Raw genomic sequence first — 56,117 nt, 5'->3', positions numbered from 1 at the left:
CTTGTTGCTGCGGAACGCACTCGCGAGCACCATCCCGATCGACAGCATCGCCGCGACGGCGAACGCGAGGGCCAGCACGAACCCGATCCCGTTGCGCGGCAGCGGTGCACCGAACGCGGCGGGGACACCCACCATCGCCGCGACCACGACGACCTCGACCGCGAGGCACAGGATCACCTGCGCGGCCAGCAGCGCCGCGGGTGATGCCGGTGTGGTGCGCAGGCGTCGCAGGATCCCCATCTCCCGGTACCGCGTGAGCACGTCGGGCAGGATCTGGACGCTCAGGAGCACCGCGGAGAACATCACGAGGATGGGTTGGTAGGCGGTGAACCAACTCGACCCGTCGAGGTCGGCGACCGGTCGCGTCGTGGCGGGGATGGCCCCCAGGACGATCGACGCGATGAGCGGCAGGGCTGCGACCCAGACCACGAGGGCGGGATTGCGGGCCATCAGACGCGCCTCGGAGGTGAGGATGCCGGGCAGTCCGTGCGGCAGTGCGAGGCCGGGTGTACGCGGCGACAGTGCGGTGGTCATGAGTGCGAGTCCTTTCCGTGGGTGACGAGCGAGACGAAAGCGTCGTCGAGGGTGGGTTGTTCGACGCGGAGGTGTCCGGCGGAGACCCCCTGCGCGCGCAGGGCCGCGAGCACGTCGGCGACCATCTCGGCATCGCCGGTGACGTGCACCACCTCACCGCGGGTCTCGGTGTCGGACACCGAGGTCAGTGCACGGATGGTGCCGGGGTCGACCGGGGCGGACGGAACGAAGGTCATCACCTGCGCACCGCCCACGCGATCGGCGAGTTCGGCCGGCGTCCCGAGGGCGACGACACGTCCGGAGTCGATGACGGCGACCCGATCACACAGTCGCTGAGCCTCTTCCATGAAGTGCGACACCAGCAGCAGCGTGACGCCGGTGGTCCGCAGGTCCTCGAGGAGTCCCCACACCTCGCGACGCGCCTGTGGGTCGAGACCGGTGGTGAGCTCGTCGAGAATCGCCACCCGCGGGCGGCCGACGAGGGCGAGGGCCACCGACAGGCGTTGCTTCTGCCCTCCGGACAGTCGGGAGAAGGCGACGTCGCGCTGCGGCCCCAACCCGAGCCGCTCGGTGAGCTCGGCTATGTCGAAGGGGTTGCGGTAGAAGCTCGCGTACAGGGAGAGTGCCTCGCCGACGCGAATCTTGTCGGGCAGCAACGACTCCTGCAGTTGGATCCCCAACACCTCACGGAGGTCGGGGGATTCCTCGGCCGGGTCGTGTCCGGCCACCTCCACGACGCCGCCGTCACGGGCGCGCAGACCCCCGATGCACTCGACGGTCGTCGTCTTGCCCGCGCCGTTGGGGCCGAGGATCCCGAAGATCTCGCCCTCGGCGACCTCGAACCCGACGTCGACGACGCCACGGCCACCGGGGTAGCCCTTGCGCAGATGTTCCACTCGAATGATTGCCATGTGATCAGCGTCGTCGGGAAACGGGCCCGCGGCATCGACCGGTCGGCTACACCGCGATCAACCGATCGGTGGATCCACCGTCGGGCCGCGCCGACCAGGATGGCGGATCGGCTCTTCACGGCACCACAGCGTGTTTGGGGTGTGCGTTAAGCTTTTCGCACGACAGGCCTCGGGGGGGCGGTGCCGCGGTGGTGGGGGGAACTACCAGCGCGATCAGCACTTCTCATGCGATGCGAGAATCCGATTCGACATGTCCACGGTCGATTCGCAGAAGTGGACGAGGTGTTCGTTGGCGCCGATCAGACGCGGGATCACACACATCCTGGACCACCCTTCGCGGGTGGCGCCGGTCTTCCAGCCCATCGTCCGGCTCGACAGCCGTGACGTCATCGGGTTCGAGGCGCTGGCCCGGTGGCCCGAGTCACCCGGGGTCAACCCGGTCGAGGCGTTCGACGTCGCCCGCACACTCGGTGAGGTCGCCCGGCTGGACTGGTGGTGTCGACGACGCGCCTTCGAGACCGCCGTGGTCGACGAGATGGACCGCAGCCAGTACCTGTTCATGAACGTCGAACCGGACACCCTGGCCTCGCCGCCACCGTGGCAGGACGACCGGTTGCTGGCCGACGTCGAGGAGTCGGGCATCCAGATCGTGCTCGAACTGACCGAGCGCACCCTGCTCAGCGATCCGTCGACCGTTCTCCGCACGGTGGAACAGTCACGGAGGTCCGGGTACGGCATCGCGCTCGACGACATCGGCGCGCGGGTCGACGGTCTCGCCCTTCTCGATGTCATCGCCCCCGACGTGGTGAAGTTCGACCGTGGGCTCACCCACATGGACGAGTCGACCATCGAGACCGCCCTCGCCATCACCATCGCCGGCGAGTACGCGCGCCGTCACGATGTCGCGATCATCGCCGAGGGGGTGGAGACCTCCGCACATGAGCGGTGCGCCGAACAACTGGGCGCGACCCTCGGCCAGGGATTCCGGTACGGCCGTCCGGGACCGCTGTCGGATGTGGCACCGCTGGTGGGGCCGCGACCCCGCCTGGTCGACACGACACGGGGTCGCGTCGATCCCCTGCGTGCCATCTCCGATCGGGTGCCCACCGCGGTCGGTTCCCTGGCCGACGTGTTGTCGATGTGCGACGCGGTCGAGAACGCCGCGCTGGAAGAGACCACGCCGGGTTGTGTGGTCGCCGCCCTGCAGGGTGCGCGTCACATCTCCGCGGAGATCGCTGCGCGCTACCGCGACCTGGCCCGACGACAGCTCCTGGTCGGCCTCACCGGTCCGGGGCTCGGCCGTGCGCCGCAGCCGGGCGTCCTCGGACCGCTCACCCCGGACACCGCACCCGATGACACGTTCGCCGTGGCGGTGATCGCCGCAGGTCATGCGGTCGCGGTCATCGCGACGGCGATCGACGGACCGGGACGACCCGGCACGGGCGACTACCGGTGGTGCATCACGACCGATCGCACCGTGGTCGCCGAGATCGCACGATCGATCATCGTGGACCTCGCCCCGCGCTGAGGTGTCACAGCGACGCGAGCAGCGTCGCCCCGACGGCCAGCATCACGACGGCGACGAACGCGTCGAGGATCTGCCAGGCGCGGGGCCTGGTGAACAGCGGAGCCAGCTTGCCCGCGGCGAATCCCAGGGCGCAGAACCACAGGATGCTGGCCGCGCCCGCGCCGATCGCGAACGCCCACTTCCCCTCGGGGCCGTGGCTGTTGGCGATCGCCCCGAGGGTCAGCACGGTGTCGAGGTAGACGTGCGGGTTGAGCCACGTGAGAGCGAGTGCGGCACCGACGGCAGCCCATCGGGACCGGCTGCCCGCGCGGGAGGTGACCTCCCCGCTCGCGATGGCCGTCGGCGCCAGGCTGCGACGAGCGGCCATGAGTCCCAACACGATCACGTAGCCGGCGCCGAGCACCGTCGCCACGGTCACGATGCCCGGGTGCCCGGAGACGACGGCGCCGAGGCCGACCACACCCGCGAGGATCAGGACCAGATCGGAGACCGCGCACACCGCGACGATGGGGACTACGTGGGTCCGTGCGACACCGTTGCGCAGCACCATGACGTTCTGCGGACCGATCGCGATGATCAGGCCGGCACCGGTGGCGAGTCCGGTCAGTGCGATGGGCAGTGGGTTCATGCCGACGACGCTAATGACGGACCCACCATCAATCCAGCGAATGATTTTGACGAATCATTAGAATCACTTCATGATCACGAGTGACGGCCTCGCGACCCTGGCCGCGGTGGTGCGCGAGGGCACCTTCGATGCCGCCGCTCGCGCCCTGCACGTGACGCCGTCGGCGGTCAGTCAGCGGATCAAGGCACTCGAGTCCGACGTCGGACGGGTCGTGGTGCGGCGCAGCAAACCGTGCGTCGCGACCACCGACGGCGAGGTGCTGCTCCGCCTCGCCAAGCAGTGGGATCTGTTGACCTCCAGCGCCTTCGCCGAGCTGACCGGCGCCGCCGAGCACGAACCGGACGACCCTCGCGACCGTCCACGGGTGCACCTGCCCATCGCGAGCAACGCCGACTCGCTCGCCATCTGGTTGCTGCCGGTGATCGTGGACATGCAGAACCGGTTCGACGTCGCCATCGAGGTGATGCGCGACGACGAGAGCCACAACACCGAGTACCTGCGGTCGGGACAGGTGCTGGGCGCCCTCACCTCCGATCCCACCCCGATCCGGGGATGCACCGAACGGCGTCTCGGTGCGACGCGCTACCTCCCGGTGGCGGGCGCCGACTTCGCCCGGACGTGGTTCCCGGACGGGCTGAACGTGCGCGACCTCGCGCGAGCGCCGATGGTGGCCTTCGACCGCAAGGACACGATCATGGCCGCCCTCATCCGACGCCACACGCGCACACCGCTGTCGCCGCCGACCACGTACATCCCGGCGTCAACGGAATACCACCGTGCCGTCGAACTCGGCGCCGGGTGGGGCACGGTGCCGCAGGCGCAGATCGCCGACGCCCTCGCCGCCGGCACCGTCGTCGTGCTCTCCGACGACCATGTCGACATCGAGTTGTACTGGCAGCACTGGACGGTCAACTCACCACTGATCGCGGAGCTGACCGACCTCATCGTCACTGCCGGTCGCGACTTCCTCGTGTGACGTCGCCCCCGTCTCGCGCAACGGATGCGCGATCTCGTCGTGGGCGAGTCGGGCTGCGGCGTAGGCGATCACGGCGATCGGGACGGGGATGACCGCGGCCAGGAGGAACGTCGTGGTGAGACCGACGGCGCCCGCGACAGGTGCGGCCACCGCCATCGACACGGGCATGAAGGCGACCGAGACGAAGAAGTCGAGGCTCGAGACACGACCCAGCATCGCCGGTGGCACGCGCCGTTGGAGGAGCGTCCCCCACAGCACCATCGGCGCGTCGAAGGTGATGCCCATGACGAAGGCGGCCACCACGAACATCGCGACGTGGTCGGCGAAGGCGAAGGCGATCAACGGGAGCCCGCTGAGGCCCCACACGGCGAACATGATCGTCAGATAGCGACGCGGCATGGGTCGCGACGCCATGAACAGCGAACCCAGCGCGCCTCCGACACCGAAGGCCGCCAGCACCATGGCGTGCGAGCCGGCGTCACCACCGGCGCGGTCCTTGATCGCGAACGGGACCAACACCTCCAGCGGGCCGGCGGTCATCATCACCAGGATCAGCGCGAACAACAACGTGGCAAGCAGCCACGGTGTGCGCCACATGTAGCCGAAGCCCTCGGCGATCTCGGCGATGGTGCGGCGCACCGGATGTCGATCGTCGGTCACACGCTCGACGACCACCGGTCGCATCCGCACGTAGAAGACCGCCGACAGTGCGCTCGCCACGGCCGACCCGAGGATCGCCGCGGGAGGTGCGGACATCGCGATCAGTCCGCCGGCGAGTGCCGGGCCCGCGGCCTGGAAGATGACCGGACGCAGGGTGCCCTCGAACCCGTTGACCGCGAGCAGTTCCGCCGGCGGCACCACGCGCGGCACCAACGCCGAGTACGCCGGGTAGTAGATGCCGGTGGTGATGCCGCCGATCAGCCCGACGACGGCGAGTGCACCGACACCGAGGTTCCCGGTGACCCCCAGCAGTCCGACGCCGCCGATGGCGACCAGCTTGACCACCTCGAGCGCGATGAGGATGCTGCGCTGTGACATCCGGTCGGCGAGCACGCCACCGAACAGCGTGGACACGACCATCCCGATCGCGGCCAGTGTGGTGATCGCCGACAGCGCACCGGGTCCGCCGCCGAGGGCGATGACCTGCCAGACGACACCGACGGTCCAGATGCCATCGGCGAACGTCGCCAGTACGAGACCCATCGCGAGCAGGCGATATTGGGTACGGGCCAACGGCGCCAGGGCACGCGGCAACCGCGATCGCTCGGCGCCGGTCGACGTCTCGGCCACGCTCACACGGTCCAGGATGCCCGTTTCGGCGACGCGGCCGCCACCGATTTACCCGCCGCCGCCGCCGTGGCCGAGATCGTCCCCCTCAGAGCCCGCCGAGGGCAGATAGCCCTCGGCACCCCGCCAGGGGGACGATCTCAGCAGCGGTCAGCTGTGGACGGCGTCGCGCTGCGGGGCGGACTTCGGCGCGCGTCCGAACGTCATCGACTCGGTGATCTTGTCGCGCTTGGCGTCGATCGCGTCGAGCACCACGTTCGCGCGGACCGTCCACGGCTTGTCGGCGCTGGCCTTGGGCAGGGCGCCCGCCGACCGTGCGACGTAGCCGCTCGACAGGTCCACCATCGGCACGTCGGGCAGTTCCTTGCCGCCCCGGTCGGGATAGGCGTGGGTGTAGCCGTGGGAGTCCATGTAGTGCAACAGATCCGCGACGGCCTTGGACGTGAGGTCGGCGCGCAGCGTCCACGACGCGTTGGTGTAGCCGAACGTCCACGCGAAGTTCGGGACGCCCTCGAGCATGCGGCCGCGGTAGAGGAAACGCTCACCGGGCGTCACCTTCTCACCGTCGACGGCCAGGCTGATCCCGCCGAACACCTGCAACTGCAGACCGGTCGCGGTGACGACGACGTCGGCGTCGAGGTGGTCGCCCGACGAGAGGCGGATACCGGTCTCGTCGAAGCTGTCGATGGTGTCGGTGACGATCCCGGCCTTGCCGGACTTGATGGCGCGGAACAGATCTGCGTCGGGGACGACGCACAGGCGCTGATCCCACGGGTTGTAGGTCGGGTTGAAGTGGGTGTCGACGTCGAAATCGTCGGGAAGGATGCGCTTGGCCAACCCGCGCAGCCGTGCGCGCGCCGAGTCGGGGAAGCGACGGCAGTAGAGGTAGAACGCCAGCGAGATACCCGCGTTCTTGCCGCGGATGATCTTGCTCGCCAGCGGGGCGGGCAGTCGCTTCTGCAGTGCGTGCGCGATCTTGTCGACCGAGGGCAGCACCGTGATGTAGGTGGGTGAGCGCTGCAGCATCGTCACGTGCTCGGCGTCGCGGGACATGCTGGGGATCAACGTGATCGCCGTGGCGCCGCTGCCGATCACGACCACCTTCTTGCCGGCGTAGTCGAGATCCTCAGGCCACTTCTGCGGGTGCACGACCTGCCCGCCGAAGCGGTCGATGCCCGCGAAATCGGGGGTGTAGCCGCCGTCGTAGTCGTAATAGCCGGTGCACAGGTGGAAGAAGCGTGCCTGGTAGGTGACGGGCTTGCCGTCGATCTCGGTCTCCACCGTCCAGCGGTCGACCGTGGTGTCGAAGTCCGCCGAGAGCACGTGGACGCCGTAGCGGATCTTCTCGTCGATGCCGTACTCCGCGGCGGCGTCGACGAGGTACTGCCGGATGTCGTCCCCGTCGGCGATGGACTTCTCCCCGTCCCACGGACGGAACGGGTAGCTCAGCGTGTAGATGTCGCTGTCGGAGCGGACGCCGGGATACCGGAAAAGGTCCCAGGTGCCGCCGATCGCCTGGCGGCGCTCGAGGATCGCGTAGCTCAGGCCGGGGTTGCGTTCCTGCAGCCGGTACGCGGCGTCGATGCCCGAGAGTCCTGCACCGACGATCAGCACGTCACGGAACTCGACTGCTGATTCCGACCTGGTCTCGGACGTGCCTGCCTGGGTCATGATGATCCTCTCCGCATCGGAGCCGATCCGGCTGACGAGCCCACCGGACGCTTATTGACTGATCGACAATAACGCCCTTATTGACGAACCGTCAATAGCGGCGCAGCTGGTGTTCTCAGCCTACGACGATCGCCGCGACCACCACGGCGGCGACGAAGACGATGGCGACGAGGTCGGTGATCCCCGGGCGACGATCGGGGCGGGCGACCGACCCGATCCCGCCGCGGTTGTCCATCGCGGTCGCCACCTCGCGCGCATTCTGCACCGCCAACGAGCACGCGATGGGCATGCAGGCCGACCACTGTTCGACCCGCTGCTGGGCCGACCGCTTCCCGGGCGTACGACGCTGCCCGACGGTCTGCAGCAGCACCCGGAAGTCGGAGATCATGAACGGCAGCAGACGGAGCGCAACGGTCACCGCGACCGCGACGGGCTGCAGCGGGATGCCCACCCGTCGCGCCCACCCGACGACCCGCTGCCCGAACGCGGGCACCTCGGCCATCGGCGTGGTCCAGCAGAAGACCAGCGACAGATAGAACGACACGATCGTGATCGAGATGAGCACGGCCCAGGTGCTCGCGCCACCGAGCCCGAGCCGGACGTCGAACACCGTCACGAACGGCTTGCCACCGCCCATCGCGGTCACGAAACCACCCAGCCCCATGAGCGCGAAGATCCACCACGGCAGCCGCGGCAGGGCGGCGACCGGGATGCGACCGGCGAGTGTCCATGCCGCGGCGATGAGCACCGAGGCGCCGACGGTGATCCAGCCCGGATCGATCGCGAACATCAAGGCCGTCGCGACGATGGCGAACACCTTGCTGCCCACCCACAATCGATGCGCCGGCGACGACCGGGGCAGAACACGTCCCACGACACCGGCCATCGACGCCCGCGAGGGACGCTTCTCGATCGTCGGCGGTCGCGGCGGGAGGACCGCCACGTCGATCGCGCGGTCGGCGATGGCGCGTAGTTCGTTCAGGTCGTGGGTGACGATGACGAGCGTGGTGCCCGATGCGCGCACCCGTTGCAGGGCCGCGACCATGGCGATCCGCGACGCGTCGTCGAGTCCGGCGAGCGGCTCGTCGAGCACCAGGACCCGGGGGCGTGCGGCGAGGAGTCCGGCCAGCGCGACCCGCCGCTGCTGCCCGACACTGAGGTGATCGACGCGCATCTCGGCCACCACCGACGGATCGAGACCCAACTCGCGCAACGACTCCCACACCAGACGGCCGTTGGAGCGGTCGACACCGGCGGCGTCGCAGATGTCGTCGCGGACACGGGAGCGCACCAGGGACAGTCGTGCGTACTGGTGGCCGAACAGTGCGCCGTCGCGGTTGTTGAGAACCGGCTCACCGTCGAGATGCACCTCGCCGGCGTCGGGCTTCTCGATCCCGGCGAGCAGGCGGGCCAGCGTGGACTTGCCCGCACCGTTGGCGCCGGTCACCAGCACGGTCTGCCCCGGCGCGATGGTCATGTCGATGTCGGCGAGGACCGCGCGGTGCCACGGGGTGCCGCTGTCGTGGGCGAACCGCAGACCGCGGACATCGAGCCGCCCGCCGCGAATCCAGTTGCGGCGGTTGCCCACAGGCGGTGTCGCGGGTTCGGTGTCGCCACCGGGGACGATGATCGTCGCGTCGGCGGCGGCGATCTCGCGCGGGTCGTGGGTCACGTGCACCACCGCGGTGCCACCGTCGGCGAGTCGGCGGTAGGTGGTCATCAACGCCTCACGACCCGGGCCGTCGATCATCGCGGTGCTCTCGTCGCTCACCAGCAACTGCGGATCGCGGGCGAGGGCCCCGGCGATCGCGAGACGTTGCAGTTGTCCCCCGGACAGTCGGGAGGTCTCGGCGTCGAGCGCGACATCGAGACCCACGCGGTCCAGCAGCGCCCGCGCGCGTTCGGGGGTCATCATGGGATCACCCCAGGCGAGGTCGTCGCCGACCTGCAGACCGAGCACACCGGTCTCGGGGCGTTGCCCGATGACAGCGGTGCCGCCGGGCGCGCCGAGGCCGGGATTGCCCGCACGGTTCACGACACCGGTGGTGGGGGCGCGGCCCGAGATGACCCGGGCGAGAGTCGATTTACCCGCCCCGTTGCGTCCGGCTACAGCGGTGAGACGACCGGGGGCGATGTCGGCGTTCATCCCCCACACGGTCGGGGTGGTGGCCCCGGGGTGGGTGACCGACACATCGCGCAGTTCCATCGGGACCGGCGCGATGCGGCCGGTCTCCTCCACCAGCACATCGGTCGAGGGCGGACCGAGACGACGTGCCAGCGACTGCGCCGGGCGCTTGACGAACAGGTAGGTGAACAGCGCGGTGAACACGACGCCGAGAAGTGTCGCGACGGGGATGGTGATCGGCCAGGCCCGCAGAGCGCTCACCACCGCGCGGTCGATCTGCTCGACCTGGGTGGCGCCGGCGTTGCCGATCAGTCGCGCCGCGCCGCCGACGCTGTTGCGGATGTTGTCGAAGATGAACTCGCGGTAGCTCGAGAAGACCGCGAGGCCCGCGGTGGTCAGCGCCGCCGACGGGACCCCGAGTCCGAGGATCGCCCCGGCGACGACGGTCGGCGGCGACCAGAGGCGCCGGATCGCGATGCCCGCGAAGCACCCCGACAACGCGGCAGCGGCCACCATGTTCGCCGTGCCGTATCCACCGAAGAGCAGCGCCACGATCCATCCGGTGATCCCGGCGAGGATGCACACCGACAGGCGTCGCCGGATGCCGAGGACGGCGAACGGGATCGACGAGACGAGGATCGCGGCCCCCGCGATCGGCAGCACCCGGCTGAGCACGCAGATCGCGGCGGCCACATCGGCGAGCGCCGCGGCCTCGGCCGCCTCGATGGCGCTGATCCGCAACCGCCGACGCCCGTCGACGGACTGCCTGCGTACCCGCGACTTCTCCAGGACGGAACTCACGCCCACCGCCCTCTCATCGTTCACACGTCATGTCCGTATCCAGGGTGCCAGAGCAGCGAACCCGCACGTCGCGGAGCGCGACGATGCATGAGAGATCGGCCAGGGTCGCGGCCGTGTCGCGACGCCCCCACCTCGCGGAGCCGACCGTTTCTGAGGAAATGCTGCGAGTTCACAGACGGCAGTGCCCACGACGCCGTCGAGCGACTACCTAGGCTGACGGCATGTCAGCCACGATCTCCCGCATGCCCCGATGGGTCCCGGTGTTCCTCGGTGTGGTGACGGTGTCGGTGATCGTCGGTGGTGCGGTGTTCGCCGCGGGCGCACCGTCGCGACCGATCGCGGCGCCACAGGCCGCCGACCCCCGACCGGAGAAAGTACAGTCCGCCCGCGACTCGCTGTCGGAGGCCAAGCTGCTGTTCGGCTTCCTGAACGCGGCCGTCGCGGGCGGGTCGGCGACGGTGACCACGCTGACCGACGGTGTCGGGCAGATCTTCGACGCGGTCGACACCGCCGGACGCGGATCGCAGCAGCTGGTGACGGCGCTCGAGCAGGCTCCGTCGTTGGCCGCGGCGGGTGGGCAGGTGTCGCAGCTGACGGCCCGGGCCGCCGACGCACTCGGAGAGGTGTCGCGGTTGTCCGACGCCGCCGCGCCGATCGACGACCTCGTCGACCGCATCGTCTCCGCGGTCGAGTCCAACGCCATACCGGGAGCGCGCAGCAGTCTGCCCGCACTGCGATCGCTGCAGAGGGCCACCGGTGATCTCACGTCACAGACCGACGCGATCGCCGGATTGCGTCGGGCGTTGGCGGGTCTGGGACCGGCGGCGCGGTCATCGGCGGGAACCGTCGACGCGGGCATCTCCTCCGCGCGGCAGTCGGCCGGTCAGCTCAGTGAGGGCTTCGCGACGCTGTCCTCCGCACGCCCCCGGGTGGTCGAGGCGGCGAACTCGTTCACCAAGACCTTCGGCCAGCTGACCACCGTCCTGAAGACCATCGACAGCCGCATCGGTGCCGCGCAGGCCGACCTGGGTCCGACCGCCGCGATCACCCCGCCGGAGTCGACGCGGCAGACGCAGGTGATCCTGGCCCGCGACAACGCCCCGTTGGTCGCGCGGTCGCTCCTGTGGGCCGGCGTCGCGGGACTGATCACGCTGCTGGTGCTGGGCGGCGTCCCGACCGTTCTCGGCTACCGGTCGCGCCGACGCGCGACGGTCGTCGACACCGCCGCCGACTGACCGCGCCGGTAGGTCACGGTGTGCCGGACTCGAAGGTGCCGTGGCGGCCCGCGCCGGACACGAAACGCCCTGCACCCTGCGCGGTGCCGTTCACCAGCGACGTCGCGCCATGGCGGGTCTCGTTGAGCAGCGCCTGGTCGAGGCTGAGGCCGTCCTGTTCGAGCACCGACATCCGGTCCTCACGCAGGCAGGTCTGCGGGAACGCGGCGAGGTCGTGCGCGAGGGCGATGGCGACCTCCAGCGCGGTTCCCGCGGGGGCGACGCGGTTGACGAGTCCGATCGCGTGCGCCTCGGTCGCGTCGACCGGGCGGCCGGTGAGGATGAGGTCCATCGCGCGGCTCTCGCCGATGAGGCGGGGCAGCCGGACGGTTCCGCCGTCGATCAGCGGCACCCCCCACCGACGGCAGAAGACCCCCAGGGTGGCGTTCTCGTCAGCCACGCGCAGATCGGCCCAGAGGGCGAGCTCGAGGCCACCGGCGACGGCGTATCCCTCGATGGCGGCGATCACCGGTTTGCCCAGACGCATCCGGGAGACCCCCATCGGGGCGTCGCCGTCGGGTGCGAACCGGTTGATGCGTTCGGGATCGCCCGCGGCGATGGCGCCGAGATCGGCACCGGCACAGAAGGTGCCGCCGAGTCCGTGGAGGATCGCGACCGCGGCGTCGTCGTCGGCGTCGAAGTCGCGACACGCCTGCGCGAGGGCCTCGGCGGTCGGACGATCGACCGCGTTGCGCACCTCGGGACGGTCGATCGCGATGACGGTCACGGGACCGTCGTGACGCACCTGCACCAGCTCGGCCATGGGTCGACACTAGACCCGCGCGGTACGGGCCCGGGCCGGTCAGGCCACCGATAGTGTTGCGGCGATGAGCGACGACTCGAACCTGACGACCCCGACCCAGGGCGGCGACCGGCCCGCCGGATGGCGTGACGACTGGACCTCGGGCCCACCGGTGTCGGCGGTGGGCGACCGCACCCCGCCGGACACGCTCGACTACCCGACGCTGACCTACGAGGTGACCGGACGCATCGCGCGGATCACCTTCAACCGGCCCGCGCACGGGAACGCGATCACCTCCGACACCCCGCGCGACATCGCGGCGGCCGTCGAACACGCCGATCTCGATCCCCGCGTCCACGTGATCCTGCTGTCGGGTCGTGGCAAGGGTTTCTGCGGCGGGTACGACCTCGGCATGTTCGCCGAGCGGTGGCAGGACCCGGGCGCCGACGAGTCGCGGAGGTCGGTGCACGAGGTGGGTGTCGACGGCACCGTGCTCGACCCGATGGTGCAGGCGACCAACCACAACCCGGCCGGTCAGTGGGACCCGATGGTCGATTTCGCGATGATGAGCCGCAACGGCCGAGGCTTCTCGAGCCTGCTGCACGCGAACAAACCCGTGGTGGCGAAGCTGCACGGGTTCTGCATCGCGGGCGGCACCGACATCGCCCTGCACTGCGACCAGATCATCACCGCCGACGACGTCCGCATCGGTTATCCGCCGGTGCGGGTGTGGGGCGTGCCGTCCACCGGTCTGTGGGCCCACCGGATCGGCGACCAGCGCGCCAAGCGGATGCTGTTCACCGGCGACAGCATCGACGGGAAGACCGCGCTCGACTGGGGTCTCGCCGTGGAATCGGCACCGGCCGATCGTCTCGACGAGGTGGTGGAGGACTACGTCGCCCGCATCGCCGCGATGCCGATCAACCAGTTGATGATGGTCAAGCTCGCCCTCAACAGCGCCCTGCTGTCGCAGGGGGTGGCCACCTCGGCGATGATCAGCACCGTCTTCGACGGCGTGTCGCGGCATACGCGCGAGGGCTATGCGTTCCAGACGCGTTCGGCGACATCGGGATTCAAGCAGGCAGTGCGGGAGCGAGACGAGCCGTTCGGCGATCACAAGAAGGGGTGAGGGTGACCATCGCTCGGGAGGGGGGCCGCAGCTACGGGGGCGAGAGCCCGGTGGCGCGGGACGAACGTCGGCGGCGACAACTGCTCGACGCGGGCCTGTCGATCTTCGGTTCGGTGGGTTTCCGCGCGGCGACCGTACGGGGTCTGTGCCGCGAGGCCCGCGTCGCCGATCGCTATTTCTACGAGCAGTTCCCGGGTCTCGAGGACCTGCTCCTCGCGGTGTACGCCGAATGCGTCGATCGGATGATGGCCGCCGTCGTCGACGAACTCGCCGCCCTGCCACCGGATGCCACGACCGTGGTCCGGGCCAGTCGCGGGCTCGACGCGTTCTTCGGCGTGACCGAGAACCCGTTGCTCGCGCGCGTGGTGTGGCTCGAGGTCCTCGGGGTGAGCCCTCGGGTCGACCGGCTCTATCTCGACACCCTCAACCGGTTCGGCGACCTGCTGCTGTCGCAGATGCGGGCGGATCAGCAGGCTCCCGTCGACGAGGCCGAGCGCCGCGTCCTCGCGACGGCGGCTGTCGGCGGCATCCGACAGACGGGCACCGCCTGGCTGATCGACGGGTACACGACCGACCGGCGGGTGCTGGTCGCGGCGTCGACGCGGTTCCTGGTGGCCATCGCGGAGTCGGATCACTGATCGACCATCTCACCGTGTCGGAGGCGCCCATGCGTTAATCTGATGACGCTTGTCATCGGATGAAGGGTGCGCGCCATGGCGGAGATCGACCACGACTGGGTCGTCATCGGGTCCGGCTTCGGCGGCAGCGTCGCCGCCCTGCGGCTGGCCGAGAAGGGCTACGACGTCACCGTGCTCGAGAAGGGCCGTCGCTTCGCCGACACCGATTTCGCCTCGAGCGCCTGGCAGGTCGGCAAACTGCTGTGGGCACCGTTCGCGGGGCTGCGCGGCATCATGGCCATGACCCCGTTCTCCCACGTCACCGTCATCAGCGGGGTAGGAGTCGGCGGCGGGTCGCTGGTCTACGGCAACACCCTCTACGTCCCGCACTCCGACGATTTCTACCGTCACCCCCAGTGGGCCGATCTCGCCGACTGGCGCAGCGAACTCGCACCCCACTTCGCGACCGCCCAGACGATGCTCGGCGTCACCACGTTCGTCGGCGAGGGACCCAGCGAGGACCTGATGCGCGACATCGCCGCCGACCTCGGCGCGAGCGACCGGATCCACACCACGGAGGTGGGGGTGTTCCTCGGCGAACCCGGGAAGCGGGTCCCCGACCCCTACTTCGACGGCGCCGGCCCCGACCGTGCGGGCTGTATCCGGTGCGGTCAGTGCATGCTGGGATGCCGCCACAACGCGAAGAACACCCTGGTGAAGAATTACCTCCACCTGGCCGAACGCCTCGGGACCCGGGTGGAGGCCGAGCGGACCGTCGTCGACATCCGTCCGATCGGCGCCGCCGACGGTTCCGACGGCTACGAGGTCACCACGGTCCGATCGGGCGGCATCCTGCGTCGCGACCGGCAGACGATCCGCACGCATGGCGTCGTCGTGGCCGGCGGCGCGCTGGGCACCAACCTGCTGCTGCGCACACTGCGCGACCGCGGCAGCCTGCCCCGACTGAGCGACCGGCTCGGCCACCTCGTCCGCACCAACAGCGAGGCCATCGTCGCGGTGACGTCGAACGACCCGGAGGCCGACCTGCGCAGCGACATCGCCATCACCACGAGCATCCATCCCGACGAACACACGCACTTCACCAACAACACCTACGGACTCGGCGGCGACGCCATGGGCCTCACGTTCGGTCCGCTCACCGGCGGTCGTCTTCGGGTGGGACAGTTCGTCCTCGCGATGCTCGCGCGCCCGCTGCGCTGGCTGAGCCCCACGCGACTGTCGGGGTGGTCGAGGCGGTCGGTGGTGTTCACCATCATGCAGAGCACCGACACCGCGCTCCGTCTGCGACGCCGGAACCGGTTCAGCCGCATCAACACCGCGGTCGGCGACGGCGACGCGCCCCTCGGCGACCTCCCGATCGCGCGGACGATCGCCGAGTCGGCGGTCCGCCACATCGGCGGGGGCGGTTACGGTTCCACCGCGGTGACCGAATCGCTGCTCGCCCGCCCGACCACCGCGCACATCCTCGGCGGCGCGGTCATCGCCGACTCACCCGCGCACGGTGTCGTGGATCGGTATCGCCGCGCCTTCGGCTACGAGAACCTGCTCATCACCGACGGTTCGACCGTCGCCGCGAACGCCGGGGTCAATCCCAGCCTCACCATCACCGCGATGGCCGAGGAGGCGATGTCGCATGTGCCGCAGAAGAACCCGACCACGGTGACCGCGCGATGAGCGGCGTGGGTCCCTGGGTCCGCGCGGGCCGCCATGCGGTGGTGACCGGCGGCTCGTCGGGGCTGGGACTGGAGATCAGTCGCCAGTTGGTCGGACGCGGTGTCGGGGTCACGCTGCTCGCCCGCGACGAGGCGAAGCTCGCCACGGCGGCACAAGCGTTGCGCGCACAGGTCGCCGACGCGGCGGTACGCACGCTGTCGGTCGACGTCTCCGACCCCGATGCGCTCGTGGATGCGTTCGCCGGACTCGCCGCCGACCATCCGATCGACGTGCTGATCAACTCGGCGGGCATCATGCGCGAGGGCTACTTCGAGACGCTGCCCGCCGCGGCCTTCACCGACGTCATGGACATCAACTTCTTCGGCACCGTGAACGCCATTCGTGCTGTGCTGCCGCATCTTCCGCATCCCGGTGGGCGGATCGTCAACATCGCCTCCCTCGCCGGACTCACCGGCGTCTTCGGCTACACCCCGTACTGCGCGGCCAAACACGCCCTCGTCGGTTTCACGAACGCACTGCGTTTCGAGATGGAACCGCAGGGCATCGGGGTGCACCTGATCTGCCCCGGCGAGTTCGACTCCCCGCTCGTGGAGGCACTCGATGCCACCCGCACCCCCGAGAACCGCGCCCACACGTTGACGATCCCGAAGGTACCGGTGGAGACGATCGCGCGGGAGACGTTGGCGGCGTTGGACTCCGGACGCGACCAGGTCATCCCGGGACGCGTGCCCGCACTGGTCTCCACCGGCCAGCGACTGCTCCCTGCCGCCGGCAAGCTGGTGGGCCGCCGCAAGGTGGCTCAGGTCTATCGGGGCCCGGGCCACCCATAGTCGGCAGAGTGTCCCGCCCCGCGGGAAACCGTGCCGACTCCGTGCGCGGAGAACGGCGCTGGGCTCAGGCCGACTTCTTCGCCGCGGCCTTCTTCGCGGGCGCCTTCTTGGCAGGTGCCTTCTTCGCGGCGGTCTTGCGGGGCGCGGCCTTCGCGGCCGGCGCCTTCTTCGCGGGGGTCTTCTCCTCGTCGGAACCCGAGTCGTCCGATGCCGATGTGTCCGGGCCGCCGCGGTTCTTCACCGATGCGCGTAGTGCGGCGAGCAGGTCGGCCACCTCGGAGTCGTCGTCGCCCGAGTCGTCGGTCTCGGCGGTCGGGAACGCCTCGGTCCCCTCGGCTTTCGCCTCGATCAGCTTGCTCAGCTCGAGCTGGTAGGTGTCCTCGTACTCCGACGGGTCGAAATCGCCTGCCATGGTGTCGATCAACGACTGCGCCATCTCGAGTTCCTGCGGCCGGATGGTCGGCTCGTCCTCGAGCGCGGGGAACTCGGCCTTGCGGACCTCGTCGGGCCACAGCAGGGTCTGGAGGGTCATCACGTTGTCGACCACACGCAGGGCCGCGAGCCGGGTCCGGTTGCGCAGCGTGAACGTCACGACGGCCACGCGGTCGCTGTCGGCGAGCGCCTGACGCAGCAGCACGTAGGCCTTCGGCGACTTCGACGCCGGTTCGAGGTAGTAGGGCTTGTCGTAGTAGATCGGGTCGATCTGCTCTCGTGGCACGAACCCGGTGATCGATATCTCGGGGCTCTTCTGCACCGGCAGCTCGGCGAGGTCGGACTTGGTGAGGATCACCGTCTCGCCGCTGTCGCTCTCGTACGCGTTGGCGATGTCGGAGAACTCGACCTCGGTGTCGGTGCCCTCGCGCACCTTGCGGTAGCGGATGCGGGTGCCGTCCTTCGCGTCGACCTGGTGCGAGGTGCGGTCGTGAGACTCCGTGGCGGAGTACACCTTGACCGGCACGTTGACCAGGCCAAAGCTCAGATCGCCTTTCCAGATCGAGCGCATGGGGATCATTGTGCCGACCTCGGGCGCCGTCCGCAGCCCCCTGGGCCGTGTCGATGCAGATCAGTGACCCGGCGGGGTTGCCTCGGCATCGGCTCGGGGCTCGGTCTCGACCAGCGTCAACGCCAGTCGCGGGCAGGCACGGACCGCCCGCCGTGCCCGGCCGGTGGCGTCGTGCGGCACCTCGGGTCGGCGTCGGCCGTCGCGGCTCACCGGGTATCCCCATTCGTCGCGGTCGAACACCTCGGGCACCAGTTCGGCGCACAGGCCGCGGCCGTCGCAGGCGGTCCAGTCGATGTGGAGCGCGGTCATCGGAGCTGTCCCGCCGCGACCTCGTCGGCGAACACCGCGAGCGCCGAGCGCACCATGTGGGCGGTGCCGTCGGGATGGCTGCACGCGCCGCGTCCGTCGATGGTGTCGGCGAGGGTGACCGCACGGTGTGCGGCCTGGGCTCCCGCACCGGCGGCCACGGCCGCCATCGCCTCGGCCAGCGCGGGCATCCCGAACCGGCACGGACCGCACTGCCCCGCACTCTCCCGCGCGAGGTGGCCGACGATCTCGGCGACGACGGGCAGACCGCGCTCGCCGCGCATCAGGTACGAGAACACGCCGGCACCGGGACTCGCCCCGACCTCCGACAGCGACCGTGCCGACAGGGCCAGCCTCGGGACCGCTCGTCCGTCGACCCACGTGCCGTGGAAGCCCCCGACGAGGACCGCGCGGAGATCGGTCGGGTCGACCGAGATGCGTCGGAGCATCACCGCCAGCGGGGTCCCGAGGTCGGTCTCGACGACGCCGTCGAGGCCGGCCCGGCCGGACAGGGTGACCAGTGCGGTCCCGGGTTCGGCGGCGGTGCCGCGGCCCCGGAACCACGCGGCGCCGTTGCGGGCGATGAGCGCGACGTGGGCGAGGGTCTCGACGTTCTGCACCAGCGTCGGTCGGCCGCCGACTCCGCGCACCGCGCTCGGGACCATCCGGTTGCGGGGGAGACCCGGCCCACCGGAGAGCAGGTCGACGATGGCGGTGGTCTCGCCGTCGACGAAGCGCCCCGCGGTCGCGGTCACCGTCACGGGGGTGCGATCCCATCCCGACGCGGCGCGCTCGGCGACGAGCGCGGCGAGCTCGTCGACGCGGTGCGCGGGCACGCAGAGGTGGGCGGCCTGTGCGCCCACGGCCTCGGCCACTGCGGCGAGACCGTCGAGCACCAGATGCGGCGACTGCCGGAGCAGGACGGCGTCCTTGCCGCTGAGCGGCTCACCCTCGGCGCCGTTGGCCACGACGATCGGTCGGTTGCGACGCCGCGCCGCCTGCGCGGTGGCCTCGATCTTGCGGGCGACCGGGAAGGCCGCGCCGCCACGACCCGTGAGCCCTGCCGCCGCGATCAGATCGATGAGGTCGCGACCGCGACGGGCCCTCGCCCCGTAGATCTCGTGATGCCGCCGCAGCGCGCCGCCGGCACCGGTCAGCAGTCGGTCGGCGGGATGGTCGGCCGCCGTGGCGCGGTGCCGCGACGGGCGGGGTTCGGTGATCGCGGTCATGCGGTCGCCACCTCTCGTGGTCGGGAGAATTCGGTGAAACGGGGGTGCAGTCGGATGCCGACGGCGATGAGCACGGCGACGACGCAGCACGCGGTGATGGCCCACATCCACGGGGCGCCGCTGTCACTGCCCGCACCGAGCCCGTGCGCGACCGCGATGGGCCACAGTCCGTAGGCGGCCCAGTGGATGGTTCGAAATGCTCTCTGCCCGATGCGATGTCGGAGGAGTGCGCTGAGTACCAGCACGACCACTAGGTCCAGGGTCAGCGTGCCCAGGCCCACCCAGAACCACTCGTAGCCGCCGCCGAACGGGACGACCACGTCGACGAGGTCGAGCTGTGCGTACGGGTCGACGACGAGCGTCGTGACGTGCACCGCGATGAGCAATGTCGCCGAGAGAGAGGCGAACTGGTGCAGTGACACCACACCGAAGCGCGGCAGTCCCGCGACCCCACGCCCCGATCGTGTCGCGATGCCGAGCACCATCGACACCGTCAGCATCATGAGAGCGGTGATGCCGGTGCCGCGGCCCAGCGCCCAGAGGGCCTCGTCGCTCACGCCGCCATCTCCGCATCCTGCGGCCAGCCGCCCAGCCCGACGACGGTCCCGTCGGCCGCGACCAGGCGGGCGGGCAGCCCGGTGGACTCGATCCAGTGTTGTCCCGCAGCGCCTTTCACGATGGCGCCGGTGGTCAGCGTGTTGGCGTCGACGCACCGGCGGGCGACCACGGTCACGGTGCGCCAATGCCGTGCGGCCGGCTCACCCGTACGGGGATCGATGATGTGGTGCACGCTGCGGCCCTTGTGGGTCCACTGTCGGCGCAGCGTGCTGGAGGTGGCCACCGCGCAGTCACCGACGAGTCCGATCTGTGCCGCGGGTTCGGGCCGGCCATCGACTGGGGCGTCCTGGACCAGGATCTGCCAGCCGCCGGAGGGGGCGTCCCCGCGAGCGCTGATGTCGCCTCCGAGGTTCACCATGGCGCCGCAACCGATCTCGTCGGCGATGACCTCGGCGGCGAGGTCCGCGGCCACCGCCTTGGCGGTCGCCCCGAGATCGAGGAGCACGCCCTCGGGGACGGTGAGAACGTCCGCGTGGCGACGGATCATCGTGTGATCGGCCTCGTGCACGGCGACGCTGGGTCCCGCGGTCAGGCCACTCGCGCGGTCGGCGACGACATCGGCGAAGTCGCGGTCGTATCCCAGTGCGACGAGTCGTCGACCGATGGTGGGGTCGACGGCGCCGCCGGAGGCACGGGCGGCGTCGAGCGCGGCGTCGACGAGGGTCGCCAGGACCGGGGTGATCCGCGTGGGGCGCCCACGCCGGATCGACCGTCCGTACAGCTCGGCGTCGGGACGGAAGCGACTGCAGGCGGCGTCGACATCGGCGAGAACGGAATCGACGACGGCGCGCGCCTCCACGAGACGATCGGGGTCGGTGACGACCAGCGAGGCCTCGAGTCCCCACACCTGCCAGGTCGTGGTCGTCTCGGGGGGAACCGAACGGGGGTGTGTCATGTCAGGACCCGCTCGTCTGGCCGTGGGTGTCGCCCGAGCCGGCGGTCACGGTGGGCGCGGTGCCATAGGACGAGGCGCCGGAGGAATCCGACCCGCTCGAGTCGGTTCCGGTCGAATCGGTGGTCCCGGTGGAGGTCGACCCCGTCGAGGTCGTGGTGGACGTCGTGGAGGTCGAGGTGTCGGTCGAACCGGTGTCGGCGTAGGCCAGGCCCGAGGTGATCCCGACGGCGGCGAGTGCGCTCGCCGCGAGAGCGCCGGCGGCCCATCGCGCTCGTCGGATCCCGCGTTGGGGTGTGTTCACGGCTGACTCCTTCGCATCTCGCGGCGACCGCTCGTCGGTCTTCTCGCCGGTGTGATGACCAGCATCGGAGCCGAACCTGGGAGGTCGCTGCGACCCGGCTGCGAAGGGGGTCGGAACAACGCGCGGGGTGGGGTCGTTGCCCCACACAGCAGTTTTGTCCACGAAATCTCAAGGAGCTCCACCGTCATGACCTCGCCGCAGTCCGCCCGACGCATCGTCCTCGCCGCCCGCCCCCACGGCGAGCCACAGGACTCCGACGTCCGATTCGAGGAGTTCTCCCTCCCGGAACCGCGTGAGGGCCAGGTGTTGCTGCAGACGCTCGACCTGTCTCTCGACCCCTACATGCGCGGTCGGATGAGCTCGGCGAAGTCGTACGCACCGCCGGTCGAGATCGACGCCCCGATGGTCGGCGCGACCGTCTCCCGGGTGCTGGCATCGCGCGACCCCGGATTCTCCGAGGGTGACGTCGTGCTCGGCTACGGCGGGTGGCAGACCCATTCGGTCGAGTCGACCGCGCACCTCCGCAAGCTCGACGCGGATTCGGCGGTCCCGCACACCACCGCCCTCGGCGTCCTCGGCATGCCCGGCTTCACCGCCTACTCGGGCCTGCTGACCATCGGCCGCCCGCAGCCCGGCGAGACCGTCGTCGTCGCCGCGGCCACCGGTCCCGTGGGTTCCGCGGTCGGTCAGATCGCGAAGATCAAGGGCGCCCGCGCCGTCGGTATCGCGGGTGGACCCGACAAGGTCGCGTACCTGCGCGACGAGTTGGGCTTCGACGCCGCGATCGACCATCGCGCCGATGATTTCGCCGAGCAGCTCGCGGCGGCGACCGGCGACGGCATCGACGTCTACTTCGAGAACGTGGGCGGCAAGGTGTTCGACGCCGTCCTCCCGCGCATGAACACCTACGGCCGGATCCCGGTGTGCGGGTTGGGCGTCATCCTCCGCAGCAGCCTCACCGTGCGCGGCTTCATCCAGACCGAGTTCGCCGCCGAGCAACAGGAGACGTTCCTGAGCGAGGCGTCGCAGTGGGTTGCCGACGGTTTACTGAAGTACCTCGAGCACGTGGTCGACGGCTTCGACAACACCCTCGACGCGTTCCGCGACATGCTGGCGGGTCGCAGCTTCGGCAAGACCGTGGTGCACGTCGCCGACTGAGGTCACCCGAAGGCGCGCGCCGGCGGTCTCGTACCGCGGACGACCGACATCGCCGTACTCCCGTGGGAGTACGGCGATGTGTCTCAGCGGCCGATACGTCGGGCCACGCCGTCGGCGAGCCCGGACACGATCTGCGCCGGTCGCTGTTGCTCGCCCTGCTGGGCACCGAGGACCACGATCGTCCCGGTCAGCACCGGCAACGCCCACTGCAGGTAGCGGAGCTGTTTCTGGGCTGCGGCGACGTCGGGCGGCGTCGTCGGTGCGGGCTCGGTGGCACCCCGTACGGGAGAGCCGTCGCCGGTCGCGGTCTTGGCGCCCAGCAGGCCGCTGTAGACCGTGGCCGCCACGGCCGCACCGGTGACGGCGAGCTTGGCGACTGTGTTCGCGCGCACACCGGTCTGGTGTGCGGCGCGGCCGCGGTTGTCGTAGAGCACGACGGCGCCGCCCACGGCGTGCGCGGCGATGGCGGCGGCGTTGACCGGCGACCAGCCGGCCCAGCCGACGGCGGCGACCCGAGCGCGATCCTGGGGATCGCGGACCGCGGCAGCGGCGCCGTTGACCCCGACCGCGCCCATCAGCGATCCGCCGAACCATGCGGCTGCACCGAGATCATGGAGTGCGCGAAAAGTGGTGATACGTCTGGACATATGGCCCTCCTGGGGCATCTCGCCGGTCGGCAGTCGCCAAGGACGGCCGCGCGGTGACGCACCGCAGCGCTGACAAGATGAGATCTGAGATCCATTGCTGCCGTGCGTGGATCCGCCACGGGACCCTCGGGACCGGTGGCAGGTGAATGTGCTGTGGTTCAGTCGACCCGACTGACTGCAGGAGCAACAACTCCACCGTAGACCGATGTGTCGCGCCGTGGTGGCACTGGTGATGTGCTGCATCTCATCCACGCAGGTCAGGACAGCCTCATCTGCCTGGACGGGCTGGTGCCGACCATGTTTCATGGTGGCCATGTCCGAGACCGAACCGATCCAGCACAGCGCCGAACCCCATGCATCGGGGACCGGCGGCAAACTCAACTGGTTGCGCGCCGGTGTGCTCGGCGCGAACGACGGAATCGTCTCCACCGCAGGCATCGTCATCGGTGTCGCCGCCGCGACCGCCGAGCGGGAGCCCATCTTCACCGCCGGTGTGGCGGGCCTGGCCGCGGGCGCGGTGTCGATGGCGCTCGGTGAGTACGTATCGGTGAGCACCCAGCGCGACACGGAGAAGGCACTGCTGGACAAGGAGCGGGACGAACTCGCCGAGCAGCCGGAGGAGGAACTCGAGGAGCTCGCCGCGATCTACGAGGCGAAGGGCCTCTCGACCGAGACCGCGTGGCAGGTCGCCACCGAGCTCACCGAGAACGACGCCTTCGCCGCGCACGTCGACGCCGAGCTGGGTATCGACCCCGATGATCTGACCAGCCCCTGGCAGGCCGCGATCTCCTCGGCCATCTCGTTCACCACCGGCGCGGTACTGCCGCTGCTCGCCATCCTCTTGACGCCTGCGCACCTGCGGATCCCGGTCACCTTCCTCGTGGTGGCCGCGGCCCTCGCACTGGCCGGGTTCATCAGCGCGACGATCGGCGACGCGCATCGCTCGCGCGCGGTCCTGCGGGTCACGGTCGGCGGCGTCATCGCCATGGTGGTGACCTACGCGATCGGACGGCTCGTGGGCGGCGTGGTCGTCTGAGCGAGCCCCGTGCGTCGTTCGTTAGGTTGGGTCACATGAGCTACGAGCACGCAGAATCGATCGACATCGACGCCACCCCCGACACCGTCTACGGCGTGGTGTCCGACGTGACGCGGACCGGGGAGTGGAGCCCCATCTGCACCGCCTGCTGGTGGGACAGCGGCGACGAGCCGGGTCCGGACGGTCCGCGGGTCGACGCCTGGTTCACCGGACGCAACGAGAAGCCGTCACGCACCTGGGAGACGCGATCGGTCGTGGTGGCCGCCGAGCCCGGTCGCGAATTCGCGTGGCTGGTCGGCGGGAAGTACGCGCGCTGGGGCTTCACCCTCGAGCCCGCGGGCCACGGGACCCGACTCACCGAGACCTGGCAGTTCCGCGACGACGGCATCGCCTTCTTCCACGAGAAGTACGGCGACGAGGCGCAGGCGCAGATCACCGATCGCGTCGACGCCGCTCACTCCGGCATCCCGGCGACCCTCGCGAGGATCAAGAGCATCATCGAGGCCGAGCAGGCCTGATCCCGGTTCGGGAGATCAGAAGTACTGGGTCGAATCCACGATCACGGCGATGAGGCCGGCGATCGCGACGATGATCACGATCGTCGTGATGACCCCGACCACGATGGTGGTGGGAGAGAAGCGTCGTGGCGTCGCCTGCCGTGCGTCGGAGGCCATCGAGGTCGACGCGTCTGCGGGCGGGGTGGCGCCGGGGTCGACACTCCCACCGGTCTCGAGATCGGAGTCGGGGAAACGAGCGGGTTCGGCGTCGGGCATGTGCAGCTCCTGGCGTGACAGGCGGTGGCGAGCACCGCGATGGTTGGTGTCACTCGCCCCGAGCTGGACGAACTCTCCCCATTGTCCTCGCTTCGCGCCTACCCTGCCGTGACGACCGCGTCACAACGCGGCCGCTTCGTAGCTCGCGCCGAGCACCACCGAGGGATGCGACAAAAGTGCCCATATTGTCATCGCTGGGGACGTATGGTTCATTAATGTCACTCCGACATGGAACCCAGTGAAGGCGGTTGTCGTCATGCGCGTACTCGACCAGGTGATCACCAAAGCCCAGGCAGTGGTGCCGATGCAGCGCCAGATCCAGGCGCTCCATCTCTTTCAGCACACGAAGAGCCGCTTGATCGGCGACGATCAACCGCGGTTCACCGAGTCCGCGATCCCCGACGTCGCCGACCTCGATCTCACCGACATCGATGTCAGCGACCCGTTCCTCTGGCGTCAGGGGCAGTGGGAGGCCTATTTCCGACGGCTGCGGGACGAAGCCCCGGTGCACTATCGCGGCGACAGCAAGTTCGGCCCGTTCTGGTCGGTGACCCGCTACGACGACATCGTCACCGTCGACAAGGACTTCGAGACCTTCTCCGCCGAACCGCAGATCATCCTCGGCACACCGCCGGAGGGGCTCGACATCGAGATGTTCATCGCCATGGACCCCCCGCGACACGATCAGCAGCGCGGCGCGGTCCAGGGAGTCGTCGCCCCGCAGAACCTCGAGGAGATGGAGAGCCTCATCCGGGAGCGGGTCGCAGAGGTCCTCGACGAACTCCCCGTGGACGAACCCTTCGACTGGGTCGATCGGGTCAGCATCGAACTGACCTCCCGGATGCTCGCAACGCTGCTCGACTTCCCCTACGAGGAACGGCGCAAGCTGGTCGAGTGGACCGATCTGGTGGCCGCCAGCGCGTCGGCCACCGGCGGCTCCACCGACACCGATGCGGCGTACCGGGCCGCGGCCGAGGCCGCCAAGAGCTTCAGCGACCTGTGGCACGACAAGGCCGCGCGTCGCAACGCCGGCGAGAAGCCCGGCTACGACCTGATCACGCTGATGCAGATGTCCGAGGACACCAAGGACCTCATCGAGCGCCCGATGGAGTTCCTGGGCAACATCGTCCTGCTCGTCATCGGCGGCAACGACACCACCCGCAACTCCATGACCGGTGGCCTACTGGCCCTCAACCAGTTCCCCGAGCAGTTCGACCGCCTGCGCGACGACCCGAGCCTGGTGTCGAAGGCGGTCCACGAGATGCTGCGCTGGCAGACGCCGCTCGCCTACATGCGCCGGATCGCCACGCGCGACACCGTCCTCAACGGCCAGTTCATCCGCAAGGGCGACAAGGTCGTGATGTGGTACGCCTCGGCCAACCGGGACGAGCGCACGTTCGCCGATCCCGACAGCTTCATCGTCGACCGACGCAACGCGCGCCACCACCTGGCGTTCGGTATCGGCACGCATCGCTGCATGGGCAGCCGACTGGCCGAGCTGCAACTGCGGATCCTGTGGGAGGAGCTGCTCGAGCGCTTCGACGACATCGAGGTCCTCGCCGAACCCGAACGGGTGCAGTCGAATTTCGTTCGCGGCTACAGCTCGATGATGGTCCAGCTCACCCCGAAGGGCGCCCAGCGGCGACAGCACGGCACCTACCGCGCGATGCACCAGGAACGGCGCCGGGGCGAGCAGGCACGAGCCGCGGAGACGTCGGCGCCGGCTCCGGCTCCGGCTCCGGCACGACCGCAGCGCAAGGGACGCGTCGAGCGGACGGTGCTCGACGTCCAGGTCTCCCGGCGACGGGATGCGGCCGACGGTGTCGTCGAGCTGACGCTCACCGCCCCGTCGGGAGAACCCTTGCCGCAGTGGGCTCCCGGTGCGCACGCCGAACTCCACCTCCGTCCCGACATGACCCGGCACTACTCGCTGTGTGGTGATCCCGCCGACCGGTCGTCGTGGACGGTCGCGGTCCTCCGCGAACCGGACGGCCGTGGTGGGTCGGCTTTCGTCCACGACGAGCTCACGGAGGGGACGACCCTCCGGGTGACGGGTCCCGACAACCACTTCGCGCTCGTCGAGTCGCCGCGGTACCTGTTCATCGCCGGCGGCATCGGTATCACCCCGATCCGCACCATGATCGCCGCCGCGGACGCCCACGGCGCGAAGTGGGAGATGGTCTACGTCGGCAAATCCCGGTCGACGATGGCGTTCCTCGACGAGCTCGAGGGTGACGACCGGGTGACGGTGTGGGCCAAGGACGAACGCGGCACGCGCTTCGACCTCGACACGCTTCTCGCCGACCCCCGGCCCGACACTCTCGTCTACTGCTGCGGTCCCGACGTCCTCCTCGACGCCGTCGAGGAGAGGTGCGCCGTCTGGCCGGCCGAGAGCCTGCACCTGGAACGGTTCGCCCCCAAGGCGATCGACGCCCCCGAGGGTGCGCTCGACTCGTTCGAGGTCGAATGCGTCGACTCCGGTGTGACGGTCACCGTGCCTGCGGGGACGTCGATGTTCGAGGCGGTCGCCGACGCCGGTGTCGACGTGATGGGGTCGTGCATGGAGGGCATCTGCGGCACCTGTCAGGCCGAGGTCCTCGACGGGACCCCGGACCACCGCGACTCCGTGCTGACACGCGCGGAGCGCGACCGCGGCGACTCGGTCATGCTGTGCGTGTCGCGGTCGCTGTCGTCGAAGCTGGTCCTCGACCTGTAGGCCGAAGGACCTGCCGACGAAGCGGTCAGTCGAATCCGCGGACCACCCGGTCGATGCGGCTGACCGCTTCGTCGACGTCCACCGTCGGTTGCAGGAGGTGGCTCATCGTCAGTCGCACAACGGAATCGACGAGCGCCTCGGACACCGTGTCCCCCAACAGCGATCGGAGTGCGCCGGTCGCCTGACCCAGTACTGCGTCGGGGTTCACGGTGAGCAGTGCGAGGAGGCCTGCGTCGTGGCCCGGCCGGAGGACGGCTGCGAGAGCGGCGTTCGACCGACCGTGCTCCAGGACATTCCGCACGGCCGCCGAGACGCCCTTCTCGAAGTCGTCGGGATGCGCCGCGAGACCGGCCGACACGCGCTCCAGGAAGCGATCGACCTCTCGGTGCACCACCGCGTTGCCGAGCTCTTCTCGGGTCCCCACCTCTTTGTAGAGGCTCTGCCGCGGGACCCCGGAGCGCTTCGCGACCGCGGTCATGCTCAGGCCGTCCCAGCCCTGATCGGTGATGATCTCCACCGATGCGTCGAGGACACGTTCGAGACGCAGGGCCCGCAGTTCGGAATAGAAATCTGCCCCGGTCATGGGTCGAGCCTAGGTCAGACCATGTCTCGCGGTGCGATGCGGACACCAGCGGAGACCGTCACAGCCCGATCGCGTCGGGCGTGATGATCTACGCCAGCGCGAGGAACAGTTTCTCGAGTTCGGCCTCGGTCATCGGTTCCCGCACTCCCTCGGCGTTGTCGGTCATGCACTCACGGAGTCCGGTGGCCACGATCTTGAAGCCGGCCCGATCGAGGGCCTTCGACACCGCGGCGAGCTGGGTCACCACGTCCTTGCAGTCACGCCCGGCCTCGATCATCGCGATCACCCCGCCGAGTTGGCCCTGTGCGCGCCGCAACCGGTTGAGCACCTGCGCGATTGCGTCGTCGTCGCCGATCATGAGTTTCTCCTCGCCGCGGATGGTGATCACCCAGCATAGCCCCGGGGGTATCAGGGGGCGGCGATCGTCGCGATCGCCCTGCGCAGCAGCTCACCCGCCTCCGCCGCGATGGGCGTCAGCGCCTGTTCCCCCGTCACCGATCCCATGAGGTCGGGGTTCATCGCCTCGACGATCAGGGTGCGACCGGTGTCGTCGGCGGTGTCGGCACGGATGACGACGTTGCACGGCAACAGCATTCCGATCTGTGGTCGGACACCGAGAGCGCGGTGGGCGATGTGCGGATTGCAGGCGCCGAGGATGGTGAACGTCTCCATGTCCTCGTCGAGTTTCTTCTTCATCGTCGCCTGCACGTCGATCTCGGTGAGGACACCGAAGCCCTGCTCGGCGAGGGCGTCGGTCACCTTCTGCTTCGCGGTGGCGAGGTCGGTGTCGGTGAGGGTGGTGCTCAGTCCCAGTTCCATGGGGTGTCTCCGTCGTTGGGTTCGAGAACGGTGAGGTCAGTTGTGGGCGAAGCTGATCGACGGCAGGACGCGCCGGAGCCACGCGGGTGACCACCAGCCGGCGTGGCCGGCGATCCGGAGCAGCACCGGCAGCAACATCAGCCGGATGAACACGGCGTCGAGCAGTACCGCCACGCCCAGGATGATGCCCATCTCCTTCGGCGGGAGCGGATCGGCGAGGGCGAAGCTGAAGAACACCGCCACCATCACCGCCGCCGCCGCGAAGATCACCCGACCCGAGTGGGCCATGCCGTCGATCTGCGCGGTGTGCGGGTCACCGGTCTTCTCGTAGTGTTCCTTGGCCGTGGCCAGCAGGAACACCGTGTAGTCCATCGCGATGGCGAAGATCATCGCGAAGAAGAACACCGGACCCCATCCGTCGAGGAATCCCTGCGGCGTGAACCCGAGCAGCGACGCCCCGTGACCGTCCTGGAAGACCAGCTTCGCGACACCGAACGCCGCGCCGGTCGACAGCAGGCTGACCGCGGTTCCCATCAGGGCGATGAGCGGCGCCTGCAATGCGACGAGCAACAGCAGGAAGCCCATGGTCAGGATGACGCCGACGATGACGGGCAGGTAGTCGTTCAGTGCGGTCTGCAGATCGAGGTTCTCCGCGGGTGCCCCGCCGACGAGAGCGTCGGCCGGGAGACGGTTGCGCAGTGTGTCCAGGATCGACCCCATCTGCGCGTTCGACGGGTCCACGGTCGGGATCGCCTGCATGAGCGCATATCCCGAACCGTCGCGCGCGGGCTGCGGCGGGGTGACCATCGCGATACCCGGGCTCGACGATGCGGTGGTCGCTGCGGCCTGCGCCTCGGCGGCCGGGGAGATGATCTGCAGCGCGCCAGGAGCACCCGGACCGAACTGCTGCTGCACCAGCGCGTACCCCTGCCGCACCGGGGCATCCTCCGGCACCACCGAGATCGAGGGCATCGCGACCTTCAGCCCGAACACCGGCAGAGCCAGCAGCACCAGGATCCCCAGGGAGACGACCGCGAACGGCCACGGGTGCTCGTGCAGCAGCGACCCCCAGCGGTGGAACACCGGCGACCGGTGCTCCTGCTTCTTCGCGTAGGGCAACGACACCGCGTTGACCCTCGGACCGAGGGCACCGAGCACGGTGGGCAGCAGGGTCAGGGTCGCGATAAGGACGAAGACCACCGCGAGCATGATCCCGACCGCCATCGTCCGCACCGACGGCGCCGGGACGAGCAGGACGGCCGAGAGGCTGACGAGGACGGTGAGGCCCGACAGGACCACGGCCTTGCCCGCGGTGTCCATGGTGTCGACGACGGCCTGACGCCGATCGCCGCGCTGCTTCAGCGCGTCACGGAACCGCGAGACGATGAACAGCGCGTAGTCGATGCCGAGCGCCAGGGCGAACATCATCGCGAAGTTCATGGCCCACACCGAGATCGGTGTCACCTGGTTGAGCAGCACCAGTCCACCCGCGGACGCGACGAGGCCCGCGACGGTCAGCAGCAACGGCAGACCGGCTGCGACCAGGGACCCGAACGCGAGCACCATGATCGCGAGTGTGACGGGCCACGAGAACAGCTCGGCTTTGATCATCGCGTCGTGGTTGGCCTTGTTGAAGTCCGCCCACAGTGCCGACGCACCAGTGGGATAGACCTCGATACCGTTGCGGGACAGGTCCGTCAGCTGTGACTTGTGGTCGTCGACGGCCTTCACCATCTCGTCGGTCGACGCGTTCGCGCCGGCGATGAGGATCCCGGTGTGACCGTCGCGGCTGATCGTCATCCCCGGTTGGGGCGCGACGATCTCCCCGAAGCGCGGGTCCGATCCGAGCTCGCGACCGATCTGGGTGAACACCGCCTGCATCGACGGGTCGGTCACGGCCGCGGAGTCCGAGTGGACGACGACCTGGACCGCCGAGGAGGCGTTCCCGCCGAAGTGCTCCTGCGCGAGCTCGCGCACCGCCACCGATTCCGAGCCGTTCGCCTGCCACCCGGCGCCGGCGAGTGACGAGAACACCGAGGGAGCGAAGGCGCCGAGGACGACGATCGCGGCGAGCCACAGCCCGAAGACCAGCCGGCGGTGATCGGTACCCCAGCCACCGACTCGCCCGAGCAGTCCGGGACGCGGCGTGGTGTCGGGCCGACGGAGGTCGGGAGACGAGCGGGTTGCGGGGCGCATGGGATGTCCTCTCGGTGGTTGATACCCCCATGGGTATACACACCCCCCGGGGTATCTGTCCAGCTGTCGGTAGGATCTGGACCATGGCCGATTCACTGGACGTCGACGGACGATCGGTGGGCGTCACGCACCTCGACAAGGTCCTGTATCCGGCGACCGGGACCCGGAAAGCCGAGGTGATCGACTACTACAACCGGGTGGCGTCGGTGATGCTCCCGCATCTGTGGCGGCGTCCGATCACGCGTAAGCGCTGGCCCGACGGTGTCGAGTCGGCGCCCTTCTTCGAGAAGAACCTGCCCTCGAGCGCCCCGGGCTGGCTGGAGCGCCGGGTCATCGAACACAGCGACCGCGACGCGGTCTACCCCATCGCCACCTCGCGCGCCGACCTCGTGTGGTTCGGGCAGCAGGCGGCCCTCGAACTGCATGTGCCGCAGTGGACGTTCCCGCCCGATTCCGACGCCCCCGTCGCCAAACCCGACCGCCGCGCCAACCGCCTCGTGCTCGATCTCGACCCCGGCCCGGGTGTCAGCCTCGCCCACTGCGCCGAGATCGCCCTGCTGGTCCGTGAACTCCTGGCCGGGGCAGGCCTCGATTCCTACCCGGTGACCAGCGGCAGCAAGGGGATCCACGTGTACGCCCCGTTGCCGGCCGCGGTGTCGAGCGACGGCGCCCGGGCGGTGGCGAAGCAGATCGCGACCTCACTCGCCGCCGAGCGCCCCGACGACGTGACAGCGTTGATGGCCAAGGCGGTGCGCGCGGGGAAGGTGTTCATCGACTGGAGCCAGAACTCCAGCGCGAAGACCACTCTCGCGCCCTACTCCCTGCGCGGTCGTGAGCAACCGTGGGCCGCGGCACCGCGGTTCTGGGACGAATTGTCCGATCCCGACATCGCGCAACTCGACTTCACCGAGGTCCTCGCGCGCGTCGCCGACCACGGCGACATCCTCGCCGGTCTCGACGACGCGATCACGGCACCGGCCGCGGTCGCACCCGAAGCCGCGGTCGCCGCCGATACGCCGGCGGTGGTCAGTCTCAGCGAATACCGGCGCAAGCGCGACGAATCGAAGACCCCCGAGCCGTTCGGCGACGAGACACACCGGGCGACAACGCGATCCGACGACACCGACGTCGAGGACGACGCCGGCCCTGGTCTGCCGATCTTCGTGATCCAGGAACACCACGCGCGCCGACTGCACTACGACTTCCGGCTCGAGCGGGACGGCGTGCTGGTGTCGTGGGCGGTACCCAAGAACCTGCCCACCGACAGCGACCAGAACCGTCTCGCGGTCCACACCGAGGACCACCCCATGGACTACGCCGATTTCGCCGGCGACATCCCGGCCGGGGAGTACGGCGGCGGACACGTGGAGATCTGGGACCGGGGCACCTACGAGACCGAGAAGTGGCGTGACGACGAGGTGATCGTGCGACTGCACGGTGACCGCATCCAGGGCCGCTACGCACTGATCAAGACGGGCGAGAAGAATTGGCTCGCGCACCTCATGTCCGACGAGCCGCGACCGATCGTCCCCGACAGCCTGCGCGATCCCCGCCCGATGCTCGCCACCGACGACCCCGTCGAGAAGCTCTCCGCCGACACCTGGGCCTTCGAGGGAAAGTGGGACGGCTACCGGATCATCGCCCGCTACATCGGGGGCGAACTGCGGCTCACCAGCCGCGCCGGCATCGACATGACCGCCGACTTCCCCCAGTTGAGCTCCCTCGCCGACGATCTCGGGTTGATCGACACCGTGCTCGACGGCGAGGTGGTGGCCGTCGACGCCACCGGCAAGACCAACTTCACGCTGCTCGCCAGCCGCGACTCCACGTCCGAGCCCTTCACCCTCAAGCTCATGCTGTTCGATATCCTGTACCTCAACGGTTCGTCGCTGCTGCGGATGACATGGGAGCAACGCCGTTCGCTGCTCGACGAGATCGCACCGGTCTTCGCCCGCGACCCGGCGATCGAGGTACCGCCGCTGCTGAGCGGCTCGGGCGCCGAGGCGATGGACCACAGCCGCGACAAGGGCTGGGAGGGCGTGATCGCCAAGCGCCGCGACTCGGTCTACCAGCAGGGGCGCCGGTCGCGGACGTGGCTCAAGCAGAAGAACTGGCGCGACATCGAGGTCGTCGTCGGTGGCTGGCGTCCCGGCAAGGGCAACCGCTCGAACACGATCGGTTCGCTGCTCGTCGGACTGCCCGAACACACCGGCCTGCGCTACATCGGCCGTGTCGGCACCGGGTTCACCGACAAGCAGCTCACCGCCCTCGCCGAGGAACTCGCGCCGCTGCGTCGGAAGACCTCCCCCTTCGTGGAACGACTCGACCGGCCCGTCGAACACGACGCGGTGTGGGTACTGCCGAAGGTGGTGGCCGAGGTGCGCTTCATGGACTGGACCAGCACCGGCCACCTGAGGCATCCGAGCTGGCGGGGCATCCGCAGGGACAAGCTTCCCGGCGATCTGTGATCATGAATCGCATGCTGACCGTCGCCCACATCAGCGACCTCCACTTCAGCGGGGAGGCCGACCACCGCGCGCGAGTGGAGGCGGTGCTCGGCCACATCTCCGCACGCGCCGACGGCATCGACGCCCTCGTGGTGACCGGTGACATCACCGACGACGGTTCGCCGGCCCAGTACGAGGAGGCCGCGGCGGTGCTGCGCGGTGTGCCGCTGCCGACCACGCTGCTGATCCCCGGCAACCATGACCGCCGCGACGAGTTCGGCTTTGGCCTGTTCGGACGCCACACGCACGACATGCCGCTCAACCGCTCGGCGATGATCGCCGGCGCGCTGTTCCTCATGTGCGACAGCACCATCCCCGGGCGCAACGACGGATACCTGTCCGACGACACCCTCGCCTGGATGGATCGCGAGATCACCGCCGTGGGCCAGGGCGTCCCGGTCATCGTGTGTTTCCACCATCCCCCGGTGGTGCTGGGTATGCCGTTCATGGACTCCATCCGACAGACCGGCGAGGACCGCCTGGTGCGGCTCGTCGAGAAGCACCCCGGCATCGTCGGCTTCCTCTGCGGCCACGCGCACACCGGTGCCGTCACCAGCTTCGCCGGTCGGCCGGTGTGCCTCGCCCCGGGCGTCTCGTCGACCCTGAACCTCTCGTTCGAGGGGACCGACATCGTCGACGCCTCCCAGCCACCGGGTCTCGCCTTCCACCAGCTCGACGGCTGGCGCCTCATCACCCACTTCCGCGCGGTGGTCTGACATGCGTGTCCGTCACCTCAACTGCGGGACGATGCCCGTCCCCGGCGACTCACTGGTGTGTCACGTGCTGCTGCTCGAGACCGACAACGGCCTCGTCCTCGTCGACTCCGGCTACGGTCTCGCCGACTGTGCCTCGCCCGCACGACGTCTGGGGCCGATGCGCCACGTCATCCGTCCGGTGCTCGACCCCGAGGAGACCGCGGCCCGCCAGATCGAGAACCTCGGCTACTCCACCGACGACGTCCGCCACATCGTCGTGACGCACTTCGACCTCGACCACGTCGGCGGCATCGCCGACTTCCCCGGCGCCACCGTCCACGCCACCTCCGCTGAGGTCACCGCCGCCCAACGCCCGCGCACCACGCTCGAGCACGGCCGCTACCGCCGACGCCAGTGGGCCCACGGACCCTCGCTGGTCACCCACGAACCCGTCGGCGAGTCCTGGCGGGGATTCGCCGCGGCGCGTGAACTCACTGCCATCGACCCCGGGGTGGTCCTGATCTCGCTGCCCGGCCACACCCGTGGGCACGCCGCGATCGCCGTCGACGCCGGCAACCGCTGGGTTCTGCACTGCGGCGACGCCTTTCATCATCGGGGCGCCATCGAGGACGAGACTTCGACGCCGTGGACGATGCGGGTGACCGAGACCGCGCTCGCGATGGACCGCAAGCAGTTGCGGCGCAACCAGGAACGCATCGCCGAGCTGCGCCGCCGCGCGGATCCCGATCTGGTGATCGTCAACGCCCACGACCGCACGCTGTTCGACCGCGCGGTCGCCTCCGCCTGAGCCTCAGATCACCCCGTCGGCCGCCGCGGCGAGGAACTGCGCGTGATCGCGGTCGACCTGATCGGCGTAGTCGACCGCCCATCGGGCGATGGCGGTGTCGGCGGTGTCGTTCTTGCCGAGGTAACCGGCGATCTGCGCGAACGCCGGACTCTGACTGTGCGATCGGGCCAGCAGTCGCGCACAGAGTTCGCTGTAGCGGCGCAGTTCCCGCGCCTTCAGATCGGTGGCGTCGATCGATCCCTTCATGTCCCGGAACTGCCGCCAGTAGAACGCGCCCTCACGTGATGCGGTCCATCCGAGGAACGGGTCGGAGTTGGCCTGCAACACATGCGCACTCGCCACCACGCGGATCGCGTCACGCGCATCGGCCGGCGTGTGCTCGGTCTCGGGAATCACCGAGGTGAGGCCCCCGTTGGTCTCGAGCACCGACGGCGCGGCCTGCTTGAGCTGGAGCACCATCGGCTCATCCGACGGACCCTGCAGCAGCACGATCAGTGCGATGTTGCCGACCGAGCCGACACCCACCACACGTCGTGCGACATCGACGATCTCGAACTGCGACAACAGCAACGCCACGTCGGTGCGCACCGACGACAGGTAGTGGTCGAAGATCTCGTCGACGCGTTGCCCGGCGAGTTCGATCCGCTCGGGGTGCTGGGCGGACAGCGGGACCACGATGGGCGGGCCCGGCGTGATGCGGCGCCGGCCGTGGGGTCCGATCTCGGTGATCTTGTCGACGATCGAGGTGGCGGTCCGCCGCCGCGCCTTGGCCAACGCGGCGTCGATGACATCGGCCACCACGCCACCGGCGTTGTCGGCCAGCACCTCTGCGTCGACCGAGGTGTAGTAGCGGTCGATCACCGACTGCGACCCCGCCACGCGCAGCGCCCGGCGATAGGCCTGCGCGGCATCGGCGGCGAGCTCGGCCTGGTCGTCGCGGTCGGCGCCGTCGGCGCGGGCGCACAGGACCGCGCTGGTCACCAGCCGCTTCACGTCCCACTCCCACGGTCCGACGCCGGACTCGTCGAAGTCGTTGAGGTCGAACAGGATGCGGCGTTCGGGGCTGGCGTAGAAGCCGAAGTTGCCGATGTGGGCGTCGCCGCTGATTACCACGTCGACACCGGTGACCGGGATCGACGACAGGTCGGTGGCCATGATGTCGGCGGTCGCGCGGAAGAACGCGAACGGCGACTCGCTCATCCGCGCGATACGCAGCGGGATGAGTTCGGCGATACGCCCCTCGTGCTGCCTGCGGACGAGGTCGATCAGGTCGCGCTCGCCCGACGGCGCCTCGGCCAGCGTCGACCGACCGCGGGTCTCTCGCATCGCCTTGCCCATCGCGAACGACTCGTCGTGGTCATGGCGTTCGAGGAATCGATGAAAGGGCATGTGTCCGATGCTATCGCCGAGACGGGGCCCAGGAGCCCGATGGCCTGCTGTGCGTGACCGGGTGAGGTGGTCGGGCGGGATCGGGGGTCTCGATCCCACCCGACCTGCCCACGCCCGGGGGGGGAGGCGGGGCCTGGGGTCTCGGGTGTCAGCGAGGAGGACGCAGGACCTCGACGCTGAAGGAATAGTTGTTCAGCGGCTGTGGGTCTCGACCGTTGGCGTACACCGCAGAGGCGACGATCCCGGTGAAGGGGGTCGAGCCGAGCGTGCCGACGCGCTGTCGCACCGACTTCCCCGGGTCGATGCCGTCGATCAGCTCGGTGCCGCCGAACCGGTTCGGGAACGAGTTGATGTACGCGACGACCCCGGTGGCCCGGACGGAACCCACGTTGCTGATCACGACCGAGATCTCGCCGCGGGTGGCCGGATCGGTCGACACCTGCGGGCGCGAGATCGTGACGTCGGGTGCGCCGGTCGGTTCGGGAGTCGCCTCCGGTGCCGCGCCGGCGCTCGGGGCCGCAGCCACCGACAGCGCAGCGGCCGCCGCCGCGGCGAATGCGATGCGTCGTGTTCTCATCGAGCGACCTCCTGGTGGAACGTGTGCGTACCAACTGGCTACCAGCATGCTTTGCGCCGCGAAGGATGTCCAGTCCCCGATACGCAATCGCAACCTTTCGCACGTTCGTGCGGTCGTAGGGTTGCTGCCATGACCAGCAGAATCGACGTCCTTGCCATCGACTGCCACGACATCCGACTCATGGCCGACTTCTGGACCACGGTCCTCGGATGGGAGATCACCGAGGTCGACGGCGACGACTACCTCAGCATCGGACCGGCCGACGGATCCACGCCGACCATCGACTTCCTACGCGTCCCCGAGGCGAAGACCATCAAGAACCGTCTCCATCTCGATCTGCGCGCCGACGGGGTCACCACCGCCGAAGAGATCACCCGGGTGGAGTCGCTCGGTGCCACGCGCGTCGACATCGGCCAGGACCCCTCGGTCACCTGGACCGTTCTCGCCGATCCCGAGGGCAACGAGTTCTGCATCCTCGGCCGCACCTGGCAGGAGACCCACACCCCGAAAGCCGAACAGCCGTAGCAGTATGTCTCGCTGAGCGAGACGAACTGCTACGGCTGCAACGGTTCTGCGGGTGGTTAGAGGGCCTTGAGTTCCTCGATGACCTCGCCGACCGACTTCTTGGCGTCCCCGAAGAGCATCGAGGTCCCCGCCGCACCGAACAGCGGGTTCTCGATGCCGGCGTAGCCCGACGACATCGACCGCTTGAGCACGATCACCGATCGCGCCTCGTCGACGTTGAGGATGGGCATGCCGTGGATCGGCGAGCTCGGGTCGTTGCGGGCCGCGGGGTTGGTGACGTCGTTGGCGCCGATGACGATGGCGACGTCGGTGCGGCTGAACTCGCCGTTGATGTCGTCCATCTCCTTCATGGCGTCGTACTCGACGTCGGCCTCGGCCAACAGCACGTTCATGTGCCCGGGCATGCGACCGGCGACCGGGTGGATCGCGTACTTGACCTCGACCCCCTTGCCCTCGAGCAGCGACGCCATCTCCTTCACCGCGTGCTGGGCCTGCGCGACCGCGAGACCGTAGCCCGGCACCACGATGACCTGGTTGGCGTAGGCCATCTGGATCGCGGCGTCGGCGGCCGAGGTGGCCTTCACGGTGCCACCGTCGCCGGCGGGTCCGGCCGCGGCACCGTCGGCGCCACCACCGAACGAGCCGAAGACGATCGCGGGGATCGACCGGTTCATGGCCTTGGCCATGAGGTTGGTGAGGATGGAGCCCGACGCGCCGACGATCATGCCGGCGACGATGAGTGCGGTGTTGTCGAGCGCGATGCCCGCTGCGGCAGCGGACAACCCGGTCATGGCGTTGAGAAGCGAGATGACCACGGGCATGTCGGCACCGCCGATGGGTAGCACCACGAACAGGCCCATCACACCGGCCGCGATGAGCAGGCCGACGATCCACCACACGCTCGCGCCACCGCCGTCGGTGGCCTGGACGCCGAGGAACACCGCGATGGCGATCGACCCGATGAGCAGGACGATGTTCGCCGCCTGGAACAGCTTCGCGTTGCCGACGAAGAACTTCTCGACACCCTTGGGCAGGATCTCCTGCAGCTTCGAGAAGGCGATCAGCGAGCCCCAGAACGAGATCGACCCGATGATGGCCGCGATCAGCGATCCGACGACCAGCGGTGAGGCCGGTTGCTTGTCGCCGAACTCGGAGAAGCCGGAGGTCTCGATGAACTCCGACCACGCGATGAGCGCCACGGTGCCGCCACCGACACCGTTGAACAGCGCGACGAGCTGAGGCATCGCGGTCATCTTGGTCTTGAGCGCCGGCGGGATACCCAGTGCGACACCGATGATGAGACCGGCGGCGATGAGGATCCAGTTGATTGTCGGGACCTCGACACGGCCGGCGCCCTCGTCTGCACGGGCGCCCTCGTTCCAGACATAGAGCAGGGTCGCGGCGACCGCGATACCCATGCCGACCGCGGCGATCCAGTTGCCGCGCACGGCGGTCTTCGGACCGGTCAGCCCCGAGAGGCCGTAGATGAAGAGGCCGAAGGCGAGGATGTAGAGCGCCGTCACCACATAGGAGATGTTCTGGTTCGGCGAGTGCAGATCGGCCGCGAGAAGGACGGTGTTCACTTGGTGACCTCCTTCTTGCCCTTGAACATCCCGAGCATGCGGTCGGTGACGGCGAAGCCGCCGATGACGTTGAGCGTGCCGAAGACCAACGCGACGAACGCGATGATCCGTACGCCCCAGTTCGCGTCGGCGGGAAGGGCGCCGAGCACCACCAGCGCGCCGAGCACCACGATGCCGTGGATGGCGTTCGTGCCCGACATCAGCGGGGTGTGCAGGGTGTTGGGCACCTTGGAGATGACGGCGAAGCCCACGAATCCGGCGAGCACCAGGATCGCGAGGTTGGCCAGGAGTCCGGTGTACATCAGGCGTCGCCTGCCTCTCGGGTCACGCACGACTTCGCGAGCACCTCGTCGGAGAAATCCGGTGCGATCGAGCCGTTCTCGTCGAGCATCAGCTCGATGAGGGCGAGGAGATTCTTGGAGTAGAGCTCGCTGGCATGCTCGGGCATACCGGCGGGGAGGTTGAGGGGCGAGCAGATCGTCACGCCGTGCTTGACGACGTTCTCGCCGGGCTCGGTGAGTTCGCAGTTGCCGCCGGTCTCGCCGGCGAGGTCGACGATCACGCTGCCGGGCTTCATGCCCTCGACCGCGGCGGCGGTCACGAGGCGTGGGGCGGGACGACCGGGCACGAGTGCGGTCGTGATGACCACGTCGAATCCCTTGATCGCGTCCTCGAGGGCCTTCTGCTGCTGGGCGCGCTCGTCCTCGGTGAGCTCGCGGGCGTAGCCGCCCTCACCGGCGGCGTCGATGCCGAGATCGAGCCACTGCGCGCCGACCGACTTCACCTGATCGGCGACCTCGGGCCGCACGTCGTACCCCGTGGTGCGGGCACCGAGACGCTTGGCGGTGGCCAGTGCCTGCAGGCCCGCGACACCGACACCGAGGATCAGCGCGGTCGCCGGCTTCACCGTGCCGGCCGCGGTGGTCAGCATGGGGAAGTAGCGGGTGGACTGTTCGGCGGCGAGAAGCACGGCCTTGTAGCCGGAGACATTGCCCTGCGAGCTCAGTGCGTCCATGGCCTGGGCGCGCGAGATGCGCGGGATCGCCTCGACCGCGAACGCCTGCACACCGGCGGACTTGAGGGCGCCGATCTGGTTGGTCTGATTGCGCGGAGCGAGGAACCCGATGAGGGTCTGACCCGAGTGCAGTTTCGCGACCTCGTCGTCGGTCGGGGCGACGACCTTCACGACCAGATCCGCCGACCACGGGTCACCGATGGTGGCCCCGGCGTCGGTGTAGAGCGAGTCGGGGATGAGAGCACCCAGACCCGCTCCCGATTCGACGATCACGTCGACCTTCTTGTTCACCAACGACGCGACCACCTTGGGTACCAGCGCGACGCGCCGTTCCCCCTCCGCGATCTCGCGCACGACACCGACGCTCATATACCCACCTGTCTCACACTGCTGCACACGTGTTCACGACGGCGTCACGACGACACCGCGTGAGGCCGCGTCCGAGGGGTCACCGACGCAGGCACTTCGAAGGGCGAACGGTCACGATCGGCGACCGAAGGTTGAACGAAACATAGCACCGGACATCGCGGGGCGAGGTGCCCACCCGAGGGCCGCCAGATGACGACTGTCAGCGGAAACAGTCGCACGGACGAAACGTGTCAGATGGAGACAGCGGCGAGGACGTCGCCGGTCGGCTGCGGTGATCCCCCGCGGGGCTCCATGGTCATGCCGACCGTCCGCGACTGATCGAGTCCGTGGACGATCACCGGGGTCGACGCCGAGGCGTCGGTGATCAGGCCGGCCGACTTCGGTGCGTGCGTGTTCCCGATGAGCCACAGCTGATAGGTCTGTGCGTTCGCGGGGACCGGCGCACTGTCGAGCAGCACCACGGCAGTGTCCATCGACCGCGACGACGCCACCACGACCGTCCCGGGCATCCCGGTCAGCTGGGTGCGATGCATCTCGGCATCCTGCGCGCTCATCACCGATCGGAGCTGCTCGAGTTCGACCGAACCCGCCGCGATGGCCGGGCTGGACGGCTCCGGACTCGACACCGACGAGCGCCCGATGACCACACCGCCGATGACGAGCAACAGCGCTGCGGCGGCCGATGCCACCGACATCGCGAGCCGGCGTCGCCGTGTGCGCCGAGCGGCCAGCTCGTCGCCGTGGGACGGGCCGTCGGCGTGCGGCGCCTCGTCGACGGAGAGGGCGGGGATGTCCCGCGACGCCGGACCGGCGGCATCCGCCGGGACCGAGCGCAGCGGCCGGACCGCTCCGGGACGATCCGCACTCACGGCGTCGAGCAGCGATCGACGCACCGCCGACGGCGGCACGACGGTGTGTTCGGCGGCCATGCGCGCGATGGCGTCGTGCGTGCGACGGATCTCGGTGACCGCGGCGACGCGACGTTCGGGATCGATGGCCTGCAACGCGGCCTCGAAGGACGCGCGCTCGGATCGGTCGAGTGCGTCGATGGCGTAGAGCTCGAGCAGGTCGTCGACGAGCTCGCGAGGATCTCGGTCAGGCCTCATCGGAGGACTCCAGGCAAGACTTGAGTCGACGCAGCCCGTCCCGGATGCGTGATTTCACGGTGGGCAGCGCCGCCCCGAGCTTCTCGGCCACCTGCGGGTAGCTCAGCCCGCCGTAATACGACAGTTCGATGCTCTCCCGCTGGGTGTCGGTGAGGGTTCCCAGGCACGCGATGACCGCGCGCCGGTCCTCGCGGGTGACCACCGATTCGACGACCTCGTCGACCTCGGTCATCGCGTTCGAGACCGTGTACTGCGTCCCACGCCGCGACGACGCCTCCTCCGAGCGGACGCGATCGACCGCACGACGGTGACCGATCGTCAGCATCCACGACACGACCGAGCCCATGTCCGGTCGATAGTTCGCGGCGTTCTGCCATACCTGCAGGTAGACCTCCTGCAGCGTCTCCTCGGCGTACCCGGGATCGCGCAGCACCCGCAGGATGAGGCCGTAGATCCGTGGACTGGTCGCGTCGTACAGCGCTGCGAAGGCAGCCCGGTCGCGCGCAGCAGTCCTCTCCAAGAGGTCTGCCAGTTCCGGCAGACGCGCGAGAGAACGGTCGGTCACAGGACCGACAGTAGCTTGTCTGATTCATCGCCCTACGCAATCGTGAGGACACGGTTGTGCCAGCCTGTGGCGCCACCCGGGATCGGGGGCGTGCGTTCTTCGGTCTGCAGCTGTCCGGTTTTGTCGGTGGCCCTGCAGTAGACGGTGTGCTGGCCCGGTGTGGCCTGCCATCGGTACGACCACTGTCGCCAGGTGTCGTTCGAGTACTCCTCGGTGAGATCTGCGGGCTCCCACGGTCCGTTGTCGATCCGCACCTCGACCTTCGAGATACCGCGGTGCTGCGCCCAGGCCGTGCCCGCCAGGATGACCTCGCCGGCGGGGGAGCTCGAGAAGGGTTCGGGCCGGTCGATGCGCGACGCGGTCTTGATCGGCCCCTGCGCGCCCCAGCCGCGCTTGGTCCAGTACGCCTCGGCCTTGTCGAACCGCGTGATCTCCCAGTCGACGACCCACTTGCACGCCGAGACGAAGCCGTAGAGGCCCGGCACCACCTGGCGGACGGGGTACCCGTGTTCGAGGGGAAGGGGCTGCCCGTTCATGGCGACGGCGAGGATCGCATCGCGTCCGTCGGTGAGCGCCGAGATCGGGGACCCGGAGGTCCAGCCGTCGACGCTGGTGGAGAACAGCATGTCGGCGTCGCTCTTGACCCCGACACGCTCGAGGATCGACTTGATCGGGTAGCCGATCCAGGTGGCGTTGCCGGCGAGGATGCCGCCGACCTGGTTGGACACACAGGTGAGGGTGATGACCTTCTCCTCCGCCTGCATCCCCATCAGGTCCTCCCACGTGAGGGTCATCTCGTTCTCGACCATGCCGTGGATGCGCAGTTGCCAGTCCGCGGTCTTGAGGTTCGGGACCTGCAGCGCCGTGTCGATGCGATAGAAGTCGGAGTTCGAGGTCACGAACGGTGTCGCACCGGGAACCTTCAGGTCGGCGCCCGCGGGAATCGGGGCGGCCTTGCTGACCGGCGTCGGCAGCTTCAGCTTGCGGCGTTCGGCGATGGCGTCGCCGGCCTCGGCGATCTTCTTGCCCGCGAAGGCCACGGCCCCGGCGACGACGGCCACCGTCACCGCCGAGGAGAAGAAGAGTCGGCGCGAGAGGCCGTTCTGTTCCGGCGCCGCGGCATTGGTCCGGCCGAAGAAGCCGAGCAACGCGCGCAGCACGATGACGCCGACGACCGCCGCGACGATCGACGGGATCGAGTAGCTCGCGTCGGCGGTGGGTCGGGCCATGGCGGCGAACACACCGAAGGCACCGAACAGCACGATGAGCACCGAGCCGATCGGACGGGTGCGGCGTTCGACGAGACCGGCGACGACGGCGAGGACCGCGATGCCCACGGCCATGCCGGTCAGCAGCGCGATCTTGTCGTTGGTCCCGAACTGCCGGATCGCGAACTCGCGCACCGGAGCCGGCGCGTTGTCGACGAGATAGGAACCGACCGCGAAGTACGGGGAGGCATAGGACGAGACCGCGACAGAGACGATCTCGCCGGCCGCCAGTGCGGACCCGACGGCCACGAGGCCGGCCAGGGCGCCGCGGGCGGTCTTCTCGATTCGCATGATGGGCCTCTCGGTTGAAGATCGCTTGAGACGCATGTCGTCACCGCGCCGAGAGGAATTGCTGCCCGACCCGGCGAAATGCATGTGTCAAAGGTTCATCAAGCTATTCGACGCCGATCCCCGAACGGATGTCTGAACGTCGAGGTCAGTTTCCGATGACCGTTATCCGGCCGTGACATGTCAGATGGGTGGTGACGGATTCGAGACAACAATTTTCGGACCGGACCCATCCGGCTACCCGTAGGGTCCGAATGGCAAGTGACCGACAACACCAAAAGATTGGATAGGCAATGGCCCTCAAGAGGACCCAACGATTCGCCGTAGCAGTTGCAAGCCTGGGCATGGCAGTCGGCCTCGTCGCCGGTTGCTCCAGCGACGACAGCTCCGACTCCGCATCGTCCAGCACCGCCGCCACCTCGACCGCCGCGTCGTCGGCCGCCGAGAGCTCGGCCGCCAGCGCCGATCCGGCCGCCGATCTCGTGGGCTCGGGCTGCGCCTCCTACGCCGAGGCCAACGCCAGCGGCCCCGGCTCGGTCGGTGGCATGGCTTTGGACCCGGTTGCGACCGCAGCCTCGAACAACCCGCTGCTCAAGACCCTGACCCAGGCCGTCTCCGGACAGCTGAACCCCAAGGTCAACCTGGTCGACACCCTCAACAGCAGCCAGTTCACCGTCTTCGCGCCGGTTGACGATGCGTTCGCCAAGATCCCGGCGGCCACCATCGACACCCTGAAGACCGATGACGCCCTGCTGACCAAGATCCTGACCTACCACGTCATCCCGGGTCAGCTCTCGCCGTCGCAGATCGCCGGCACCCACAAGACCGTCGAGGGCCAGGACGTCACCGTCTCGGGCTCGGGCAACGACCTCAAGGTCGGATCCGGCAACGCCTCGGTCATCTGTGGTGGCGTCAAGACCGCCAACGCGACCGTGTACCTCATCGACTCGGTGCTCATGCCCCCGGCCTGATCACTTGATCACTGATGTACCAGCTGTGAACTGACGTATCGGACCTCCGGGTCCGGTACGTCACCCACGGACAACGGACCGAAGCCATCTACCCCTTGGCTTCGGTCCGTTTTCGTGTGTCCAGCCCCCGCCCCATCGACCGTGCACCTATCGCCGTCGAGCGGGCAGTTGTTCGCATCGATGGTGCGAGATGAGACGTCAAGCGTCAGGCTCGACCGGCTGCGTGCCTACCCGCGCGACGACCGAAGTAGGAGCCCTCGCCGAGCTGGGTTCCGCTGGCGTATCCCTTGCCGTCCTGTGCGATGTTGGCCGCGCCCGCGCCCGCCGCATAGAGCCCCGCGATCGGTGCACCCGCCTCGGTGAGGACCTCGCCGTCGACGCTGGTCGCCAACCCGCCCATCGTGAAGCCGGCGTAGAGCGCCTTGCCCAGACTCAGATCGAATGCCGCCCAAGGGCCCTCGGTCTGCGGCGCCAACCACTCGGGGCGCTTGTGGAAATCGGGGTCCTCGCCATCGGCGGCGTGGGTGTTGTACCGGTCCATCGTCGCGACCAGACGTCCGGCCGGGATCTCGAGGGCGGCCTCCATCTCCTCGATGGTCTCCCAGCCGTCGATGAACGAGATCAGCGGGAACGCGGGCCGTTCCATGTGTGCCTCATCGACGATCAGGTATGCCACGGCACCGGGCTGATCCATCACGAAACCCGATGTGCGCGAATGGTAGGAGTCCTCGGCGACGAAGCGATCACCGTCGGCGTTGACGATGAGTCCGGTGATGAGCACCGAGGGCGGGTAGACCGGCGCGGTCACGAACGTCTGGTCCATGTGCTTGAGCGCCGCGCCGACCGACGCACCGAGACGGATGCCGAGCCCGTCGTCGAAGGTGTTGCCGAGTGTGTAGGGCTTCTCCGACAGCGACGGCACGAACTCGTCGACCATCGACTCGTTCATGACGAACCCGCCGGCGGCGATCACCACGCTGCGCGCCCGGATCGCCCCGGTCTCGCCGAGCCGCTTCCACCCCGCGCCCACCACGGCGCCGGCGTCGTCGACCACGAGGTGTCGTGCGCCGGTGTCGTAGCGGATCTCGACGTCGAGATCGGCGAGGCGCTTCACGAGGAGGTCGATCACCATCCCGGCGCCCCCGGTGTCACCGGGGACGGGCACCTTGTGGCCGCGGGGCGCGGGGATGGCGATGTCGCAGAAGGGCCACACCTTTTCGTTGCCGGTGAACATGAGCCCCTCGGTGCCGGGCTGGATGACGGCCTTCTTGTCGTAGAAGCTGCGCTCGAAGTGGAAGCCGAGCGCTTCGAGCCAGTCGAAGTGCTCGACGCTGTCGCGACAGTAGGCGTGGATCTTGTCGGGTTCGGGATCGCGGCTGACCGCGGTGATGTACTTCTCCATCTCCTCGGCCGAGTCGGCGTGACCGGTCGCCTGCTGCACCGCGGTCCCGCCACCGAGATAGAAATGGCCGCCGGCCAGCGAGGTGGTGCCGCCGGCGACACCGGCGCGTTCCAGGACGAGCACCGAGGCTCCCGCGGTGGCCGCCTCGACCGCGGCGCACCCACCCGAGATGCCGCACCCGACGACGAGGACGTCGACCTCGTCGGACCAGTCGGTGATGTCGGTGTGACGGATGACCTCGGGGAGTTCGGCGCGCACCACATGTCCTCTCGCTCGTCGTCGAGGCGGTGGTACCGCCCGATCCGTCAACAGTAGCGAGATACTAGAACAGGTTCTAGTTCTTCCCGGTGGTCGAGGGCGGGCGCCAGTCGAGATCCATCCAGTCGACGTCGACTCGGCTCGCCGCGCGAGCACCTCGCACCTCTCCGAGGGTGGCCGCGAGGACCTCCCTGGTCACCCCGCGGGCCCGGTCGGCGAGCGCGCCGAGGTCGTCGTCGTAGCGGCACATCAGACCGAGTCGGACACCGGTCACCTCACGCTCCTCCGAGGTCACCGCGACCTCCAGCACCGGCCGCGACACCTGGCGACGGATCTCGATCATGATCACCCGACGCACCACGCGGTCGGTGACGACGACCGAGGTGCGGTCGGTCGCCAACTCCGAGCGGGAGTGCGACAGTCTGCGCGCCGAGTCGATGACCCGCGCGGTGAGCCGCTCGACGTCGGACGCCGGTGGATCCAGCTCACGGCCCGCCTCGACGATCCACTTCTCCGACCCCTGATCGCTCACGTCCGTGATTGCCATGTGGTCTCCGATGTCGGTGGATCCTGGGTGGTCGGTGAAGGTGCGGTGTCCGGTGGGTCGGCGGTGGTCGACGACCTGCCCTGTCGGCGTGGGGCACGTCCGGCCGGTGGATCCGGGCGTTTCGGGGGATGGGTTGACTGCGAAGGGCGATCCGGCCCGGCAGGGTCGCGTCCGGGCCGCCACGGCTCCATCCGTTCGGCGAGGCGCGCCCGGGTGCGCTGGAGGTGTCCCCGCACCGAGTTGGGCGTGATGTCGAGGACGCGGGCGATCTCCGGGTGCGACAACCCCTCCATCTCCCGCAGCCACCAGGTGGCGCGCGAGAGATAGGGCATCTCGGCGAGCTCGCGTTCGAGTGCGTCACGCAGGGACGTGCCCATCGCGTCGTCGAGAGGGGTCGGCGACGACGACGGGATCGCGGTCAGGAACTCGTCGTCGGCGGCCACCTCACTGCGACGACGGCGCAGGTCGATGATCTTGCGATGCGCGATCGAGAACACCCAGGTGCGGAAACTGCTCTGGAATCCGAACCGCGGTAGCCCCTTCCACGCGGCCAGCAATGCCTCCTGCACCACGTCCTCGGCGTTGCCGGCATCGGAGACCATGCGCCGCGCGTACCGCAGCAGCATCGGCAGGGTTCGTCGGACCAGTTCGTCGAAGGCGGCCCGGTCGCCGACCGCGGCCGCCCGCGCAAGGGTCTCGTCGGACTCGTCGGCGATGTCGACACCGGAGCGTTCGGCACCGGGGAGATCGTGGGGGTCGGGATTGCTGCGGGCGGGGTCTGCCGGAGCCACCGGATCCTCGGTCTGCACGTCTGGGCCTCTCGCCGAAGGTGTGGGCCACGTCACGTCTCACCCCGCGTGCAGAACCGGCGCGGCCACCGACTCAACCATTACACCGGATCGCACCCCCGTCCGTGACAGGACGTTCGATCCGACCCGGTGCACGACGTTCGATCCAATCGAGTCCGGTCTGTCGAAAAGACCGCTCTCATGTGTTGACATGAAGGAGTGCAGATGACCACACCGTCCACCACCACGACCTCTTCGGCCGCAGCGAAGGTCTCCCCCAGCAAGGAGGTCTCCGAATCGCACCGTGACCTCGTCGGAGAGCACGGCCGCACCACCATCGCCGATCAGGTCGTCTCGAAGATCGCCGGCATCGCCGCCCGCGAGATCGAGGGCGTCTACGACCTCGGCGGCCAGGCCGCCCGCATCGTCGGCCGCGTCCGCGAGGCGATCCCGGTCGGCGGCGGCCAGAGCATCACCCAGGGCATCTCGGTCGAGGTCGGCGAGAAGCAGGCCGCAGTCGACCTGGGCCTCGTCGCCAACTACGGCGTCGCGATCCACGATCTCGCCGCCGCGGTGCGCTCCAACGTCATCAACTCGATCGAGCAGATGACCAGCCTGGAGGTCACCGAGGTCAACATCGCCATCCACGACATCCACTTCGAGGACGACGAGACCACCGGCGAGACCGCGGAGCCCCGGGTCCAGTGAGTTCCGACGCCGAGGTCGCCGACGCGGTGGTCGCCGCCGCCACGTCGGTGCCCGGCGTGACCGGCCTGAACTCGGGCCGGTTCGGCGAGGTGGCCACGTACGCGGCCGGTCGTCGCATCGTCGGTGTCCGTCTCCAGGAGTTCAGCGGCGAGGTCCACATCGAGGTCGATCTGTCACGCAACGTGATGGACACCGCGGAGGGAGTCCGCGCCGCGACCGAGAAGGCCTCCGGGCGGACCATGACCGTCATCGTCGAGGACGTGACCGTCGCCGACCCGCCCGCCGGCGAACACGCCGAGCACGAGGACGTGCCCGGCGCGCAGGATCCGTCCGGTCTCTCCGCGGCCGATGGTGATCGCTGACCCGATGCCTCCGCCCTCGGACTACGCCGCCCGACGTCGGGCCGTGATACGTCAGTACCACCCCGACGTCGGCGGCGATCCGCAGGCACTGCATCGTGAATTGGCGCGACTCGACCGGGAATTCGGTCGAACCACAGGTGTCGACCCCGGCACCTCCCGGCCCACCGGTGCCGCGCCCCGTGCGACGGCGTCGCCGCGTCCTCGCGTGCGACCCACCTCGCGGATACGCCGCCTCCGACGCTCGACGGTGAGGACCATCGACGCGGTGCGGGCCAGGCTCCCGCGCTCGGTCCCCGGCGCCAAGCGATACTTCGAGATCTGATCCACCGAACATCGGTTCGCCCCCGGCGAGTCGCACCGGTGCCGATCACCCACCATCCACCGTCACACCGACCCATCAGGGGAACCACATGAACAACAACGCGACCATCGGTCTCATCGTCGGCCTGCTGCTGGCCATCGCCGCCACCACCGGCGGATTCGGCGGCTTCATCCTCGCCATCGTGCTCGGCGCGGTCGGCCTCGCCGTGGGTCTGCACCGCGACGGCACCATCGATCTCTCCGGGCTCCTGCGGAGCCGCAACCGTGGCTGACCCGACCACCGGAGCCGCCCCAGGCGTCACCGACGGCGGCGGTCCCGGAACCACCACGATCCACGACCGGGTCGGCGAGCAGATCGGCCGCGCGGCCGCGTTGTCCATCGAAGGCGTTCTGCGCCACCGCGGATCACTCGGTCTCATCACCGGCGGCGACCACCCGAAGGTGTCGATCGACATGTCGCGTCCCCACCCGGACGTGAAGGTCGACATCGCCGTGCGCTGGCCCACCCAGGTGACCGCCCTCTGTCAGGAGGTGCGGGCCCTGGTCCACACCGAACTGGCGCGACTCACCGGCGTCACCCCGCACCGGGTGGACGTCACGATCGCCGACGTGATCGTCGCCGAGACGAGTTCGCAGAGGAGAGTGCGATGACCACACCCACGTCGCAGGGCACGCCCGACCCCGGTCCGGCGCCCCGCCTGAAGAAGATCGTCCCGCCCACCGCCACACCCGGCGCTGTCTGGATCACGTCGCTGTTCGCCATCGCGCTCATCGCCCTCGGCGGTGTCGCCATCCGCGACATCTGCGTCGACCAGAAGTGGATCACCGGCTCGGGCTGGATCGCCGCCGCCTCGCGGTGGATCGGCGACCTCTCGTGGCAGGGGTGGTTCTGGGCCGTCGCGATCGCGCTCATCGTCGTCGGGCTGTTCTTCGTGTGGACCGCGATACGACCGCGGTCGAAGACGCACATCGCCCTCGACGGGGCAGGCACCGTCGACGGCTACTCGCCGAGCACGTGGACCCGCAAGGTCGACGTCGCCCGCCGCGCGAGTGCCGTGGCACGACAGAGCGCCGGGGTCACCCGCGCCGACAGCACGGTGAAGCGCCGCAAGGTGGTCACGCGCATCACCACCACCGACGAGGCCCCGGCCTCGGCCGATGAGGTCCGCGCGTCAATCGCCGCGTCCATCGCGACGGTTCTGCCAAAGCACACGGTGAAGGTCAAGACCATCACGATCAAGACCCCGAAGTCACAGACGCCGCCACCCGCGGCCGGCCGACCGAGCCTCCCGGAACCGATCGTGGAGAACTCGGCCGACGACGAGACCGCTCCGGCGACGACATCCACCGGCGCCACCGTCTCGACCACCAAGGAGGTGCACTCGTGAACGTGTTGCCCGCCGGTGTGAACCGGCTCATCACACTGCTCCTCGGACTCGTGTTCATCGCCGTGGGTGCGGTCGCCATCGCGTGGGAGCTCAAGGTCCAGCAGGTCCGCGACCAGCTCGACAAGATCGACCTGGGGTGGTTCGACCGCACTCCGGACCAGAGCTGGTGGCTGTACGTCCTCATCGGGATCGCCGTGGGCGGCATCCTCATCGGACTGCTGCTTCTCGCGCTGAACAGTCGTCCCCGCAAGACCGGGACGGTCGTCCTCCCGGGCAGCGACGGATCGGGCACCCTGGCCGTCAACCCCGGCAAGATCGCGAACGCCGTCGCCGACGATCTCGCGCGGCACCGCCTCATCACGTCCACGCGCTCGCGGGCGATCGATGACCGTAAGCGGGTGATGCTCGAGATCACCGTCGAGGCCGAATCGAATCGGGACTTCGCGGAGATCACCGAGGTCGTCGGTCGCGCCGAGCAGCAGATCGCCGCCGCACTACCGGGCAGCGAGGTCCGCCCGCGTTTCCAGATCCACATGTCGACCCCGAAGAAAGCCACACGCGTCGACTGACGATCACCGTCACGCACGAGGGGCCCGAGGCATCACGCCTCGGGCCCCTCGTCGTCTCCGCTCACCACTGTGGGTGCCCGAGACGCTCAGCCACAATCTGTTCGCGAGCCGCTGTTGCTATGAGCAGCAGGCGATCCGGCAGCGCTGACGTTCATGCCTTGTCGCGGTTGGCCGACTGCGCTCGGGCCACGAGTGCGATCACTGTCATTGATCAGAGCCTTGGCTGTGTCGCGGATACTCTCGGATACACCGAGAGCAACCGCCGTGGCGATGAAGGTCAGCGGGTCACTTGATAAGCCTTCTGAAGGTGTTCTTGCGACGACCCTGGAACCGCCCTCCGAGAATTCGAAGAGCGGCGCACAACGTCATCCATCCGCGCCAGGCGTGTACTCATCTGTATCGATGTATAGCATTTTCGCTATAAAGCGCTACAAACTGCTATAGTCGAGTCATGGATCCTGCGCTGAACCCCTACACCCCCGGCTCGGGACGTCGACCGCCGTCGTTGCAGGGACGTGATCGCGAGATCGATGCGTTCGATCTGCTGGTCGCGCGCGCCAAAGCCGGACATTACGACCGTGGCATGATTTTGAGCGGTCTGCGAGGGGTCGGTAAGACGGCGCTGCTCAATCAATTGCGCGGGCAGGCTGAGCGCCATCAGTGGTACACGGTGAAGATCGAGGCCCAGAATTCGACGACTGGGTCGAGGCTTAACCACAAACAGCTCGCGATTGGCTTACGCAACGGGATGCGCAAGTTCAGCCGTGTCCACGCCCTCAAACAGGCCGGCGAGCAGGTGATGTCGCTGATCGAAGGGTCGTCGCTGTCGGTGGCCGGGGTCTCCGTGTCCGCGCGGGACAGAGACGCCGTTGAAGACACCCTGTTCGATATCGAAGAGATTGTGGAAGCGGTCTGTGAGCTGGTCGCCACCAAAGGTGTGGCACTGGCCGTGTTCGTCGATGAGATGCAGGATCTCGACGCCGACCTCACCGCCGGGTTGATCGTCGCCCAGCACCGGGCGAATCAGGAGGGCTGGCCCTTCTATGTCATCGGGGCCGGACTGCCCAACCTGCCATCCGTGCTCGCGGAGTCCCGCTCGTACGCCGAGCGGCTGTTCTTCTACTCCACGATCGGCGCTCTCGGTCCGGACGCCGCCCGCGGTGCCCTTTCTGATCCCGCCGCTACAGTCGGCGGCCGGTTCCTCCCCGACGCGCTCGACCTGCTGCTTGCCGCGACCGAGGGCTACCCCTATTTCCTCCAGGAGTTCGGATCCGCAGCCTGGGAGGTCTCCGCTGCCTCGCCTTTTGGCACTGACGACGCAGCGGCGGCAATCGAATTCGGCACTGCGCACCTGGATCAGGGCTTCTTTCCGTCGCGCTGGGACCGCGCGACGCCGGCAGAGCGTCGCTACCTGCGCTCGATCGCCGAGACCGGGCAGACTGCGCCCCGAACCGCTGAGCTGTCCATCTCGCAGAACACCGCAGGCCCCCTGCGTGCTGCGCTGATACGCAAGGGCATCGTCTACTCCCCCGAACACGGACGCATCGCGTTCACTGTGCCCGGCATGTCGGGATTCATCGCCCGCCAACCACACAATGACGAGTAGAAATGGTCATCACGTCGAAGCACGCTGTGGCCGACGCCGTCGAATAGCGACCCGAGTTCCTTGCTCGACTGATACCCATCGCCTCAATTAGCTGCTCATGCCGACGCCGTGAGGCCTGCTCAGCGTTCCGGCATGCGACGCCTCGGGCTTGAGGTGGTGCCTGCGTTCTACCGACGACCGAAGCTGCGCAGCCGCAGGCTGTTCGCCACCACGAACACCGACGAGAACGCCATGGCCGCCCCCGCGAACATCGGGTTCAAGAGTCCCGACGCGGCGAGCGGCAGAGCGGCGACGTTGTAACCGAACGCCCAGAACAGATTCGCCCGGATCGTCGACAGGGTCCGGCGCGACAACCGGATGGCGTCGACCGCGACCCGCAGGTCCCCCGACATCAACGTCAGGTCGGACGACTCGATGGCGACGTCGGTGCCGGTACCCATGGACAGGCCGAGGTCAGCCTGGGCCAGGGCGGCGGCGTCGTTGACGCCGTCTCCGATCATCGCCACCCGCGCCCCCTGCGACTGCAGGTCGCGCACGATCGACACCTTCTGCTCCGGCACGACGCCGGAGTGCACGGTGTCGATGCCGACCTCGGCGGCCACCGATCGTGCCGCACCGTCGTTGTCACCGGTCAGCAGGATCGGCGTGAGACCGAGCTCCCGAAGCCGTGCGATGGCATCGGCGGCACCGGGTTTGACCTCGTCGGCCACCACCACGACCCCGCGGACCGCATCGCCCCACCCGACGGCGATGGCGGTCGCGCCGGAGGCCTCCGCCGCGTCGATCCGGTCGCGCAGGTCGGCGTCGATGTCGCCTCCGGTCTCGCTTGCCACCCAGCCGACGCGGCCGGCGACGACGTCGACCCCGTGCACGCGGCCACGCACGCCGTGGCCGGCGACGTTGTCGAAATCGGTTGCCTGCGTGAGGTTGCGGAAGCTGGTGCGTCCGGCCGCCGCGATGGCGCGGGCGATCGGGTGCTCGGAGAGGCTCTCGACCGACGCGGCGACCTCGAGGACCCGGTCGGCATCCGCGCCGACAGATCCCACGACGTCGGTGACGGTCATGACGCCGGTGGTGACGGTGCCGGTCTTGTCGAGCACCACGGTGTCGACGCGGCCGGCGCGCTCGAGGACCTGCGGTCCACGGATCAGGATGCCCAGTTGCGCACCACGCCCCGTACCGGCCATCAGCGCGGTGGGTGTGGCCAGACCGAGGGCGCACGGGCACGCGATGATCAGCACGGCCACCGCCGCGGTGAACGCCGCCGAGAGTCCGCCGCCGGCGATGAGCCATGCGGAGAAGGTCACGACCGCGAGGACCAGCACCACCGGGACGAACCAGGCGGAGATCGCATCGGCGAGACGCGCCACGTTCGCCTTGCCGTTCTGCGCGTCCTCCACCAGCCGGGCGATCTGTGCGATCTGGGTGTCGGCGCCGACGGTGGTGGCCCGGACGGTGATGGCACCCGAGGTGTTGACGGTGGCGCCGACCACCCGGTCTCCCGGGCCGACGTCGACGGGCACCGACTCCCCGGTGATCACCGACGCGTCGACCGCCGACGTCCCCGCCACGACCTCACCGTCGGTCGCGATCTTCTCCCCGGGCCGTACGACGAATCGATCGCCGACGACGAGATCAGCGGTGTCGATGGTCTTCTCGACCACACCGTCGGGTCCGTCGACGAGAACGGTGGCCTGTTTCGCGCCCAGTTCGGCGAGCGAGCGCATGGCGGCGCCGGCCTGTCGGGTCGAACGCGCCTCGAGGAAACGACCGGCCAGCAGGAACGTCGTGACCCCCGCGGCGACCTCGAGATAGATGTTCGCCGAGGCGTCCCCACGTTCGAGCGTGAACGAGAACCCATGGCGCATACCGGTCATCCCGGCCGAGCCGAAGAACAGCGCGTACAGCGACCAACCGAACGCGGCGAGGATGCCGATGGAGACGAGGGTGTCCATCGTGGTGGCGCCGTGGCGCGCGTTGGTCCACGTGGCACGGTGGAACGGCCACGCCCCCCACACCACCACCGGTGCGGCGAGGGTGAGCGACAGCCACTGCCAGTTGTCGAACTGGATCGCCGGGATCATCGCGAGCGCGACCACCGGGATGCTCAGCGCCGCACTGATGATCAGGCGTTGCCGCAGGGCGGCGGCGTCGCCGCCGTGGTCCATGTGCCCGCCGTGCCCGCCCTCGGAGTCGTGGTGGCCGTGCTCGGCGGCGGAGTCACCGCGGGTGTGCGGGGGCCGACGCGTCGACGCCGAATACCCGGCCGCAGCAACGACATCGGCAAGGTCGGAGGTGCTCACCGATTCCGGGTGATGCACCTGCGCGGTCTCGGTGGCGAAGTTCACCGTCGCCTCGACGCCGTCGACCTTGTTGAGCTTGCGTTCGATGCGCGACGCACACGAGGCACACGTCATGCCCGCGATGTCGAAGACATCGGTGATCGTGCCGGCGTCGACGGCGGCCTCCGACCGGTCGTCGGTGTCGACGGCGGCCTCGCCCGAGGCGGTCACGGTGTGACCAGCTCGTACCCGGCCTCGGTCACCGCCGCGGCGATCGCCGCGTCGTCGATCGGGCCGGAACCGCGTACCGTCACCGCGCCCGAGGCCAGGTCGACCGCGACCTCGCGGACGCCGGGCACCTCGGAGACCTCTTCGGTCACCGAGGCGACGCAGTGCCGGCAGGTCATGCCGCGCACGGTGTACGTCGTCGTGTCGTCGTTCATGCTGTGTCCCTTCGAGATTTGAGCTGGAATCAGGACTTGACGAGGCGGGTGATGGCATCCATCGCCTCGCGCACCTTCACCTGGCCGAGGTCGTCGCTCTCCTGGGCGGCGTTGATCACGCAGTGGTTCATGTGTTCCTCGAGCAACCCGAGGCTGACCGCCTGCAGAGCCTTCGTCATCGCGGTCACCTGGGTGAGGATGTCGATGCAGTAGGCCTCTTCGTCGACCATCCGCTGCAGTCCGCGGGCCTGGCCCTCGATCCTGCGCAGACGCTTGAGGTAGTCGTCCTTGCGCTGGATGTAGCCGTGCTGTGCACCGTCCATGACCGCGATCCCTTTCACCGGCGTGATACCCCCATCAGGTATACACCTCGGTCGCAAAGTACGGTACCCCCCTACGGTATTACCGACGACGCAGCGGATGACACGTCGCGCTCATGGCGCGGGCGTCAGCGGTCGGTGCGACCCTCGGATCGGGAGCGTTCGAGGCGCATGGCCTCGGCGAGGCGCGACAGCGCCGCCACGACCTCGTCGAGCGCGTCGGGCACCGAGGGCGCCGCCGGGACATCGCGGTGCGCATCGACATCCGGTGCCGTACGGACCGCGCGACCACGCAGGTTCGGGATGTCGCCGGTCGGGAAGTCGCCCGCGAGGATGTCACCGCTCGAGAACTCGCGACCCGGGACGTCGACCGCAGGAGCCGGGGGGCGGCTCGCCTCGACGCGGGGCGGATCGGCGAGCGGGTCGGTG

At 69.0% G+C, this 56,117-nt stretch carries 58 protein-coding genes (1 of these 58 running past the window's edge); 24 read left to right on the top strand and 34 right to left on the bottom strand.

Annotation, left to right across the window (positions count from 1 at the left end; genetic code table 11):
* On the bottom strand, positions 1-534 hold the 5' portion of the coding sequence (locus tag TU34_RS01535) for an ABC transporter permease (RefSeq protein ID WP_045821077.1). The gene continues 246 nt to the left of window position 1, outside the view; only the first 534 of its 780 coding nucleotides appear in the window; the start codon lies at positions 532-534; the stop codon falls past the left edge of the window.
* Positions 531-1,445 (bottom strand): ABC transporter ATP-binding protein, encoded by a 915-nt coding sequence (locus TU34_RS01530; RefSeq protein ID WP_045821076.1) that lies wholly within the window; start codon positions 1,443-1,445, stop codon positions 531-533. Before TU34_RS01530 ends, TU34_RS01535 begins: the two co-directional genes overlap by 4 nt.
* A gap of 340 nt (positions 1,446-1,785) precedes the next feature.
* Between TU34_RS01530 and TU34_RS01525 the strand changes: the two genes are divergently transcribed.
* A complete protein-coding gene (locus TU34_RS01525; RefSeq protein ID WP_045821075.1) occupies positions 1,786-2,973 on the top strand; it encodes a sensor domain-containing phosphodiesterase in 1,188 nt (395 codons plus the stop codon).
* A 4-nt stretch (positions 2,974-2,977) separates the two neighbouring features.
* Here the strand turns inward: TU34_RS01525 and TU34_RS01520 are convergent, their stop codons facing one another.
* The gene (locus TU34_RS01520) at positions 2,978-3,601 is read right to left on the bottom strand and encodes a LysE/ArgO family amino acid transporter (protein WP_045821074.1); all 624 of its coding nucleotides are present in this window, start codon (positions 3,599-3,601) and stop codon (positions 2,978-2,980) included.
* Positions 3,602-3,671: 70 nt separating this feature from the next.
* Between TU34_RS01520 and TU34_RS01515 the strand changes: the two genes are divergently transcribed.
* On the top strand, positions 3,672-4,577 hold the full coding sequence (locus TU34_RS01515; protein ID WP_045821073.1) for a LysR family transcriptional regulator ArgP: 906 nt from the start codon (positions 3,672-3,674) through the stop codon (positions 4,575-4,577).
* Here the strand turns inward: TU34_RS01515 and TU34_RS01510 are convergent.
* The 3 genes from TU34_RS01510 to TU34_RS01500 all read right to left on the bottom strand — a co-directional run bounded on the left by TU34_RS01510 (position 4,515) and on the right by TU34_RS01500 (position 10,461).
* Positions 4,515-5,867, bottom strand: a complete 1,353-nt coding sequence (locus TU34_RS01510) for an MFS transporter (RefSeq protein ID WP_275041718.1) — start codon at positions 5,865-5,867, stop codon at positions 4,515-4,517. The genes TU34_RS01515 and TU34_RS01510 overlap by 63 nt on opposite strands.
* Positions 5,868-6,014: 147 nt before the next feature.
* Entirely contained in the window at positions 6,015-7,535 is a 1,521-nt protein-coding gene (locus TU34_RS01505) for a flavin-containing monooxygenase (RefSeq protein ID WP_045821072.1), read from the bottom strand.
* Positions 7,536-7,650: 115 nt separating this feature from the next.
* Positions 7,651-10,461, bottom strand: a complete 2,811-nt coding sequence (locus tag TU34_RS01500; RefSeq protein ID WP_238981120.1) for an ATP-binding cassette domain-containing protein — start codon at positions 10,459-10,461, stop codon at positions 7,651-7,653.
* 221 nt (positions 10,462-10,682) lie between these two features.
* Between TU34_RS01500 and TU34_RS01495 the strand changes: the two genes are divergently transcribed.
* Positions 10,683-11,696 carry a hypothetical protein gene (locus TU34_RS01495; RefSeq protein WP_045821071.1) on the top strand — a complete coding sequence of 338 codons (1,014 nt, stop codon included), beginning with the start codon at positions 10,683-10,685 and terminating at the stop codon, positions 11,694-11,696.
* 13 nt (positions 11,697-11,709) lie between these two features.
* On the opposite strand, the gene TU34_RS01490 is transcribed toward TU34_RS01495, so the two are convergent.
* Positions 11,710-12,498, bottom strand: coding sequence for a crotonase/enoyl-CoA hydratase family protein (locus TU34_RS01490; RefSeq protein ID WP_045821070.1), 789 nt, complete (start codon positions 12,496-12,498; stop codon positions 11,710-11,712).
* 64 nt (positions 12,499-12,562) lie between these two features.
* On the opposite strand from TU34_RS01490, the gene TU34_RS01485 reads away from it, so the two are divergent.
* The 4 genes from TU34_RS01485 (at position 12,563) to TU34_RS01470 (ending at position 16,748) form a co-directional block, all read left to right on the top strand.
* On the top strand, positions 12,563-13,606 hold the full coding sequence (locus TU34_RS01485; protein WP_045821069.1) for a crotonase/enoyl-CoA hydratase family protein: 1,044 nt from the start codon (positions 12,563-12,565) through the stop codon (positions 13,604-13,606).
* Positions 13,607-13,608: 2 nt separating this feature from the next.
* Positions 13,609-14,244 carry a TetR/AcrR family transcriptional regulator gene (locus TU34_RS23820; protein WP_052688595.1) on the top strand — a complete coding sequence of 212 codons (636 nt, stop codon included), beginning with the start codon at positions 13,609-13,611 and terminating at the stop codon, positions 14,242-14,244.
* 75 nt (positions 14,245-14,319) lie between these two features.
* Positions 14,320-15,918: an FAD-dependent oxidoreductase gene (locus TU34_RS01475; protein ID WP_045821067.1), complete on the top strand. Its 1,599-nt coding sequence runs from the start codon at positions 14,320-14,322 to the stop codon at positions 15,916-15,918.
* Positions 15,915-16,748 carry an SDR family NAD(P)-dependent oxidoreductase gene (locus tag TU34_RS01470; RefSeq protein ID WP_052688593.1) on the top strand — a complete coding sequence of 278 codons (834 nt, stop codon included), beginning with the start codon at positions 15,915-15,917 and terminating at the stop codon, positions 16,746-16,748. Before TU34_RS01475 ends, TU34_RS01470 begins: the two co-directional genes overlap by 4 nt.
* A gap of 64 nt (positions 16,749-16,812) precedes the next feature.
* On the opposite strand, the gene ku is transcribed toward TU34_RS01470, so the two are convergent.
* The 6 genes from ku to TU34_RS22150 are packed head-to-tail and all read right to left on the bottom strand — an operon-like array spanning position 16,813 to position 21,100.
* Complete coding sequence (gene ku, locus TU34_RS01465) at positions 16,813-17,751, bottom strand: non-homologous end joining protein Ku (RefSeq protein WP_052688615.1); 939 nt, start codon at positions 17,749-17,751, stop codon at positions 16,813-16,815.
* A gap of 60 nt (positions 17,752-17,811) precedes the next feature.
* On the bottom strand, positions 17,812-18,060 hold the full coding sequence (locus TU34_RS01460; protein ID WP_045821065.1) for a ferredoxin: 249 nt from the start codon (positions 18,058-18,060) through the stop codon (positions 17,812-17,814).
* A complete protein-coding gene (locus tag TU34_RS01455; protein WP_082079742.1) occupies positions 18,057-19,286 on the bottom strand; it encodes an NADH-ubiquinone oxidoreductase-F iron-sulfur binding region domain-containing protein in 1,230 nt (409 codons plus the stop codon). The genes TU34_RS01460 and TU34_RS01455 overlap by 4 nt, the downstream gene beginning before the upstream one ends.
* The gene (locus TU34_RS01450; RefSeq protein ID WP_045821064.1) at positions 19,283-19,843 is read right to left on the bottom strand and encodes a ferric reductase-like transmembrane domain-containing protein; all 561 of its coding nucleotides are present in this window, start codon (positions 19,841-19,843) and stop codon (positions 19,283-19,285) included. Before TU34_RS01450 ends, TU34_RS01455 begins: the two co-directional genes overlap by 4 nt.
* Positions 19,840-20,799 carry an FAD:protein FMN transferase gene (locus TU34_RS01445; RefSeq protein WP_045821063.1) on the bottom strand — a complete coding sequence of 320 codons (960 nt, stop codon included), beginning with the start codon at positions 20,797-20,799 and terminating at the stop codon, positions 19,840-19,842. The genes TU34_RS01450 and TU34_RS01445 overlap by 4 nt, the downstream gene beginning before the upstream one ends.
* Position 20,800: 1 nt before the next feature.
* Positions 20,801-21,100 (bottom strand): hypothetical protein, encoded by a 300-nt coding sequence (locus TU34_RS22150; RefSeq protein WP_052688590.1) that lies wholly within the window; start codon positions 21,098-21,100, stop codon positions 20,801-20,803.
* Between the two features lie 186 nt (positions 21,101-21,286).
* Here TU34_RS22150 and TU34_RS01435 point away from each other — a divergent pair, with 186 nt between their 5' ends.
* Positions 21,287-22,258, top strand: coding sequence for an NADP-dependent oxidoreductase (locus tag TU34_RS01435; RefSeq protein ID WP_045821062.1), 972 nt, complete (start codon positions 21,287-21,289; stop codon positions 22,256-22,258).
* 83 nt (positions 22,259-22,341) lie between these two features.
* Here the strand turns inward: TU34_RS01435 and TU34_RS01430 are convergent, their stop codons facing one another.
* Positions 22,342-22,905: a hypothetical protein gene (locus tag TU34_RS01430; protein WP_045821061.1), complete on the bottom strand. Its 564-nt coding sequence runs from the start codon at positions 22,903-22,905 to the stop codon at positions 22,342-22,344.
* A 313-nt stretch (positions 22,906-23,218) separates the two neighbouring features.
* Here TU34_RS01430 and TU34_RS01425 point away from each other — a divergent pair, with 313 nt between their 5' ends.
* Together TU34_RS01425 and TU34_RS01420 are read left to right on the top strand one after the other, a co-directional pair.
* Complete coding sequence (locus tag TU34_RS01425) at positions 23,219-23,941, top strand: VIT1/CCC1 transporter family protein (protein ID WP_150116331.1); 723 nt, start codon at positions 23,219-23,221, stop codon at positions 23,939-23,941.
* 35 nt (positions 23,942-23,976) lie between these two features.
* Positions 23,977-24,459, top strand: a complete 483-nt coding sequence (locus tag TU34_RS01420) for an SRPBCC family protein (RefSeq protein WP_045821059.1) — start codon at positions 23,977-23,979, stop codon at positions 24,457-24,459.
* A 15-nt stretch (positions 24,460-24,474) separates the two neighbouring features.
* Here the strand turns inward: TU34_RS01420 and TU34_RS01415 are convergent, their stop codons facing one another.
* Positions 24,475-24,714, bottom strand: a complete 240-nt coding sequence (locus TU34_RS01415) for a DUF6480 family protein (protein WP_045821058.1) — start codon at positions 24,712-24,714, stop codon at positions 24,475-24,477.
* Positions 24,715-24,970: 256 nt separating this feature from the next.
* Here TU34_RS01415 and TU34_RS01410 point away from each other — a divergent pair, with 256 nt between their 5' ends.
* Complete coding sequence (locus TU34_RS01410; protein WP_045821136.1) at positions 24,971-27,430, top strand: cytochrome P450/oxidoreductase; 2,460 nt, start codon at positions 24,971-24,973, stop codon at positions 27,428-27,430.
* A 25-nt stretch (positions 27,431-27,455) separates the two neighbouring features.
* Here TU34_RS01410 and TU34_RS01405 read toward each other — a convergent pair whose 3' ends face one another.
* The 4 genes from TU34_RS01405 to TU34_RS01390 form a co-directional block, all read right to left on the bottom strand.
* Positions 27,456-28,013, bottom strand: coding sequence for a TetR/AcrR family transcriptional regulator (locus TU34_RS01405; RefSeq protein ID WP_045821057.1), 558 nt, complete (start codon positions 28,011-28,013; stop codon positions 27,456-27,458).
* Positions 28,014-28,101: 88 nt separating this feature from the next.
* Positions 28,102-28,371 carry a metal-sensitive transcriptional regulator gene (locus tag TU34_RS01400; RefSeq protein ID WP_045821135.1) on the bottom strand — a complete coding sequence of 90 codons (270 nt, stop codon included), beginning with the start codon at positions 28,369-28,371 and terminating at the stop codon, positions 28,102-28,104.
* A gap of 50 nt (positions 28,372-28,421) precedes the next feature.
* A complete protein-coding gene (locus TU34_RS01395; protein WP_045821056.1) occupies positions 28,422-28,832 on the bottom strand; it encodes a DUF302 domain-containing protein in 411 nt (136 codons plus the stop codon).
* Positions 28,833-28,868: 36 nt separating this feature from the next.
* Entirely contained in the window at positions 28,869-31,028 is a 2,160-nt protein-coding gene (locus tag TU34_RS01390) for an MMPL family transporter (RefSeq protein ID WP_045821055.1), read from the bottom strand.
* A gap of 83 nt (positions 31,029-31,111) precedes the next feature.
* Between TU34_RS01390 and TU34_RS01385 the strand changes: the two genes are divergently transcribed.
* Genes TU34_RS01385 through TU34_RS01375 form a run of 3 tightly spaced genes read left to right on the top strand, consistent with a single transcriptional unit; the run spans position 31,112 to position 35,038 of the window.
* Positions 31,112-33,496: an ATP-dependent DNA ligase gene (locus tag TU34_RS01385; RefSeq protein WP_045821054.1), complete on the top strand. Its 2,385-nt coding sequence runs from the start codon at positions 31,112-31,114 to the stop codon at positions 33,494-33,496.
* Positions 33,497-33,507: 11 nt separating this feature from the next.
* Complete coding sequence (locus tag TU34_RS01380) at positions 33,508-34,251, top strand: metallophosphoesterase (protein WP_045821134.1); 744 nt, start codon at positions 33,508-33,510, stop codon at positions 34,249-34,251.
* 1 nt (position 34,252) lies between these two features.
* Positions 34,253-35,038 (top strand): MBL fold metallo-hydrolase, encoded by a 786-nt coding sequence (locus tag TU34_RS01375; RefSeq protein WP_045821053.1) that lies wholly within the window; start codon positions 34,253-34,255, stop codon positions 35,036-35,038.
* A 3-nt stretch (positions 35,039-35,041) separates the two neighbouring features.
* Here TU34_RS01375 and TU34_RS01370 read toward each other — a convergent pair whose 3' ends face one another.
* Positions 35,042-36,427 carry a DUF2252 domain-containing protein gene (locus tag TU34_RS01370; RefSeq protein ID WP_045821052.1) on the bottom strand — a complete coding sequence of 462 codons (1,386 nt, stop codon included), beginning with the start codon at positions 36,425-36,427 and terminating at the stop codon, positions 35,042-35,044.
* A gap of 148 nt (positions 36,428-36,575) precedes the next feature.
* Positions 36,576-37,004, bottom strand: coding sequence for a hypothetical protein (locus TU34_RS01365; protein WP_045821051.1), 429 nt, complete (start codon positions 37,002-37,004; stop codon positions 36,576-36,578).
* Positions 37,005-37,133: 129 nt separating this feature from the next.
* Here TU34_RS01365 and TU34_RS01360 point away from each other — a divergent pair, with 129 nt between their 5' ends.
* A complete protein-coding gene (locus TU34_RS01360; RefSeq protein WP_045821050.1) occupies positions 37,134-37,529 on the top strand; it encodes a VOC family protein in 396 nt (131 codons plus the stop codon).
* Positions 37,530-37,585: 56 nt separating this feature from the next.
* On the opposite strand, the gene TU34_RS01355 is transcribed toward TU34_RS01360, so the two are convergent.
* From TU34_RS01355 to TU34_RS01330, 6 genes are all read right to left on the bottom strand, one after another.
* Positions 37,586-39,112 carry an NAD(P)(+) transhydrogenase (Re/Si-specific) subunit beta gene (locus TU34_RS01355; RefSeq protein WP_045821049.1) on the bottom strand — a complete coding sequence of 509 codons (1,527 nt, stop codon included), beginning with the start codon at positions 39,110-39,112 and terminating at the stop codon, positions 37,586-37,588.
* The gene (locus TU34_RS01350; protein ID WP_045821048.1) at positions 39,109-39,414 is read right to left on the bottom strand and encodes an NAD(P) transhydrogenase subunit alpha part 2; all 306 of its coding nucleotides are present in this window, start codon (positions 39,412-39,414) and stop codon (positions 39,109-39,111) included. The genes TU34_RS01355 and TU34_RS01350 overlap by 4 nt, the downstream gene beginning before the upstream one ends.
* Positions 39,414-40,496, bottom strand: a complete 1,083-nt coding sequence (locus tag TU34_RS01345; RefSeq protein ID WP_045821047.1) for a Re/Si-specific NAD(P)(+) transhydrogenase subunit alpha — start codon at positions 40,494-40,496, stop codon at positions 39,414-39,416. Before TU34_RS01345 ends, TU34_RS01350 begins: the two co-directional genes overlap by 1 nt.
* Positions 40,497-40,726: 230 nt before the next feature.
* Positions 40,727-41,602 (bottom strand): anti-sigma factor, encoded by an 876-nt coding sequence (locus tag TU34_RS22145; RefSeq protein ID WP_052688589.1) that lies wholly within the window; start codon positions 41,600-41,602, stop codon positions 40,727-40,729.
* A complete protein-coding gene (sigK, locus tag TU34_RS01335) occupies positions 41,592-42,167 on the bottom strand; it encodes an ECF RNA polymerase sigma factor SigK (protein ID WP_065973455.1) in 576 nt (191 codons plus the stop codon). Before sigK ends, TU34_RS22145 begins: the two co-directional genes overlap by 11 nt.
* A 32-nt stretch (positions 42,168-42,199) precedes the next feature.
* Positions 42,200-43,726, bottom strand: coding sequence for a molybdopterin-dependent oxidoreductase (locus tag TU34_RS01330; RefSeq protein WP_045821046.1), 1,527 nt, complete (start codon positions 43,724-43,726; stop codon positions 42,200-42,202).
* A 290-nt stretch (positions 43,727-44,016) separates the two neighbouring features.
* On the opposite strand from TU34_RS01330, the gene TU34_RS01325 reads away from it, so the two are divergent.
* Positions 44,017-44,694 (top strand): fasciclin domain-containing protein, encoded by a 678-nt coding sequence (locus tag TU34_RS01325; RefSeq protein WP_045821045.1) that lies wholly within the window; start codon positions 44,017-44,019, stop codon positions 44,692-44,694.
* 205 nt (positions 44,695-44,899) lie between these two features.
* On the opposite strand, the gene TU34_RS01320 is transcribed toward TU34_RS01325, so the two are convergent.
* The 3 genes from TU34_RS01320 to TU34_RS01310 all read right to left on the bottom strand — a co-directional run bounded on the left by TU34_RS01320 (position 44,900) and on the right by TU34_RS01310 (position 47,692).
* On the bottom strand, positions 44,900-46,354 hold the full coding sequence (locus tag TU34_RS01320) for an FAD-binding protein (RefSeq protein WP_045821131.1): 1,455 nt from the start codon (positions 46,352-46,354) through the stop codon (positions 44,900-44,902).
* A 76-nt stretch (positions 46,355-46,430) separates the two neighbouring features.
* Positions 46,431-46,901, bottom strand: a complete 471-nt coding sequence (locus TU34_RS01315; protein ID WP_150116329.1) for a hypothetical protein — start codon at positions 46,899-46,901, stop codon at positions 46,431-46,433.
* Positions 46,883-47,692, bottom strand: a complete 810-nt coding sequence (locus tag TU34_RS01310) for an RNA polymerase sigma factor (RefSeq protein WP_082079750.1) — start codon at positions 47,690-47,692, stop codon at positions 46,883-46,885. The genes TU34_RS01315 and TU34_RS01310 overlap by 19 nt, the downstream gene beginning before the upstream one ends.
* A gap of 222 nt (positions 47,693-47,914) precedes the next feature.
* Between TU34_RS01310 and TU34_RS01305 the strand changes: the two genes are divergently transcribed.
* The 8 genes from TU34_RS01305 (at position 47,915) to TU34_RS01270 (ending at position 52,643) form a co-directional block, all read left to right on the top strand.
* Positions 47,915-48,397, top strand: coding sequence for an Asp23/Gls24 family envelope stress response protein (locus TU34_RS01305; protein ID WP_045821128.1), 483 nt, complete (start codon positions 47,915-47,917; stop codon positions 48,395-48,397).
* Entirely contained in the window at positions 48,394-48,759 is a 366-nt protein-coding gene (locus TU34_RS01300; RefSeq protein ID WP_052688585.1) for a hypothetical protein, read from the top strand. The genes TU34_RS01305 and TU34_RS01300 overlap by 4 nt, the downstream gene beginning before the upstream one ends.
* A gap of 4 nt (positions 48,760-48,763) precedes the next feature.
* The gene (locus TU34_RS01295; RefSeq protein ID WP_150116328.1) at positions 48,764-49,081 is read left to right on the top strand and encodes a hypothetical protein; all 318 of its coding nucleotides are present in this window, start codon (positions 48,764-48,766) and stop codon (positions 49,079-49,081) included.
* A gap of 88 nt (positions 49,082-49,169) precedes the next feature.
* On the top strand, positions 49,170-49,352 hold the full coding sequence (locus TU34_RS01290; protein ID WP_045821043.1) for a DUF2273 domain-containing protein: 183 nt from the start codon (positions 49,170-49,172) through the stop codon (positions 49,350-49,352).
* Positions 49,345-49,731 (top strand): Asp23/Gls24 family envelope stress response protein, encoded by a 387-nt coding sequence (locus TU34_RS01285; protein ID WP_045821042.1) that lies wholly within the window; start codon positions 49,345-49,347, stop codon positions 49,729-49,731. Before TU34_RS01290 ends, TU34_RS01285 begins: the two co-directional genes overlap by 8 nt.
* Complete coding sequence (locus TU34_RS22140) at positions 49,728-50,468, top strand: DUF6286 domain-containing protein (RefSeq protein ID WP_052688580.1); 741 nt, start codon at positions 49,728-49,730, stop codon at positions 50,466-50,468. Before TU34_RS01285 ends, TU34_RS22140 begins: the two co-directional genes overlap by 4 nt.
* Positions 50,465-51,037 carry an Asp23/Gls24 family envelope stress response protein gene (locus TU34_RS01275; protein ID WP_045821041.1) on the top strand — a complete coding sequence of 191 codons (573 nt, stop codon included), beginning with the start codon at positions 50,465-50,467 and terminating at the stop codon, positions 51,035-51,037. Before TU34_RS22140 ends, TU34_RS01275 begins: the two co-directional genes overlap by 4 nt.
* A gap of 451 nt (positions 51,038-51,488) precedes the next feature.
* Positions 51,489-52,643: an ATP-binding protein gene (locus TU34_RS01270; protein WP_045821040.1), complete on the top strand. Its 1,155-nt coding sequence runs from the start codon at positions 51,489-51,491 to the stop codon at positions 52,641-52,643.
* A gap of 167 nt (positions 52,644-52,810) precedes the next feature.
* On the opposite strand, the gene TU34_RS01265 is transcribed toward TU34_RS01270, so the two are convergent.
* From TU34_RS01265 to TU34_RS23815, 4 genes are all read right to left on the bottom strand, one after another.
* On the bottom strand, positions 52,811-55,156 hold the full coding sequence (locus tag TU34_RS01265; RefSeq protein ID WP_203225392.1) for a heavy metal translocating P-type ATPase: 2,346 nt from the start codon (positions 55,154-55,156) through the stop codon (positions 52,811-52,813).
* Positions 55,153-55,368, bottom strand: coding sequence for a heavy-metal-associated domain-containing protein (locus TU34_RS24065; RefSeq protein WP_045821039.1), 216 nt, complete (start codon positions 55,366-55,368; stop codon positions 55,153-55,155). The genes TU34_RS01265 and TU34_RS24065 overlap by 4 nt, the downstream gene beginning before the upstream one ends.
* A gap of 29 nt (positions 55,369-55,397) precedes the next feature.
* Positions 55,398-55,691 (bottom strand): metal-sensitive transcriptional regulator, encoded by a 294-nt coding sequence (locus tag TU34_RS01255; RefSeq protein ID WP_045821124.1) that lies wholly within the window; start codon positions 55,689-55,691, stop codon positions 55,398-55,400.
* Positions 55,692-55,816: 125 nt separating this feature from the next.
* On the bottom strand, positions 55,817-56,117 hold a 301-nt coding region (locus TU34_RS23815; RefSeq protein WP_045821038.1), incomplete at its 5' end, for a hypothetical protein.

The sequence above is a fragment of the Williamsia herbipolensis genome (genome assembly GCF_000964005.1).
Classification (GTDB): Bacteria; Actinomycetota; Actinomycetes; order Mycobacteriales; family Mycobacteriaceae; genus Williamsia_A; species Williamsia_A herbipolensis.
The sequence above is the reverse complement of the archived record's forward strand: the minus strand, read 5'-3'. Positions and strand labels throughout refer to the sequence as shown.

Bases quoted from the DNA above. Each gene is read 5' to 3' on its own strand.
- TU34_RS01530 (WP_045821076.1), bottom strand. From the start codon at position 1,445: ATGGCAATCATTCGAGTGGAACATCTGCGCAAGGGCTACCCCGGTGGC.
- TU34_RS01520 (WP_045821074.1), bottom strand. From the start codon at position 3,601: ATGAACCCACTGCCCATCGCACTGACCGGACTCGCCACCGGTGCCGGC.
- TU34_RS01515 (WP_045821073.1), top strand. From the start codon at position 3,672: ATGATCACGAGTGACGGCCTCGCGACCCTGGCCGCGGTGGTGCGCGAG.
- TU34_RS01505 (WP_045821072.1), bottom strand. From the start codon at position 7,535: ATGACCCAGGCAGGCACGTCCGAGACCAGGTCGGAATCAGCAGTCGAG.
- TU34_RS01495 (WP_045821071.1), top strand. From the start codon at position 10,683: ATGTCAGCCACGATCTCCCGCATGCCCCGATGGGTCCCGGTGTTCCTC.
- TU34_RS01490 (WP_045821070.1), bottom strand. From the start codon at position 12,498: ATGGCCGAGCTGGTGCAGGTGCGTCACGACGGTCCCGTGACCGTCATC.
- TU34_RS01485 (WP_045821069.1), top strand. From the start codon at position 12,563: ATGAGCGACGACTCGAACCTGACGACCCCGACCCAGGGCGGCGACCGG.
- TU34_RS01475 (WP_045821067.1), top strand. From the start codon at position 14,320: ATGGCGGAGATCGACCACGACTGGGTCGTCATCGGGTCCGGCTTCGGC.
- TU34_RS01470 (WP_052688593.1), top strand. From the start codon at position 15,915: ATGAGCGGCGTGGGTCCCTGGGTCCGCGCGGGCCGCCATGCGGTGGTG.
- ku (WP_052688615.1), bottom strand. From the start codon at position 17,751: ATGCGCTCGATCTGGAAAGGCGATCTGAGCTTTGGCCTGGTCAACGTG.
- TU34_RS01460 (WP_045821065.1), bottom strand. From the start codon at position 18,060: ATGACCGCGCTCCACATCGACTGGACCGCCTGCGACGGCCGCGGCCTG.
- TU34_RS01455 (WP_082079742.1), bottom strand. From the start codon at position 19,286: ATGACCGCGATCACCGAACCCCGCCCGTCGCGGCACCGCGCCACGGCG.
- TU34_RS01445 (WP_045821063.1), bottom strand. From the start codon at position 20,799: ATGACACACCCCCGTTCGGTTCCCCCCGAGACGACCACGACCTGGCAG.
- TU34_RS01435 (WP_045821062.1), top strand. From the start codon at position 21,287: ATGACCTCGCCGCAGTCCGCCCGACGCATCGTCCTCGCCGCCCGCCCC.
- TU34_RS01430 (WP_045821061.1), bottom strand. From the start codon at position 22,905: ATGTCCAGACGTATCACCACTTTTCGCGCACTCCATGATCTCGGTGCA.
- TU34_RS01425 (WP_150116331.1), top strand. From the start codon at position 23,219: ATGTCCGAGACCGAACCGATCCAGCACAGCGCCGAACCCCATGCATCG.
- TU34_RS01420 (WP_045821059.1), top strand. From the start codon at position 23,977: ATGAGCTACGAGCACGCAGAATCGATCGACATCGACGCCACCCCCGAC.
- TU34_RS01415 (WP_045821058.1), bottom strand. From the start codon at position 24,714: ATGCCCGACGCCGAACCCGCTCGTTTCCCCGACTCCGATCTCGAGACC.
- TU34_RS01410 (WP_045821136.1), top strand. From the start codon at position 24,971: ATGCGCGTACTCGACCAGGTGATCACCAAAGCCCAGGCAGTGGTGCCG.
- TU34_RS01405 (WP_045821057.1), bottom strand. From the start codon at position 28,013: ATGACCGGGGCAGATTTCTATTCCGAACTGCGGGCCCTGCGTCTCGAA.
- TU34_RS01400 (WP_045821135.1), bottom strand. From the start codon at position 28,371: ATGATCGGCGACGACGACGCAATCGCGCAGGTGCTCAACCGGTTGCGG.
- TU34_RS01395 (WP_045821056.1), bottom strand. From the start codon at position 28,832: ATGGAACTGGGACTGAGCACCACCCTCACCGACACCGACCTCGCCACC.
- TU34_RS01390 (WP_045821055.1), bottom strand. From the start codon at position 31,028: ATGCGCCCCGCAACCCGCTCGTCTCCCGACCTCCGTCGGCCCGACACC.
- TU34_RS01385 (WP_045821054.1), top strand. From the start codon at position 31,112: ATGGCCGATTCACTGGACGTCGACGGACGATCGGTGGGCGTCACGCAC.
- TU34_RS01380 (WP_045821134.1), top strand. From the start codon at position 33,508: ATGCTGACCGTCGCCCACATCAGCGACCTCCACTTCAGCGGGGAGGCC.
- TU34_RS01375 (WP_045821053.1), top strand. From the start codon at position 34,253: ATGCGTGTCCGTCACCTCAACTGCGGGACGATGCCCGTCCCCGGCGAC.
- TU34_RS01370 (WP_045821052.1), bottom strand. From the start codon at position 36,427: ATGCCCTTTCATCGATTCCTCGAACGCCATGACCACGACGAGTCGTTC.
- TU34_RS01365 (WP_045821051.1), bottom strand. From the start codon at position 37,004: ATGAGAACACGACGCATCGCATTCGCCGCGGCGGCGGCCGCTGCGCTG.
- TU34_RS01360 (WP_045821050.1), top strand. From the start codon at position 37,134: ATGACCAGCAGAATCGACGTCCTTGCCATCGACTGCCACGACATCCGA.
- TU34_RS01350 (WP_045821048.1), bottom strand. From the start codon at position 39,414: ATGTACACCGGACTCCTGGCCAACCTCGCGATCCTGGTGCTCGCCGGA.
- TU34_RS01345 (WP_045821047.1), bottom strand. From the start codon at position 40,496: ATGAGCGTCGGTGTCGTGCGCGAGATCGCGGAGGGGGAACGGCGCGTC.
- TU34_RS22145 (WP_052688589.1), bottom strand. From the start codon at position 41,602: ATGAGGCCTGACCGAGATCCTCGCGAGCTCGTCGACGACCTGCTCGAG.
- TU34_RS01330 (WP_045821046.1), bottom strand. From the start codon at position 43,726: ATGCGAATCGAGAAGACCGCCCGCGGCGCCCTGGCCGGCCTCGTGGCC.
- TU34_RS01325 (WP_045821045.1), top strand. From the start codon at position 44,017: ATGGCCCTCAAGAGGACCCAACGATTCGCCGTAGCAGTTGCAAGCCTG.
- TU34_RS01315 (WP_150116329.1), bottom strand. From the start codon at position 46,901: ATGGCAATCACGGACGTGAGCGATCAGGGGTCGGAGAAGTGGATCGTC.
- TU34_RS01305 (WP_045821128.1), top strand. From the start codon at position 47,915: ATGACCACACCGTCCACCACCACGACCTCTTCGGCCGCAGCGAAGGTC.
- TU34_RS01295 (WP_150116328.1), top strand. From the start codon at position 48,764: ATGCCTCCGCCCTCGGACTACGCCGCCCGACGTCGGGCCGTGATACGT.
- TU34_RS01290 (WP_045821043.1), top strand. From the start codon at position 49,170: ATGAACAACAACGCGACCATCGGTCTCATCGTCGGCCTGCTGCTGGCC.
- TU34_RS22140 (WP_052688580.1), top strand. From the start codon at position 49,728: ATGACCACACCCACGTCGCAGGGCACGCCCGACCCCGGTCCGGCGCCC.
- TU34_RS01270 (WP_045821040.1), top strand. From the start codon at position 51,489: ATGGATCCTGCGCTGAACCCCTACACCCCCGGCTCGGGACGTCGACCG.
- TU34_RS24065 (WP_045821039.1), bottom strand. From the start codon at position 55,368: ATGAACGACGACACGACGACGTACACCGTGCGCGGCATGACCTGCCGG.
- TU34_RS01255 (WP_045821124.1), bottom strand. From the start codon at position 55,691: ATGGACGGTGCACAGCACGGCTACATCCAGCGCAAGGACGACTACCTC.